Origin of the sequence: Megasphaera paucivorans, from assembly GCF_900103535.1 — a bacterium.
In the GTDB taxonomy this organism is placed as follows: domain Bacteria; phylum Bacillota; class Negativicutes; order Veillonellales; family Megasphaeraceae; genus Megasphaera_A; species Megasphaera_A paucivorans.
On the sequence record NZ_FNHQ01000020.1, the window covers coordinates 1 to 46,078 of the forward strand.

At 41.1% G+C, this 46,078-nt stretch carries 43 protein-coding genes, 1 tRNA gene and 1 pseudogene; 41 read left to right on the plus strand and 4 right to left on the minus strand.

Going from position 1 to position 46,078, the window contains the following annotated elements:
• From BLR11_RS09410 to BLR11_RS09605, 41 genes and pseudogenes are all read left to right on the plus strand, one after another.
• A partial coding sequence (locus BLR11_RS09410; protein ID WP_143006424.1) for a transposase occupies window positions 1-294 on the plus strand: 294 nt, incomplete at its 5' end.
• Between the two features lie 101 nt (window positions 295-395).
• Window positions 396-1,043 carry an HAD hydrolase-like protein gene (locus BLR11_RS09415; protein ID WP_091651173.1) on the plus strand — a complete coding sequence of 216 codons (648 nt, stop codon included), beginning with the start codon at window positions 396-398 and terminating at the stop codon, window positions 1,041-1,043.
• Window positions 1,044-1,065: 22 nt separating this feature from the next.
• Window positions 1,066-3,987, plus strand: coding sequence for an insulinase family protein (locus BLR11_RS09420; RefSeq protein ID WP_091651176.1), 2,922 nt, complete (start codon window positions 1,066-1,068; stop codon window positions 3,985-3,987).
• An 11-nt stretch (window positions 3,988-3,998) separates the two neighbouring features.
• Complete coding sequence (gluQRS, locus tag BLR11_RS09425; protein WP_091651178.1) at window positions 3,999-4,943, plus strand: tRNA glutamyl-Q(34) synthetase GluQRS; 945 nt, start codon at window positions 3,999-4,001, stop codon at window positions 4,941-4,943.
• Between the two features lie 173 nt (window positions 4,944-5,116).
• Window positions 5,117-5,557 (plus strand): division/cell wall cluster transcriptional repressor MraZ, encoded by a 441-nt coding sequence (mraZ, locus tag BLR11_RS09430; protein WP_091651181.1) that lies wholly within the window; start codon window positions 5,117-5,119, stop codon window positions 5,555-5,557.
• A gap of 8 nt (window positions 5,558-5,565) precedes the next feature.
• Window positions 5,566-6,498, plus strand: a complete 933-nt coding sequence (rsmH, locus tag BLR11_RS09435) for a 16S rRNA (cytosine(1402)-N(4))-methyltransferase RsmH (RefSeq protein WP_091651184.1) — start codon at window positions 5,566-5,568, stop codon at window positions 6,496-6,498.
• A gap of 54 nt (window positions 6,499-6,552) precedes the next feature.
• Window positions 6,553-6,963: an FtsB/FtsL family cell division protein gene (locus BLR11_RS09440; RefSeq protein ID WP_091651185.1), complete on the plus strand. Its 411-nt coding sequence runs from the start codon at window positions 6,553-6,555 to the stop codon at window positions 6,961-6,963.
• Between the two features lie 96 nt (window positions 6,964-7,059).
• A complete protein-coding gene (locus BLR11_RS09445) occupies window positions 7,060-8,547 on the plus strand; it encodes a UDP-N-acetylmuramoyl-L-alanyl-D-glutamate--2,6-diaminopimelate ligase (RefSeq protein WP_176762944.1) in 1,488 nt (495 codons plus the stop codon).
• 2 nt (window positions 8,548-8,549) lie between these two features.
• Window positions 8,550-9,935, plus strand: coding sequence for a UDP-N-acetylmuramoyl-tripeptide--D-alanyl-D-alanine ligase (locus BLR11_RS09450; protein ID WP_091651191.1), 1,386 nt, complete (start codon window positions 8,550-8,552; stop codon window positions 9,933-9,935).
• A complete protein-coding gene (gene mraY, locus BLR11_RS09455; protein ID WP_091651193.1) occupies window positions 9,929-10,897 on the plus strand; it encodes a phospho-N-acetylmuramoyl-pentapeptide-transferase in 969 nt (322 codons plus the stop codon). Before BLR11_RS09450 ends, mraY begins: the two co-directional genes overlap by 7 nt.
• Window positions 10,898-10,918: 21 nt before the next feature.
• Window positions 10,919-12,283: a UDP-N-acetylmuramoyl-L-alanine--D-glutamate ligase gene (murD, locus tag BLR11_RS09460; protein WP_091651195.1), complete on the plus strand. Its 1,365-nt coding sequence runs from the start codon at window positions 10,919-10,921 to the stop codon at window positions 12,281-12,283.
• 40 nt (window positions 12,284-12,323) lie between these two features.
• The gene (murG, locus tag BLR11_RS09465) at window positions 12,324-13,442 is read left to right on the plus strand and encodes an undecaprenyldiphospho-muramoylpentapeptide beta-N-acetylglucosaminyltransferase (RefSeq protein WP_091651198.1); all 1,119 of its coding nucleotides are present in this window, start codon (window positions 12,324-12,326) and stop codon (window positions 13,440-13,442) included.
• Between the two features lie 15 nt (window positions 13,443-13,457).
• Window positions 13,458-14,822 (plus strand): annotated as a pseudogene (gene murC / locus BLR11_RS14350) (UDP-N-acetylmuramate--L-alanine ligase); the annotation flags it as partial.
• Between the two features lie 21 nt (window positions 14,823-14,843).
• Window positions 14,844-15,779: a D-alanine--D-alanine ligase family protein gene (locus tag BLR11_RS14485; RefSeq protein WP_245675130.1), complete on the plus strand. Its 936-nt coding sequence runs from the start codon at window positions 14,844-14,846 to the stop codon at window positions 15,777-15,779.
• A gap of 24 nt (window positions 15,780-15,803) precedes the next feature.
• Entirely contained in the window at window positions 15,804-16,754 is a 951-nt protein-coding gene (locus tag BLR11_RS09475; protein WP_091651204.1) for a cell division protein FtsQ/DivIB, read from the plus strand.
• Window positions 16,755-16,766: 12 nt separating this feature from the next.
• On the plus strand, window positions 16,767-17,444 hold the full coding sequence (locus BLR11_RS09480) for a DUF881 domain-containing protein (protein WP_245675128.1): 678 nt from the start codon (window positions 16,767-16,769) through the stop codon (window positions 17,442-17,444).
• Window positions 17,441-17,785: a small basic family protein gene (locus BLR11_RS09485; RefSeq protein WP_091651206.1), complete on the plus strand. Its 345-nt coding sequence runs from the start codon at window positions 17,441-17,443 to the stop codon at window positions 17,783-17,785. The genes BLR11_RS09480 and BLR11_RS09485 overlap by 4 nt, the downstream gene beginning before the upstream one ends.
• A 103-nt stretch (window positions 17,786-17,888) precedes the next feature.
• A complete protein-coding gene (ftsZ, locus tag BLR11_RS09490) occupies window positions 17,889-18,911 on the plus strand; it encodes a cell division protein FtsZ (protein WP_091651209.1) in 1,023 nt (340 codons plus the stop codon).
• Window positions 18,912-19,041: 130 nt separating this feature from the next.
• The gene (gene nrdR / locus BLR11_RS09495) at window positions 19,042-19,509 is read left to right on the plus strand and encodes a transcriptional regulator NrdR (RefSeq protein ID WP_091651212.1); all 468 of its coding nucleotides are present in this window, start codon (window positions 19,042-19,044) and stop codon (window positions 19,507-19,509) included.
• A gap of 20 nt (window positions 19,510-19,529) precedes the next feature.
• Window positions 19,530-21,014 carry a D-glycero-beta-D-manno-heptose-7-phosphate kinase gene (rfaE1, locus tag BLR11_RS09500; protein WP_091651215.1) on the plus strand — a complete coding sequence of 495 codons (1,485 nt, stop codon included), beginning with the start codon at window positions 19,530-19,532 and terminating at the stop codon, window positions 21,012-21,014.
• The gene (gene rfaD / locus BLR11_RS09505; RefSeq protein WP_091651218.1) at window positions 21,011-21,976 is read left to right on the plus strand and encodes an ADP-glyceromanno-heptose 6-epimerase; all 966 of its coding nucleotides are present in this window, start codon (window positions 21,011-21,013) and stop codon (window positions 21,974-21,976) included. Before rfaE1 ends, rfaD begins: the two co-directional genes overlap by 4 nt.
• Window positions 21,973-22,494 carry a D-glycero-alpha-D-manno-heptose-1,7-bisphosphate 7-phosphatase gene (locus tag BLR11_RS09510; protein ID WP_091651221.1) on the plus strand — a complete coding sequence of 174 codons (522 nt, stop codon included), beginning with the start codon at window positions 21,973-21,975 and terminating at the stop codon, window positions 22,492-22,494. Before rfaD ends, BLR11_RS09510 begins: the two co-directional genes overlap by 4 nt.
• Complete coding sequence (locus tag BLR11_RS09515) at window positions 22,481-23,512, plus strand: glycosyltransferase family 9 protein (protein ID WP_091651224.1); 1,032 nt, start codon at window positions 22,481-22,483, stop codon at window positions 23,510-23,512. Before BLR11_RS09510 ends, BLR11_RS09515 begins: the two co-directional genes overlap by 14 nt.
• On the plus strand, window positions 23,509-24,558 hold the full coding sequence (locus BLR11_RS09520; RefSeq protein ID WP_091651226.1) for a glycosyltransferase family 9 protein: 1,050 nt from the start codon (window positions 23,509-23,511) through the stop codon (window positions 24,556-24,558). Before BLR11_RS09515 ends, BLR11_RS09520 begins: the two co-directional genes overlap by 4 nt.
• 382 nt (window positions 24,559-24,940) lie before the next feature.
• Window positions 24,941-25,381: a PaaI family thioesterase gene (locus tag BLR11_RS09525; protein WP_091651228.1), complete on the plus strand. Its 441-nt coding sequence runs from the start codon at window positions 24,941-24,943 to the stop codon at window positions 25,379-25,381.
• Window positions 25,374-25,832, plus strand: coding sequence for a PaaI family thioesterase (locus BLR11_RS09530; protein WP_245675129.1), 459 nt, complete (start codon window positions 25,374-25,376; stop codon window positions 25,830-25,832). The genes BLR11_RS09525 and BLR11_RS09530 overlap by 8 nt, the downstream gene beginning before the upstream one ends.
• Before the next feature lie 24 nt (window positions 25,833-25,856).
• The gene (locus tag BLR11_RS09535; RefSeq protein ID WP_091651233.1) at window positions 25,857-26,996 is read left to right on the plus strand and encodes an acyl-CoA dehydrogenase family protein; all 1,140 of its coding nucleotides are present in this window, start codon (window positions 25,857-25,859) and stop codon (window positions 26,994-26,996) included.
• Between the two features lie 265 nt (window positions 26,997-27,261).
• Window positions 27,262-28,284, plus strand: a complete 1,023-nt coding sequence (pheS, locus tag BLR11_RS09540; protein ID WP_176762942.1) for a phenylalanine--tRNA ligase subunit alpha — start codon at window positions 27,262-27,264, stop codon at window positions 28,282-28,284.
• Between the two features lie 14 nt (window positions 28,285-28,298).
• On the plus strand, window positions 28,299-30,728 hold the full coding sequence (gene pheT / locus BLR11_RS09545) for a phenylalanine--tRNA ligase subunit beta (RefSeq protein ID WP_091651237.1): 2,430 nt from the start codon (window positions 28,299-28,301) through the stop codon (window positions 30,726-30,728).
• Window positions 30,729-30,896: 168 nt separating this feature from the next.
• On the plus strand, window positions 30,897-32,243 hold the full coding sequence (tig, locus tag BLR11_RS09550) for a trigger factor (protein WP_091651240.1): 1,347 nt from the start codon (window positions 30,897-30,899) through the stop codon (window positions 32,241-32,243).
• A gap of 34 nt (window positions 32,244-32,277) precedes the next feature.
• Window positions 32,278-32,886: an ATP-dependent Clp endopeptidase proteolytic subunit ClpP gene (gene clpP, locus BLR11_RS09555; protein ID WP_091651242.1), complete on the plus strand. Its 609-nt coding sequence runs from the start codon at window positions 32,278-32,280 to the stop codon at window positions 32,884-32,886.
• A gap of 19 nt (window positions 32,887-32,905) precedes the next feature.
• On the plus strand, window positions 32,906-34,132 hold the full coding sequence (gene clpX, locus BLR11_RS09560; protein WP_218118767.1) for an ATP-dependent Clp protease ATP-binding subunit ClpX: 1,227 nt from the start codon (window positions 32,906-32,908) through the stop codon (window positions 34,130-34,132).
• A gap of 115 nt (window positions 34,133-34,247) precedes the next feature.
• On the plus strand, window positions 34,248-36,575 hold the full coding sequence (gene lon, locus BLR11_RS09565) for an endopeptidase La (RefSeq protein WP_091651247.1): 2,328 nt from the start codon (window positions 34,248-34,250) through the stop codon (window positions 36,573-36,575).
• Window positions 36,559-37,188: a ribosome biogenesis GTP-binding protein YihA/YsxC gene (gene yihA, locus BLR11_RS09570; RefSeq protein ID WP_425433754.1), complete on the plus strand. Its 630-nt coding sequence runs from the start codon at window positions 36,559-36,561 to the stop codon at window positions 37,186-37,188. The genes lon and yihA overlap by 17 nt, the downstream gene beginning before the upstream one ends.
• Before the next feature lie 222 nt (window positions 37,189-37,410).
• Window positions 37,411-37,734 carry a thioredoxin family protein gene (locus tag BLR11_RS09575; protein WP_091651251.1) on the plus strand — a complete coding sequence of 108 codons (324 nt, stop codon included), beginning with the start codon at window positions 37,411-37,413 and terminating at the stop codon, window positions 37,732-37,734.
• Between the two features lie 58 nt (window positions 37,735-37,792).
• The gene (locus tag BLR11_RS09580) at window positions 37,793-38,749 is read left to right on the plus strand and encodes a glycosyltransferase family 2 protein (RefSeq protein ID WP_176762943.1); all 957 of its coding nucleotides are present in this window, start codon (window positions 37,793-37,795) and stop codon (window positions 38,747-38,749) included.
• Between the two features lie 77 nt (window positions 38,750-38,826).
• On the plus strand, window positions 38,827-39,513 hold the full coding sequence (locus BLR11_RS09585) for a C40 family peptidase (protein WP_091651254.1): 687 nt from the start codon (window positions 38,827-38,829) through the stop codon (window positions 39,511-39,513).
• Between the two features lie 173 nt (window positions 39,514-39,686).
• Window positions 39,687-42,290 (plus strand): alanine--tRNA ligase, encoded by a 2,604-nt coding sequence (gene alaS, locus BLR11_RS09590; RefSeq protein WP_176762946.1) that lies wholly within the window; start codon window positions 39,687-39,689, stop codon window positions 42,288-42,290.
• 27 nt (window positions 42,291-42,317) lie between these two features.
• The gene (locus BLR11_RS09595; RefSeq protein WP_091651262.1) at window positions 42,318-42,578 is read left to right on the plus strand and encodes an IreB family regulatory phosphoprotein; all 261 of its coding nucleotides are present in this window, start codon (window positions 42,318-42,320) and stop codon (window positions 42,576-42,578) included.
• Between the two features lie 6 nt (window positions 42,579-42,584).
• On the plus strand, window positions 42,585-43,001 hold the full coding sequence (gene ruvX / locus BLR11_RS09600) for a Holliday junction resolvase RuvX (RefSeq protein WP_091651266.1): 417 nt from the start codon (window positions 42,585-42,587) through the stop codon (window positions 42,999-43,001).
• 1 nt (window position 43,002) lies between these two features.
• The gene (locus BLR11_RS09605; protein ID WP_091651277.1) at window positions 43,003-43,290 is read left to right on the plus strand and encodes a DUF1292 domain-containing protein; all 288 of its coding nucleotides are present in this window, start codon (window positions 43,003-43,005) and stop codon (window positions 43,288-43,290) included.
• 87 nt (window positions 43,291-43,377) lie between these two features.
• On the opposite strand, the gene BLR11_RS09610 is transcribed toward BLR11_RS09605, so the two are convergent.
• The 4 genes from BLR11_RS09610 to BLR11_RS09625 form a co-directional block, all read right to left on the minus strand.
• Window positions 43,378-44,313, minus strand: coding sequence for a transketolase family protein (locus BLR11_RS09610; RefSeq protein ID WP_091651280.1), 936 nt, complete (start codon window positions 44,311-44,313; stop codon window positions 43,378-43,380).
• Window positions 44,314-45,141, minus strand: coding sequence for a transketolase (locus BLR11_RS09615; RefSeq protein ID WP_091651283.1), 828 nt, complete (start codon window positions 45,139-45,141; stop codon window positions 44,314-44,316).
• A 411-nt stretch (window positions 45,142-45,552) separates the two neighbouring features.
• A tRNA-Val gene (locus BLR11_RS09620) sits at window positions 45,553-45,629 on the minus strand.
• Between the two features lie 147 nt (window positions 45,630-45,776).
• The coding region (locus BLR11_RS09625) for an integrase core domain-containing protein (protein WP_143006425.1) at window positions 45,777-46,078 on the minus strand (302 nt) is incomplete at its 5' end.

The following is a 46,078-nucleotide window of genomic DNA, read 5'->3' on the forward strand; positions in this document are numbered from 1 at the left end:
CCCAAGAAAGATGCTGTTAGAGACAAACGATTAGAATACAAAGACAATTGCGATCGCGTGGAAGTAGAACGAGCTTTCAGTTTAGCGAAACGTCGGTTTGGCCTTAGCCAAATCAGAACATATCTGAAAGAAACGACACAGAGTGTGATAGCGCTGTCTATTTTGGCACTGAACCTGAGAAAACTCCAGGCTATTCAGTGTACGCCAATTTTATTTTACCTACAGTTACTACTGTGGAAAGTAAAACGGGCCTTAAAATGGCTGCCGTGTCAAAAAGTGGTTTTTGCGCAGTAGACATTACGTAGATACAATAAGCATGGCGGTTGCTTCTTGTTTAGTTTACGCAGTAATGGTATCATAGTATTTGCAAAAGATTACCTATTCAGGAGGATTTTATGTTTAAACATGTATTATTTGATTTAGACGGAACACTTACTGATTCGCAGGAAGGTATTATCAAATCCGTCGAATATGCACTAGTCAAAATGGGAATAGATACAACAGGGAGACTGGATCCGGATGTAGTTGTCGGACCGCCGTTGATGCACACTTTCATGGAAACATATGGGTTTTCCAGGAAGATAGCCGAGAAAATATATGAATATTTTCAAGAACGGTATTCGACAGTCGGAAAGTTTGAAAATCGTCCATATGAGGGGATACTTGATTTATTAAAATTGCTGCATGAACAGGGGATATATTCGTATTTGGCGACGTCCAAGCCACAGATACATGCACAGGCAATTGTTGAAAAATTTGGATTTTTTCCATATTTGTCAATGATTTCCGGGAGTCAATTGGGAGGTACAGAAGATAAAGCCTTAATGATCAAGCGGGTACTTGACAGTATTGATTCTCCTGATGAAGGAACTGTCGTCATGGTAGGTGATCGCAAATATGATGCTATAGGTGCGCATAATCAACATATACCAGTCATCCTTGTGGAATACGGTTATGGATCTGAAGAAGAACGCAAGGCAAGCAGACCTGATTATATAGCTCCATCTGTAGCCGCACTGACGGATATATTACTTATGCATTGATAAAAAGAAAAGAGGTATATATATGAAATTGGAGGTACATTCTGTTTATAACGGTTTTCGTGTGGATCGTTCCATGTATGTAGAAGAAATACATAGTCAGGCTTATAGCTTAACTCATGTAAAGTCAGGAGCACGGGTTTTATATTTGGCCAATGATGATGATAACAAAGTTTTTTCTATTTCTTTCAAAACGCCGCCAACGGACAGCACGGGAGTACCGCATATTTGTGAGCATTCTGTACTTTGTGGTTCACGTAAATTTCCGCTTAAGGAACCCTTTGTCGAACTTGTCAAAGGATCATTGAACACCTTTTTGAATGCCATGACGTTTCCTGATAAAACAATGTATCCGGTAGCCAGCCGCAACGCAGCTGATTTTAAAAATCTTATGGATGTCTATTTGGATGCTGTTTTTTTCCCAAATATGCTAACGGATGAAGAAGTACTGATGCAGGAAGGCTGGCATTATGATATGGATGCTTCTGATGCTCCACTGACCTATCGCGGAGTAGTTTATAATGAAATGAAGGGGGCATTTTCTTCTCCAGATGCACTGATGGAACGACATGTCATGGAAAATCTTTTTCCCCAAACGGCATATGGAGTAGAGTCCGGCGGGGATCCAGATGATATTCCGAATTTGACACAGCAGGCTTTCGTGGCATTTCATGCCAAATTTTATCATCCTTCTAACAGTTATATTTTCCTTTATGGAGACATGGATATAGAAAAAACGCTGGAGTTTATAGATGGCGAATATCTTAGTAAATTTGATTGTATAGAGGTAAACTCGGAAATATACCGTCAAGTTCCTGTGCCTAGCACGGTAAAGTCATACCCGTATGGCATTGCTTCTGATGACAATGAAGAAGGGAAGACATTGCATACGCTGACATATGTTATTGATGATGCACTGAATCCAACAGTGGGACTGGCTTTTAAAGTACTGACCTATGTCTTGCTGCAATCTCCGGCTGCTCCTCTCAAAAAAGCATTGCTTGATGCGGGGGTTGGTAAAGATGTATCTGGTGATTTTCAAGATGGTATTCTTCAGCCGGTTTGGTCGGTGTCTGTGAATGGTTCTGAAAAAGAAGCGCAGGAAAAAATTATTCCTGTTGTACAAAACGTGTTGACAGATATGATTAAAACAGGGATTGATAAGACCCTGCTTATCGGAGCTTTGAACCGTACGGAGTTTACGCTGCGTGAAGCAGATTTTGCGGGTCGTCCCAAAGGCCTGATTTATGGAATCCGCTGCATGGATACATGGCTTTATGGGGGAGATCCTTTAGATACGCTAGCCTATGAAAATGATTTACAGGTATTGCGCCAAGGCATTGAAACCGGATATTATGAACACCTTATCGAAAAGTACATTTTAAAGAATCCGTATCATGCTTTGATTACCATGGTTCCGGAAAAAGGTTTTACAGAACGACATGATCAGGAAATCGCAGATTCATTGGAAGCATATAAAGCAGCATTGTCAAAAAGTGAAATTGATCATATTGTAGCCAAATCTCAAGCGTTAAAACAACGGCAAGCAACACCGGATTCCGCAGAAGCGTTGTTGTCTATTCCTACATTGCAGCGCAGCGATTTGGAATCGAAAGCAGAAAATGTAGTATTTCAAGTCGAAGACATGAGTAATATTCCTGTTTGCTATGTGCATGATGTTACAAATGGCATTGCCTATGTAAATGCATACTTTGATTTATATGGTTTTTCACGGGAAGAGTTATCTTATATATATCTTTTAAGTGACCTGATTGGTGATCTGGATACAACTTCCCACAGCTATGGCGAATTGGCATCGCAGATTGATTTATATACGGGGGGAATGGATTATAGCGTGTCCGCATATTCTGATATTCAGGATAATGAAGCATATACGCCTGTATTCCAGATAAAGACCAAAGTGTTAAGTCAAAATATCTCTAAACTGTTAGATTTGATGAAAGAGATTTCCCTGAACACGACATTTACTAATGCACAGCGTCTGCGGGAACTTATTGAAGAGACAAAATCCGGATGGGATATGGATGCGTTCCGTCGTGGTCATGTTATTGTGATGCATAGGGTATTGTCTTATCTTTCGGCTGTAGAGGGATTTTGTGATGCCGGAGAATTTTCTTATTATGAATTTATTACGGCAGCAGCTAAACAAGCAGGTCAAGATATAACGAAAATAGCTGACGGCTTGTCCCATGTTATGAAAAAGATATTTACCCAGTCTCGTATGACATTGGAAATTACCGGCAGTGAAGAAGATAAGGAAGTAGTCAAGAAACTTCTGCCGGCATGGCTTGCACAGATGCCTTTGGGAGAGAAGAATACAGTACTTTGCGACTTTTCTTGTAATAAGAAAAATGAAGGAATCATGACCAGTGGTAAAGTGCAGTATGTTGCTAAAGGAGGAAATTTCCGCCAGCACGGTTTTTCCTATACGGGGTCACTGCAGGTGTTGGAAACAATCTTGCAGTACGGATACTTGTGGACAAAAATTCGTGTTCAAGGCGGCGCATATGGTGCTTTCGCTAAATTTTATACGAATGGGGATATGGTTTTATGCTCGTATCGTGATCCTAATTTAAAGGATAGTATCCAAGTATATAACGAATTAGCGGAATATTTGTCTGCTTTTGATGTTTCAGAGCGAGAAATGACTAAATATGTTATTGGTACATTAAGCCGCATTGATATTCCTTTGACACCGTCTTTGCGGGGAGCTAAAGCTATGAACCGGTATTTCACGGGAAACACACAGGAAATGGCACAACAACGCCGCGATGAACTCTTGGCAACGACAGTTTCTGATATTCGGGCATTGGCACCATTAGTTAAAGCAGCTATGGCGGATAATTGCTTGTGTGTTATGGGAAATGAAACTGCCATTCGTCAGAATAAAGAACTGTTTGGAGAGCTTATTTCGTTGCCGGATTAAGAGGTGGGCATATGCGAGGTCGTTTTGCACCGAGTCCGACAGGGTATATGCACTTGGGGAATGTTTGGACTGCGTTTCTTTGCTGGTTGCAGGTACGACGCCACAGTGGTACCTTAGTGTTGCGCATTGAAGATATTGATGAACAGCGTTCAAAGAAAGAATATATGCAGGCATTGCTTTATGATCTGCACTGGCTGGGATTGGATTGGGATGAAGGTCCGGATATAGGGGGAATGTATGGTCCCTATGTGCAGCAGGAACGATATGATTTATATGAACGGGCATTATGTTACTTTCAACAGTTACAACTGATGTATCCTTGCTATTGCAGCCGGGCTCGGCTTCAATCTGTTGGAAGTGCTCCTCATATAGGTGAACTAAGTGTTTATGATGGACATTGTTATGGCATGAGTGAAAAAGAAAAATGTAAAATGACTAAGGATCCATCTTGGAGAATTCATGTTCCCGCACTGAATATTTCGTTTACTGATGGAATTTTAGGGTCGCAGAAGGAAAACTTAGCGGATACGTGCGGTGATTTTATAGTACGCCGCGCTGATGGAATGTATGCGTATCAACTGGCAGTCAGTGTTGATGACGGAGCGATGGGTATTACCCATGTCGTCAGGGGACAGGATCTGTTGTCTTCAACAGCACGACAGATATGGCTGCTGCGTCTATTGGGATATGATGTACCGCAATATACCCATGTACCCATGCTGGTAGATGAAGAAGGAAATCGGTTGTCAAAACGGCAGCGGGGAATTACAGTGCGCCAGCTTCGAGAACAAGGTGTAGCGGCTAATGAAATTTTATCATATTTGGCGTATCAGGGCGGACTTATTGAACACTATGAGAACTATGATAAAACGCAGTTGCTGCAATATTGCCGACTTGATAAACTGACACCTCATACAATTTTGATCCATTCAAATTTGCGCCAGTATATTCGATAGTATCGAAAAAATAGCAGTATATATAAGAAGGTATTGAAAGTCACTATGTGCAGACATGGTGACTTTTTTTGTATACATAAAAGTTTTTTTCTATTTTTTCCTATTTATGTTGTCATATAGTGGGAAATTGTGGTAAAATGTGGTAAAAAGTAGTGAAAGGAGATGACAGCATTATGTTTATGGGTGAACATTCGCATACAATTGACGCGAAAGGTAGATTGATATTGCCGGCTAAGTTCCGTGAAGAATTAGGCAGTTCGTTTATTGTTACCCGTGGACTGGAAGGCTGTCTTTCCGTATATACCATGGAATCGTGGACCGATTTTGCGCAGGCCATGCAGAAATTTACTACTTCAAAAGGGAATGTACGGGCTTTTAAGCGCTTTGTTTTTGGCAGTGCCGCCGAAGTGGAATTTGACCGACAGGGACGTATTCTTATACCTGGAAATTTACGCGAATATGCTCATTTGGAAAAAGAAGTCGTTGTATTGGGGACAGGAGACAAAGTCGAAATTTGGAGCAAAGCCGTATTTGATGAATATAATGCGAAAACAGTACCGGAAATGGAAGATATTGCGGAAACACTGGATAATTCTTTTGACATTAACTTTTAGGAGGCTCTATGGAATTTCATCATGTGAGCGTCCTGCTCAATGAAATGATAGATAATATTATAGGTGATCCCAATGGAGTATATGTAGACTGTACTCTTGGCGGCGGCGGCCATTCCAGGGCGCTTGCCGAGCGATTGTCCGATCAGGCAACACTTATTGGTTTAGATCAAGATAGCGATGCCATAACTGCAGCTGTAAATAAGCTGGAAGGCACTGCATGTCGATTTATTCCGGTGCAACGTAATTTTCAGGATATTGGAAATGTTCTTGATATGCTTTGTATTGAAAAAGTTGACGGAATTATGTTTGATTTAGGCGTATCCAGTTATCAGCTGGATACACCGGAACGAGGATTTTCTTATATGCAGGATGGTCCTTTGGATATGCGGATGAATCAATCACAAAAACAGAGTGCGTATGATGTGATTAATACATATAGTGAAGCGGATTTATACCGGATTATTAAAGATTACGGAGAAGAACGGTGGGCTAAGCGGATAGCGTCTTTTATTGTGGCGTCTCGAAATGAAAAGCCGATATGCCGGACAGAGGAACTTGTAAGAATAATTAAGAAAGCCGTACCCGCGGGTGCTCGTAAGGATGGACCGCATCCGGCCAAAAGAACTTTTCAGGCGATTCGAATTGAAGTAAATGATGAATTGGGAATTCTTAAAAATACATTTGAAACAGCGGCAGAGCGTCTTAAAACAGGCGGTCGTATTGCGGTTATTACCTTTCATTCACTGGAAGATCGTATTGCTAAACAGACCTTAAAGCGGATGGCGACTAACTGTATTTGTCCTCCGGGTATGCCTGTATGTACTTGTAATCATCATGCTATTTTGAAGGTATCTCGTCATGCTATTGAACCGGGAGATAAAGAGTTGGAATGCAACCCGCGTGCGCGAAGCGCAAAATTGCGTGTTGGGATTCGGATATAATATACCAGACGTATATAGATATATATTTTATAATTTGATCGGATGTGGTATAATATGCTAGCCAGAAAAGCAGGTTATTATAATTATCAAAACCAAGGCACGCGGACAATTGCTGTTCATTATACCGGAGATGCCGCATACGGTACGAGAGCGGAGGAACGCAAATTTTCCCAGGTTTTGTGGAAAACATTTGCTTTGATTGCTATTATAGGTATCTTGCTTTTGGCACATGTGGCTATTTCAGCAGCCGCAGCGAATAGTGGGTATAATTTGATGCGGGAAAAACAACAGGTACAACAATTTTATCGTGAAAATGTGGATTTACGATTGGATATTGCCAAAATGGAATCGCCGGACCGGATTTATTCTACGGCGACGCAAAAATTGGGAATGGTTGCACCCGGACAGGTGCTGTACGGCCCTTCATATGCAAAGAGCAGCGTGGGAAAACACGCAGGTAAATAGAGCAATATGAGCAGCCTTTTTCCGTAAGGCTGCTATTTGCATTTTTTGAAAATAGCTTGATTCAAACCGAAATCAGTTGTTTAGGAGGAATTTATGATGAAAACAATAGGAGAACTTTGTAAGATAATTAATGGAATATATAATATTAAAGGTAATGTCGAAAAGAAAATTACGGGGATTTCTTCTGACTCCAGAAAAATAGAAGCAGGCGATTTATTTATCTGCCTGCCTGGAGTACATGTTGATGGATCTGTTTTTGCCAAACAAGCAGTGGAAAAAGGTGCTGCTGCTGTGTTGACCACCAAACATCTGGATTTGCCGCCGCAAGTTGTACAAATTACAGTACACAATATTCATGAAGCGATGGAAGATGTTGTTCCGTATTTTTATGATTATCCAGGTAAAAAAATGCGTATGATAGGAGTTACAGGAACAAATGGAAAAACGACAACGACGCATATTATTGCTCATATTTTGCGTAGTGCCGGATATCATGTCGGTGTTATTGGAACGATTCATGCCCTTATTGACGATGAAGAATTGCCTATTCATAATACGACTCCGGATGTTGTAGAATTACAACAATTTTTATCGCTTATGTATGAAAAAGGAATTACCCACGTGGTTATGGAAGTATCGAGTCATGCTTTAGATATGAAACGTGTGGCGGGGTGTGAATACGATACTGCGGTGTTCACGAATTTGACACAAGACCATTTGGATTATCATAAAACCTTTGAAAATTATTTGGCAGCTAAGGAAAAGCTTTTTCAAGGATTAAGTTCTGGTGAACATGTTAAAGATAATAAGACTGCAATTGTTAACATTGACGATCCTTATGGAAAAGATATTCTCGGTGTTTGCAAATGCAAGGTATTGACCTATGGAGTTGAAAAGGAAGCAGATCTTAAGGGTGCTAACTTGAAAGTAGAGTTAAAGAGTTCTTCCTTTGATGTGACGGGACCATTTGGAAGTGTTTCTCTCCATATGCAGATTACAGGATTATTTAATGTATACAACACCTTGGCAGCTATTGGAGCTGCCCATGCAGAAGGGGTTTCTACAGAAATTATTGACAAAGCGATCCAAACCTTTCATTCTGTGCCAGGACGTTTTGAACTTGTAGAAGAAGGACAAGATTTTGCAGTTATTGTTGATTATTCGCACACTCCGGATAGTTTGGAAAAAGCACTTACAACAGCGCGAGCAATGAATCCGAAACGGATTATTGCCGTATTCGGATGTGGGGGGGATCGAGACCGGACAAAACGTCCCATTATGGGCCGCATTGCTGCAGAATATGCAGATATTCCTATCGTTACATCTGATAATCCTCGGTCAGAAAACCCGGAAGATATTGTTAAAGAAGTAGAAAAGGGTGTACTGGAAGGATTAAAAGAAGGACAACATCATGAAGTTATCGTAGATAGGCGATCAGCCATTTGCCGAGCTGTAGCAATAGCTCAAAGCGGGGATATCATTTTGATTGCCGGAAAAGGTCATGAAACATATCAGATTTTGAACAGCGGGACTATTCATTTTGATGACCGTGAGGTAGCTCGTGACGCGATAAAGGGGAGATGAACATGGCAGCCTTTACGATACAAGAAGTTGAGAAAGCAACAGAAGGAACAGTATCATATCCAATTCAAGATGAAATGTTTTTTTCTAAAGTAGAAACGGATACAAGAAATATAGGTCCCGGATCGTTATTTGTTGCGCTGAAAGGTGAAAAATTTGATGGGCATGACTTTGTATGCCAAGCGCGTGATAATGGGGCGACCGGTGCAGTTGTACAGGAATATAGAGAAGAATATAAGAAAGATAATTTTGCTGTTATTCTTGTTGCCAACACAGTAACCGCATATCAGGGATTAGCAAGGTTCCATCGGCGGCGTTTTGATATTCCCATTGTGGCTGTAACGGGCTCTGTGGGTAAAACGACAACACGTAATATGATTGCGTCTGTTTTGGCACAGAAATATACTGTTTTGCAGACAGAAAAAAATTTTAATAATGAAATTGGGTTGCCGAAGACATTGCTGCAGTTAACGGAAAATCACGGTGCTTGCGTTGTGGAAATGGGAATGCGCGGACTGGGACAAATTGCTGATTTAGCGGCTGTAGCGGAACCGACGGTTGGCGTTGTGACTAATGTGGGAAAAAGTCATATTGAACTGCTGGGATCTCAGGCCAACATTGCCAAAGCGAAAAGTGAACTAGTCAAAGCTCTGACGGAAAATGGGGCGGCAATTTTAAATCAGGATGATCCGTATACTGCGGCCATGGCTGATTTGTGCAAAGGAAAAGTTGTCAGTTTTGGCTTGGGTAATGATGCTGTTATACAGGGAAGCCGCATTTTTATGGATGAGCAGGGTGTACATTTTACGTGCCGCTGTTTTGATGAAATGTTTGACGTATTGATTCCATCTCTGGGAGAACATAATGTTTACAATGCGTTGGCGGCTATTTCTGTAGGTCGGATACTGGGGCTTTCAGATAGAAAAATGCAAAAAGGACTGCTTGAGTATCAAAGCGAAGCAATGCGGCAGGAATTGATACGTATTGGATCGTATACGTTTATTAATGATGCGTATAATGCCAATCCTGCGTCGATGCAAGAAGCGGTCAGAACTCTTGCAAAACTTGGAAAAGGTCGTAAAATTGCTGTTCTTGGTGATATGTTAGAGCTGGGTGATTGGGCGCAGAAGGAGCATGAAAAAATTGGTATTGAAGCCGCTGCATTAGGGATTGATGCGATAATAGCGTTGGGACCTCTTGCTGAGTATATTGCATCGGCAGCTGAAAATGCTGGAATGATCGAAGTGCATACAGTAGAAAATCATGCAGCAGCGGCATCTTGTTTAAAGCATATCCTTCAGCCGGGAGATACCGTTCTTCTTAAAGGATCACGAGGAATGGCGATGGAGAAGATACTGCCTTATTTTGAAAGGAAGTCATGTGAATGTTAAATACGCTGATCTATGGATTTGCAGTCAGCTTGGTCATAGCACTGGCATTAGGTCCATTTGTTATACGGGAATTAAAATCCTTTCACGCTCGTCAATCGGAGCGGGAAGAAGGACCGGCGAGCCATAAAATAAAAGCGGGGACTCCAACTATGGGAGGCGTTTTAATTTTAACGGCTTTAGTGGTATCTTGTTTGGTTTTTGATCCGCTGGATCTGCGTAAGGGATTGGCCCTGTTTTTGACATTAGGTCATGGAGCAATTGGTTTTTTAGACGATGGAATCAAATCATTGAAGCATCGGAACTTGGGTCTTACGGCAAAGCAAAAATTGATCGGGCAGTTTATTATGGCAGCAATGTTCTGCGGTATCTTAAAAGTATATTTGGATTTTCCTACGACGTTGTGGATACCATTTACAAACTGGCATATTGAAATTGGTATATTCTATTACTTGTTTGTCTTTGTGATGATAGTCGGAACGAGTAATGCCGTGAATCTTACCGATGGACTAGATGGTTTGGCAGCCGGTTCTTGTGCAATTACTTCTGTGGCGTATGTAGTTATTGCTGTGGCTTTGGGATATATTAATTTTGCCGTATTTTGCGCAGCTATGGCCGGAGCTTGTTTAGGATTTTTATTTTATAACCAGCATCCGGCAAAAATGTTTATGGGTGATACGGGTTCCTTGGCATTAGGGGGAGCATTGGCGGCAATGGCAATTCTTACGAAAACGGAATTGCTTCTTATTATAGCCGGCGGTTTATACGTGATTGAAGCATTATCGGTAATTATACAGGTTACTTCCTTTAAGACTCGGGGGGTACGTGTGTTTAAGATGAGTCCGATCCACCATCATTTTGAATTATCAGGGTGGAGTGAAGTGAAAGTTGTTACGGTTTTTTGGAGTTTTTCAGCAATAATGGCAATTATTGCCATTATTATTGTATTGTCCACGACTAATTAATAATTAAAAGAGGCGTTTTCAATGAGTATAATGGATTTTTCTGGTAAGACTGTACTGGTTATTGGTGCTGGAATCAGTGGCAAAGCTGCAGCACGTGTATTGGCTGGACATGGTGCATCAGTTATTTTAAATGATATGAAGAAAATTGATGCATCGGAAGAACCGTGGACGATTCTTGCCGCATCGGGTGTGAAGCTTGTTTTTGGCAGCCAGGAAACGTCTCTTCTTGATACAACGGATATTGTTGTACCTTCTCCTGTTATTTCTCCGGAAATTCCTATTATGCGGGAAGCGGTAAAAAGAGGGATCCCTATTTGGAGTGAAGTAGAAGTAGCGAGCCGTGTTACGGATGCAGATATCCTCGGAGTGACGGGTACTAATGGTAAAACGACTACGACTACGTTGCTTGGAAAAATTATGGAAGCAACTGGACGACATACTGTAGTAGGCGGCAATATTGGTATTGGACTTTCGGAACAAGCAGCGGATTTACCTGCAGGAGATGTGGTTGTTGCAGAACTTTCCAGTTTTCAACTTGAAAATACCCAGACACTTAGACCTAAAGCTGCTTGTGTACTGAACATTACGCCAGATCATATGGATCGGCATCATACAATGGAAGCGTATGCTGCTGCAAAAGAACGTATTTTTCGTAATCAGACCAAACAGGAAACCGCTGTTTTGAATTATGATGATCCACTGGTCAGACAAATGGAGAAGAATATACAAAGTAGGATTTTATATTTTTCAACAAATACAGAAGTTCCTGCGGGTGCTTTCTTGCGAAATGAAGAATTGATTCTGAGAATCAATGGCAGCGATACATGTATATGCCGGACGAATGAACTGAAATTATTCGGCAAGCATAATATTCAAAATTGTTTAGCTGCTTTTTTGATTGCATATGCTGCGGGAGCACCGCTTGCGGTTATTCGTAAAGTTCTTAAAGAATTCAGCGGAGTGGAACATCGCATTGAATTTGTACGTACGATTCAAGGAGTTCCATATTATAACGATAGTAAAGGAACCAATACGGATGCATCTATTAAGGCATTGGAAGCGTTTTCCGGACATGTTATTCTTATTGCCGGGGGACATGATAAAATGACTCCTCTTGATACATTCATGCAGCTGGCAGCAAAAAAAGTGGATATACTGATTTTAGTCGGTGAAGCGGGCGACCGATTTGAAAAAGAGGCTCGCAAGGCTGGGGTGAAAACTATTTACCGCGCCGGGTTTGATATGGAAAAGGCCGTAGGAATGGCTCGAAACATGGCAGCGGCACCACAAGTAATATTGTTGTCACCTGCGTGTTCCAGCTACGATATGTATGACAATTTTGAACAGCGCGGCGACGATTTTAAACGAATTGTCTGGTCGCTATAGTATGTAGTATAAGCTGAAGTGAAAATAGGGAGGAAGAGGCATGCGTCGTGTCATTATATCCGGTGGAGGAACAGGTGGTCATATCTATCCCGCGATTACCATTGCCAGATCTATTGCAGATATTGAACCGACAGAGTTTTTATATGTGGGTTCTAAAGTTGGCTTGGAAAATACGCTGATACCTAAAGAAGGGCTGCCTTTTGTCACGCTGGATGTACGAGGATTGGAACGAAAAATATCTATTCGCAATATGGTTACATTGAAAAAAACTGTTGGCAGTATGGTACAAGCCCGATGGTTATTACATAAATTTAAGCCACAAGTCGTTATTGGAACCGGAGGATTTGTTTGCGGTCCGGTACTTTTAGCGGCTAGTTTAAGCGGGATACCCACACTTATTCAGGAACAAAATGTTATTCCGGGTATTACCAATACAATTTTAAGTAAATTTGTCGATGTTGTGGCACTCGGTTATGAAGAAGCTTCTGGCCGTTTTAATCAAAAAACAAAATTGGTAGTTACCGGAAATCCTGTCCGTAAAGATATTTTAACTGTATCTAAAAAGACAGGACGGGCTTTTTTGGGATTAGATCCGGGAAAATTTACAATTTTGGTTGCTGGTGGCAGCCGTGGTGCTCGTACAATTAATACAGCCATGGTAGAAGCGCATCAGTACTTTAAAGATGATCCGGATATACAGATTTTACATGTGACGGGAAATGCTGAATATGAACAGGTTGTGGAACAACTTCCGGGAATTAGTGAAAAAGGGAAGTATGGTTCAGGGAGTTATATTATTCCATATCTTCACCATATGCCAGAAGCACTGGCAGCGGCGGATCTAGCGGTATATCGTGCGGGAGCAGTGGGATTGGCGGAATTGACTGTACGAGGACTGCCTTCCATATTGATACCCTATCCCTATGCAGCCGAAGATCATCAGCGATATAATGCGCAGGCTTTGGTCATGTGCGGTGCTGCAAAAATGATTTTAGATAAGATGCTTACAGGACGGGAACTTATTGAAGAAATCGTTCATTTAAAAAACGATCCTGTGGCTTTGAAACGAATGGCTGAAGCCAGTAAGTCTTTGGGAAAGCCTAAGGCTGCATATGATATCGCAAAGTTGGCATTGTCCATCGCACGCGACTCAAAATAAAGGGAGTGCATACACATGTTGAATACTGTGAAAAAAGTACATTTTATAGGAATAGCCGGCGCCGGTATGAGAGCGATTGCGAATGTTTTGCTGCAAAAGGGATATTATATTTCCGGGTCTGATGTAAAGCAATCCGCTATTACAGAACGATTCGCTCAGCAGGGCGCACGTATTTGTATTGGACAGAAACCGGAAAATCTGCAAGATGCAGAACTGGTTGTTGTTTCTTCGGCAATTCACGAAGATAACGTAGAACTGCAGGAAGCACATAGGCGTAATATACCCGTTATCCATCGATCCGATGCATTGTTGGATATTATGAGCTGGGGAAAGGGAATTGCCATAGCTGGAGCACACGGAAAAACAACTACATCCTCTATGCTGGGACAGATTTTTGTAGAAGGGGGAACAGATCCGACTGTTGTCATTGGAGGAGAAGTAGATTACCTTCACGCTAATTCTGTATTAGGAAAAGGCGAATATGTCATTGCAGAAGCTGATGAAAGTGATGGATCCTTTGTAAAATTTAACCCTTATATTGCAGTGGTTACTAATATTGATGCCGACCATATGGATCATTACGGCTCTTTGGATAATGTCATCAATGCGTTTAAGGTTTTTATACAGAAACTTGACCCAAAGGAAGGAATGGCAGTTCTTTGTTTTGACAATGAACATATCCGCAATCTGGCCCCTGCCTTAAACCGCCGTTATATATCCTACGGAATAGAAAATCAGGCGGACTACACAGCAGATCATATCCATTATGAAAAAGGCCGACTTTGTTTTGATGTGTATCATCATGATAAAAAAATGGGAACAATGAATCTTTTTGTGCCGGGACGCCACAACGTGCTGAATACATTGGCTGCTGTTGCAGTAGCGGATGCTTGTGGTATTCCTTTTGAAAAGATCTCAGAAGCCATGTCGCATTTTCATGGAGCAAAACGCCGTTTTCAGACGAAAGGGTATGTTGGCGATGTTTGGGTCGTTGATGATTACGGACATCATCCTGCTGAAATTAATGCCACGTTAACGGCCGCTAAAGATATAGGAACCCATCGTATTGTCTGTGTATTTCAACCGCACCGGTATACGCGAACGCAATTACTGGTGGATCGTTTTGGCGGAGCATTTAAAAATGCAGATTTGCTTATTGTTACAGATATATACAGCGCTGGCGAAACACCAATTCCGAATGTAACTGGAGAAATTATTGCCAATAAGGTTGTTGAAACAACAGGACAAGAGGTTTTGTATATTCCTAATAAAGAAGACGTAGTAGAATATTTGAAAAAATTTGCTCAACCGAAAGAAATGATTATTACTATGGGGGCTGGCGATATTTACCGTGTGGGAGAACAATATATTGCTGAATCAAGCGGTGAAGATACGAGCAATATTGATGTAAAAACTAAAAAAATTGCCGTTGTTGTCGGCGGACCTTCGACGGAAGCTGCTGTCTCTCGTAATACAGGCGGGGCGATTGCCAAAGCTCTCATTTCTAAAGGATATCAAGTTACCGTAATGGAATTGAATCCACATATGCTGGCCCAACAGCTGATAGATGAAAAAATTGATATTGTATTTAATGCACTGCATGGCCGGTATGGGGAAGATGGTCTGATACAGGGATTATGTGAAATGATGGGAATTCCGTATACTGGCTCCGGAGTTATGGCCAGTGCTGTAGGCATGAATAAAGTGATGAGCAAATGTGCTTTTCAAGGTGCAGGAATTGCTACCGCACCTTTCTCGTATTACTTTGAAAATCAAGGGTTAGATACTATCGCTGAAGATATTACGAAACGATTTGGTTTTCCTGTGGTTATAAAATCCGCAGGGCAGGGGTCGAGTATCGGTACTGTTATTGTCGATGCACAAACTAAAGTTAAATCGGCATTAGTGGAAGCGTTTAAATATGGAAAATCACTGATTGCAGAGTCTTTTATTGATGGGGATGAATTTACTGTCGCGGTTATGGATAATATGGTATTCCCTGTTATTCAAATTGTATCGAGTACTGGTAAATACGATTATTATTCAAAATATACACCTGGGGTGACAAAACATCTCTGTCCAGCGCCGATTTCGGAAAATTTGACAAAAAAAATGCAGGATTTAGCAATGCAAGTCTTTCATTTATGCCATTGCAATGGTGTAGCACGTGTCGATTTTATGACGGATGCAGGGGAAAATCCTTTTGTTTTGGAAATTAATACCGTTCCAGGAATGACCAGTACAAGTTTGGTTCCCGATGCAGCAAGAGCCATGGGAATATCCTTTGAAGAATTATGTGAAAATATATTGCTGGAAGCAGCAGTTGGTAAATTTTAATTATAATGTTGGTGAGATTTTGTGATGAAAAATGATGAGAAAGATATCTTTTCTATTCCAATACTGAATACGGATGATGTACAGTCTCATCAGGATGTGTCGGAGACGTTGCTGCCTCAGGATAAATTTATTCCTCCGGAAGTACCGGACGACCCGTTGAGAAAAACTGTTTCTGATGGAGCAGAAACAGAACAGCCGCATAAGGAGCAGATCGAGGCTAAGAGCGTACTGCATTCCGGCAAATACAAAAAAAAACGGCGGACAGGAGACTTGCAGCACCGGTATCGGTTATTTGTTATACTGGCGGTCATATTGGTTTTTTTACTGTGGCTTCTTTTGCGTTTTTCTCCGGTATCCTTTGGCCGTGTGATTGTAGATGGCAACAGTACTATGTCAAATGAGGCTGTTTACCGCAGCTGCGGCATTGTCGGTCCCGTTAATGTAGTTCAATTGTCACCAGATACAATGAAGGATAATCTGAGCAATGATCTGCGTGTTGCACGAGTTGAAGTAGTACGCGAGTTTCCTGCGACGATTCACGTTACCATAGAAGAACGCAAGCCTATAGCTGTTATGACGACGATGTATGGTTTTGCGTATTTGGATGCTAATGGTGTAGTTATTCAGCTGGGACAGAGAATTAAGGGCATATCTGTGCCTCTTTTTACAGGTAAAAAAATGGACACACTCCTTTTGGGAGATGTTATAAAAAATGGTTCGGTTCGGGATTCTTTGACATATTTACAGAATCTATCTCCTGAATATTTAAATCAAGTAGCGGAAGTAAATGTGGGAAATCCGGATAAGATTACGGTATATACATCGGATTCTATTCCTATCTACTTAGGAAATGGCGATCATCCGGAACAACGAGCTCATATTACAGAGGAACTGCTGCAGGAGGTCAAAAATAACCGTTTATCTGTTGCGTATATTGACAGTGATGTTCAAGCACCTCTGGTGAAGAGTAAATAGAAAGGAAAGACTGTGAGAGTACAAGAAGGAAAAATTGCGATTACGTTTGCCTGCGTATTATTGGGAATCATGCTGGTTACACAATATAAAGCGGCACAGAGCGTACTGCCTGTCACTTCGCAGCGTGCGGACGAACTTATTTCCAAGGTCAGGGACTTGGAGGCTGACAATAAGTCTCTGAAGAAACAAATCAGCGAACTTGGTGGGGATAAAGACACGCAATTACAGGAACTTCGCTATGATGCGGGAGTTTTGCCTGTAGAAGGGCCTGGTATTATCGTGACGCTGGATGATAGTACGCAGCCTAAAATGCAGGGGACTAATCCTAATTTATATATTATTCATGATGAAGATTTACTGCGTATTGTCAATGAACTCCGGGCTGCAGGGGCAGAGGCATTATCAATCAATGGGCAGCGATTGATTGGTACATCGGAAATTCGATGTGTAGGGCCTAACATCAATATTAATGGTAAAATATTATCACCGCCCTTTGAAATCAAAGCTATCGGTGATATGCATTCGTTATCAGGAGCACTTAATCTGCGTGGCGGAGTCAAAGAAAGCTTAAAATATTGGGGAATTGAATTGCAAATCCGAAAATTGGAAATGATCGTTGTTCCTGCATATGAAGGCGCATTCCGTCACGAATATGCTCGTATTTCCAAAAAGGAGGCAGATAATTCATGATATATCCGATAATCGGTATGGCTATGGGGATATGCATAGGCATTATAATGCCTGATTTGTCTGTTTCTCCTGATATGGCAAAACTGCTGGCGACGGCTTTGCTGGCCTGTCTTGATTCCGTATTTGGCGGAATACGGGCGACCTTGAATAAAAATTTTAATAACAGGATGTTTTTAGTTGGATTTTTTTCAAATGCATTTATGGCCGCAATTTTTGTATTCGTCGGATTACGGTTGGGTATAGATTTATATTTTGTTGTGCTTATTACCTTTGGTATGCGTATTTTTCAAAATATGGCCCGGATTCGCAGAAAACTCCTAGTTTATAAGCCTGAGAAATGAAATTAATTTAAAAATAATGTGGATTAATTCCTTTAGATAGTGTAAAATAATAAGGAAATCCTATCTAAAAGTACAAGTATGCATATTCGAAGGAGGAAACAATATGGCAGAGTTTGCAAATATAAAGGTTATTGGTGTCGGCGGTGGCGGAAATAACGCTGTCAATCGTATGATAGAAAGCGGTTTACAGGGTGTTCAGTTTATTTCCGTCAATACAGAGGATCAGGTATTGGAAGTATCCAAAGCTGATGTGAAAATTCAGATTGGTGAAAAGCTGACTCGCGGTCTCGGTGCTGGTGCTAATCCCCAAATCGGCGAACAGGCTGCTCTTGAAAGCAAGGAAGAAATTATAAAAGCTCTTCAGGGAGCTGATATGGTGTTTGTAACGGCCGGCATGGGCGGCGGTACAGGTACGGGCGCAGCGCCTATTGTTGCTGAATGTGCTAAAGAAATGGGAGCTCTTACTGTTGCAGTAGTAACTAAGCCGTTTGCTTTTGAAGGCAAACGTCGTAAGGAACAGGCTGAAAAAGGTGCGGCGTATTTAAAAGAAAAAGTAGATACGATTATTACGATTCCCAACGATAAATTACTTCAGATTATTGACAAAAAGACACCTCTTAAAGATGCGTTTTTGGTGGCTGATGATGTATTACGTCAAGGTGTACAGGGCATTTCCGATTTGATTACAACAACTGGTTTGATTAATCTTGATTTTGCTGATGTGAAAACGATTATGCTTGATCAGGGAGAAGCCATTATGGGTATCGGTATCGGATCGGGTGAAAACCGTGCTACGGAAGCTGTTGATGGCGCTATTCACAGTGCTCTTCTGGAAACCAGTATTGATGGAGCGCAAAGTATATTGCTCAATGTTACGGGCGGTCCGGATATCAGCTTGTATGAAATTAATGAAGCAGCTGAAAAGGTTGCAGAAGCAGTTGATCCCGACGCTAATATCATTTTTGGTTCTGTTATCGATCCGGATATGGAAGATTCTATTCGCATTACCGTTGTGGCTACCGGTTTTGGCAAGGAACCATCGACGATTCCTTCCTTTGGGCAATCTGGTACAGTGAACGATAAAAAGGAAGCAAGTGGTGTGGAAATTCCTACGTGGATGAGATAATCAATGAATGTAAGCGGGTCCCGTCGGGCCCGCTTTTTTGCTAGAATAGCAGGAGTTTTAAAGAAGTGTGTAGAATTGTAACTTAAGATTGTTGAAAAATAATTTTTTAAATGTCTGTAGGAGGCAAATTATGAGATGTCCATTTTGCAAGAGCGACGATACGAAGGTTACGGATTCGCGGGCGACTGATGACGGCAATGCTATCCGCCGCCGCCGTGAATGTCAAAAATGCGGACGTCGATTTACGACGTATGAGATGGTAGAAGAGGTACCTCTAGTAGTCATAAAAAAAGACGGCAGTCGAGAATTGTTCGATCGCAATAAAATTCTGAATGGCTTATTGCGCGCTTGCAATAAACGCATGGTTACGATGCAGCAATTAGATGGTATCGTTTCTCGTGTAGAACATAAGATTCGAAACTCTTTAGTTCAGGAAGTAACGAGTGTAAAAATCGGGGAAATGGTTCTTGATGAGCTGCAGAGTATGGATTTAGTGGCATATATCCGGTTTGCTTCCGTGTATCGTCAATTTGCTGATTTGGATAGTTTTATGGCAGAATTGAAACGCCTCACGGATAACAGGCATAAAAAAGTCTGAGATCGTAAAAGGAGTTTTTTATGACAGAGAGTTATATTGATAATTTTTTAAACAAATTATTGCCGAATTTACGTATTGCTGTTATTGGTGACGTTATGGTAGACCGTTACGTATTTGGTAAAGTGGAACGGATTTCTCCAGAAGCTCCGGTTCCGGTCAATAAAGTATCCCATATTACTTCAGCCTTAGGAGGTGCTGCAAACGTAGCGTCTAATCTAGCTAATTTGGAATGCCGGGTTTTTTTGGCGGGTCTTATGGGGACAGACGAATATGGAACTGTTTTGCAGAAATTATTGACAGACGCGCATATTGATGGATCGGGGGTAATTTCCCGGACAGGGCATGCTACAACGACAAAGCTTCGTGTTCTTGGTTCACGCCAGCAAATGCTGCGGCTTGATTTTGAAGAAATTACAACACTTGAATCAGATGAGGAACAGATGCTGCTTCAATGGTTACAAGAACGGATACAGGATGGACTGGACGGTATTATTATTTCAGACTATGGAAAGGGAGTTCTTACGGATACCGTATCCAGCGGGGTTATTTCTATTGCCCGAAAAGCTGGTATACCGGTACTTGTAGATCCTAAGGGAACGGATTGGAGTAAATATAACGGAGCCGATTTTGTTACGCCTAATATGAAGGAAATTAGTGACTGTATTGGCTATACGGTTGCCAATGCAGGCGGAGATGTGATTGAAGCTGCTATGAAACTTCATGAGAGGTACGATTTTGCACATCTCATGGTGACTAGATCAGAAAAAGGAATAACGGTTATAGGCAAGGACGGAAAAGTCTGGAGCAACCCTGCAACAGCACAGGAAGTATTCGATGTATCCGGGGCAGGAGATACAGTCGCGGCTGCTTTTTTAACTTCTATTGCGGCAAAGCTTTCGGTTCGCACAAGTTTACAGATTGCTAATTCTGCAGCGGGAGTTGTCGTTGCAAAGGTAGGAACCTATCCCATTCATCGCAGCGAACTTTTACAATTGTGGCACCAATGGCGTCCCAACCGTCGATGGGCTCCGTATGAATCATTGAGCTGTAGAGAAATGGCCGGTAAGATACGACAATGGCAGCAAAATGGTGAAATTGTTGTTTTTACAAATGGTTGTTTTGATATACTGCATCGCGGACATATACTTTATTTACAGCAGGCAGCTATGCTGGGGCAGCATTTAGTTATCGGCTTAAATTCCGATGAATCTGTTCACCGGTTAAAGGGAGAAGCAAGACCTCTAGTACAGCAGAATGATCGTGCGGTGCTGTTAAGCGCACTGGCTTGTGTTGATGATGTGGTTATCTTCAATGAAGATACACCGAAAGAATTGTTGGCGATTTTGCGCCCGGATATCCTTGTTAAGGGCGGCGATTATAAAGCTGACGAAGTGATTGGACGAGAATACGTAAAACGGGTGGAAATAATCTCTTTTGAAGAAGGGTATTCTACAACGAATATAATAGATAAAATCACAAATATGGTGAGGAAGGGAATCTTATGAAAATAGTAACAGGTGGTGCAGGTTTTATCGGCAGCAATATTATAAAAAAATTAAATGATCGAGGTATTAATGATATCTTGGTGGTGGATGATTTAACGGATGGACGTAAGTGCCGAAACTTACAAGGATTATCATTTTATGATTATATGGATTATGAAGATTTTGCAAATCAAATGGCTGACGAATCTTTTGACGGCGGGTATATTGATGTTGTCTTTCATGAAGGTGCCTGCTCAGATACGATGAATTATGACGGGCGTTATATGATGAAAAATAATTATGAAGGCAGCAAAAATCTTTTGCGTTATTGCATGCACCGTAAAATACCTTTTTTGTATGCATCTTCTGCGTCTACCTATGGCAGCGGTAAACATGGATTTCGTGAAGAACCAGCTTGTGAACAAGCGTTGAATCCATATGCATATTCAAAACTGCAGTTTGATCGTTTTGTACGGCGTATGCTGCCGCTTGCTAACAATCAGATTGTTGGTTTTCGATATTTCAATGTGTTTGGGCCGCAGGAAAATCATAAGGATCGGATGGCTTCCCTTATTTATCAAAAATATTATGAACTGCAGAAAAATGGAAAAATCACTCTTTTTGAAGGAACTGCAGGATATGAAAATGGGGGTCAGATTCGTGATTTTATTTATGTGAATGATGTTGTGAATGTTATATTTTATTTTTGGGAACATCCGGAATTATCCGGGATTTATAATTGCGGTACTGGCGAAGGGCATTCATTTAATGATTTTGTTCAAGGGATTATTGAATATTGTGGAAAAGGTATCGTGGAATATGTTCCATTCCCCAATATTTTGAAGGGAAAATACCAGAGTTTTACGCAGGCTGATACAACAAAATTAATGGATGCTGGGTATGACCGCGGTTTTACTCTCTTAAAGGAAGCAGTACAGGAATATTGCCGTATTTTGGAAAAGAGTGATGGATACTTCGAATGAGAAAAGCGGCTTTTTTTGATAGAGATGGAGTTTTGAACAAAGATATACATTATTTACATCGTCCGGGGGATGTCATCTGGGTAAAAGGTGCTAAGGAAGGTTTGGCACATCTTAACCAGCTGGGATACTTGGTTATTGTAGTGACGAATCAAAGCGGTGTGGCCCGCGGGTATTATACTGAAGATGATGTGAAAAAGCTTCATTGCTGGATGTCGCAGGAAATAGCAGCAGCGGGTGGCTGTATTACGGAATTTTACTATTGCCCGTTTTTGGAGGGAGCTGCGGATCCTTCCTATAATAAGAAAAGCGATTGGCGGAAACCAGCGCCTGGTATGGTGCTGCAGGCAGTAAAAGATTATGATTTGGATATCTCTCAATCCTTTTTAATTGGTGATAGTACAAGCGATATGGAATGTGCCAAGGCTGCAGGTTTGCCGGGGTATTTGTTTACAGGCGGACGCCTTGATGAATTTATTGATAGTGTATTGGAGAAGAGGAATGCACATGAAAGCCTATAAGAGCATACTTATTGTTAAAATGAGCTCTCTGGGCGATGTATTGCATGCATTGCCCACGCTTCATGCATTACGGCAGAATTGTCCAGATGCACATATTGTATGGGCTGTTCATCAAAATTTTGCAGCAGTTCTTCCAGGAAAACCTTACATAGATGATGTTGTTTATATTGATAAATCAAAGCTTACATCCATAGCATATTTGCGGGAACTGTGGCATACACTGCATGCCTATCATTTTGATGTATGTTTTGACTTGCAGGGATTAGCCAAAAGTGCTATTGTCGCTTTATTGAGCGGTGCTAAGGAAAAATACGGATATTGGGAAATGCGTGAAGGTAGTTTCTTGGTCAGTAAAGGGCTGACTGGAATACATAAGAATGATCATGTCATTGAACGATACTTGGATACAGTGCGTGTTCTTGGCGGTACGGTCAGTTCTGTAGAATTTCCTCTTCCCAATATTGATATGGAAAAGCAAATAATGCGGAAACGATTTACAGAGGCGGGTATGATAGGACCATATATCGCGGTTGTACCGGGAGCCCGGTGGAAGGTAAAGGAATGGCCGCTGACGTATTGGTCTGATTTTGTTAATCGAGTGGCTGCTGCCGGAATGAATGTGATTCTCCTTGGCAGTGGGGAGGATATCGTAAAGGGGCAAGCTATTATGGCGGGAACGAAATTTCCCAATGTTTTTGATTATACGGGAAAGACTAGCCTGCATGAACTAATGGCGGCTATTTCCATGGCGAGTGTATACATAAGTGCTGATACAGGACCGCTGCATATTGCCAATGCGCTTAAGAAAGAGCTGATCGCCTTATTTGGTCCTACATGCCCGGATCGTACGGGCCCATATGGAGGAGAAACAGATACGTATATTCATATAATACTATCTTCGACCTCCAAAGCCACGCAGCAACATCCTTTGATAAATGATCCCGATTGCATGGCACAAATATCTGTATTGGATGTATGGGATACGTATACTGCCGTGATAAAGAAGGTGAAAGCATGATAAATTTAAAAAACAAAAGAATTATTGTAACCTTCCTTATGCACTTAGGAGATTTGATTTTAATAACTCCTTTTTTGCAGATTTTGCGGCGTCATGCAGTGGGTTCTGACATTACGCTGGTCGTAGATGAAAAATTAGCTGATGTGGTACGTTACAATCCCAATATAGATCATCTTGTAACTGTCGATAAAAAAGGGAAGGATAATTCCCTGACAGCGCTGTGGCATATAGGAAGAAGACTTCATAGCCAGCATCCCGATTTGCTGATGAATCTGCATCCGAATGAACGAACCTCATTTTTAGCGACGGCTGTCGGAGCAAAACAGTTTGTTGGTATGAGCCATTTTTTGGCACGCCCTTTTATGGATACCTATACGAGATTAGATCGGACCCATTTGCATGCAGCAGACATGTATATCGATGTGCTTAAACAACTCGGAATTGAGGATTATAAAAATGCAGGATTGCAGATCTTTACATGTCCGGTGTGGGAAAAACGAGTTGAAGACTTTTACATGGCATCCGATTTGCGTGAAAAACAGCCGCTTGTGGGCTTTAATATTGGTAGTGCTGTTCCGCAAAAACGCTGGCCTGTCGAACGATTTGCCGCGGTGGCCGATTATTTTTCCGACAAGGGATTTCGGTGTGCTTTTTATGGCGGTCCTATGGATAAGGAGATGGTTAGAGAAGCTGTCTTTCTTATGAAAAGTACCCCCATTATTTGTACAGGAAAATTTTCCGTAGGTGAACTTGCCGCTGCGGTAAGGCGATGTTCCTTATTTATTACTAATGATAGCGGTCCTATGCATGTAGCTGTTAGTCAAGATGTTCCTTTAATAGCACTTTATGGACCGAGTAATCCGAAATTCTATGGTCCGTATACAAAAAAAGCTATTATTTTGGAATCAACAAACAAATACGAAATAGGGAAAAGTATGAAGAAAATTATTCGTGAAGGAAATTACAAAGGGATTTCTGTTATCACTACGGAACAGGTCATCGAAGCGGGAAACGAGCTTATTGCCCAATATGGAACTAAAAATTGACAATTGTATTCAATTCCAGTATAATGTCACCTGATATGTGTCTGTGGTTGTAAGTCGATGCCAGTCGCAGGCTAAGCGATCCACGTAAAGGATCCAAAGCGGTCCTGATCATAGTGCGGCTTAGAAGTAAGTCCTGCCGCGAAAAGCGAGAGAAGCAGTAGTGGGAGACTTAGTGTCTATGAGCGAACCTTCCAGCAGGCGAGTGTGGGGTTAAAAACCAGGTCAGGCATATCAAGGAGCTGAATTAATTCAGCTCCTTTTATGTAACGTGTGATGAATAGATAGTATTTAAATTTTACATTAATTACTAAGTTTGACGTATCAATTTTGATATAGTAAAATATAATAGTATCTATTTTGAAGGGAGTTGACCAGATAATAGATGAAGGTTGACATAGATATAGTTGAAAAAGATCTCCAAAAAAATCCATTTGACTCCTTTATGGGATTTCATGTTGAAAAAGCTGAGGATACTGAATCAGTACTCATATTTGAAAATAAAGGAAGTGCATGGGAAAATCCGAATGGTACTATGTACGGCGGAGTGCTCTACGCTATGGCCGATTCAGCAATGGAAGTGGCTTGTGCTCTTAAAGGAAAAGCTGTTTTGACACTGGACTTGGCTATGAACTATTTTTCCCCGACATATCCTGATACGACGGTTCGTGCAGTGGCTAAAGTGGTTCATAATGGTCGTACGACAATGGTGGCGCTTTGCGATTTTTATGATAATAATGAACGATATTTAGCTCATGGAAAGGGAACTTTTTTTGTAACAGGAGAATATCATTTTCCAAAGGAGGGGGATGATATTAATGGCTGATGAAGAGAATTTTCTGAAACGAGTTCATAGTGAAGAATTAAAAGAACGATTTCGTAATATTTACATCGGCGTATATAAATCGACTCCTTATTTCAAGAACCTTCCATGCACAATAGAGGACATTGATGAAGGGTTTGCGCGTGTTCGGTTTGATATAACAGAGAATCTTTGCAACTACCGAGGAATTGCTTCAGGCGGTATTTTAGCTGCTTTTTGTGATACTCTTATGGGTATGGCAAGCAGAAGCCTGGGATATCAGGTGACAACTCTTGAAATTAATATGAATTATATCCGGCGTGTTGCTGGAGGAAAGTACATTACAGGAATCGGTCAAGTCGTACATCATGGCGGCAAAACCATAGTTGCTGAATGCGAATGTTTTGACAGTGAAGGTCATATTGTTGTAAAAGGACGTTCGTCTTTTTACGTGTTAGGGAAGTTTGAAAAATAATTAAATGGAAGGTTGGTTATCAACATGGATTTCAGTTACAATGAGGAACAACAGGATATTATCAAAGTCGTTCGCGATCTTGTAGAAAAGGAAATCGTTCCCTATGCAGGGGAAATGGATGAACAAGCAAAAATCCGTGACGGATTGCTTGATAAATTAGCAGCTCAAGGATTATTGGGTGTTGCTATTCCAGAAGAATTCGGAGGTGCCGGTTTAGATGCGGTTACGATTGCAGGCATTTATGAAGAATTAGGAAAAGGTTGTGCTGGAATAGCTACAACGGTTGCTGCTAATGCGTTGGCATCTTATCCTGTTATTATAGCCGGAAATGATGATCAGAAGAAACAATATTTTGATATTATCTGCCAAGATAAATTAGCGGCGTTTGCTCTTACTGAACCCGGTGTCGGTTCGGATGCCGGTGCTGTTGCTACATCTGCTAAAAAAACAGAGGATGGCAAAGGTTATATTTTGAATGGTACAAAGTGTTTCATTACGAATGGTGCATTGGCCGAAGTTTTTGTTATTTTTGCCAACACACGGAAAAGTGCTGGAATTCGTGGATTGACTGCTTTCATTGTAAGAAAAGGAACTCCCGGTTTTACTGTAGGCAAGGAAGAAAACAAAATGGGAATTCGGGCTTCCAATACGACGGAGTTGATTTTCCAGGATTGTTTTATTCCTATTGAAAATCGTCTTGGCCGGGAAGGTCATGGTTTCCGTATTGCCATGAACACATTAGATGCTGCCAGACCGTTTGTGGGATCTATTTCTGTCGGTATAGCAGAAGCTGCATTTCGTGCCTGCGGAGAGTATGCAAAAGTTCGTCAGCAATTTGGTAAACCCATTGCTTCTTTTGAAATGGTTCAAGGAATGATTGCTGATATGGCAATGAAGGTTGAAGGTGCCCGCCTTCTAGTACAGCGTGCCTGCTGGATGAAAGATCAGGGAATGGAATTTAGCAGGGAAGCTGCTATTGCGAAGTGCAATGCTTCGGATGTTGCGATGGAGGTTACTGTTAATGCCGTGCAGGTTATGGGCGGATATGGCTATATGAAAGAATATCCTGTGGAAAAATATATGCGTGATGCCAAAATCATGCAAATTTATGAAGGTACAAACCAAATCCAAAGATTGGTTATTGCCAACAAGACATTATACTGATAAAATATAAATCATATGAAATAGTGCTATGAAAAAGAGAACATGAGAGAATCTATCGGGTACAGGGAATCAGAATCATAGATTGAGAGTTCTGATGCCGATGCTTTCATGTGTTCACTTTGGAGCTTTCCGTTGAATGAAGTAGACGGAACGGATATCTCCGTTAACGGATGAAAGAGTAATAATTAGGGTGGTACCGCGAAATGTGACTTTCGCCCCTTAGGGGGTGGAGGTCTATTTTTTTTATGATAGAGGAGGAACTGTGATGAAGGAAAAAATTGAGGCTATCAAAGCTGCTGTACGAGACCAGATTAATAAAACAGAAGCGTTGCAGGATGTACAGGATATTCGTGTCAAGTATTTAGGTAAAAAAGGGGAATTAACAGCGGTAATGAAAGAACTCGGCAAACTGTCGAAAGAAGAACGTCCTGCTGTTGGTCAGTTAGTTAATACGGCACGTGCCAAAATTGAAGCGGCGCTTGCTGATAGAATGGAAGAATTGAAGCAACATGAAATGGAACAAAAAATTCAATCAGAAAAAATAGATATTACGTTACCTGGACGTAAACCGGTGCTAGGTCATATGCATCCGCTCCATTTGACACGGCGCTGCATGGAAAATGCTTTTTTGAAGATGGGATTTTCCATTGCAGAAGGACCGGAGATTGAAGATGATTATTATAATTTCCAGTGCTTAAATTTTCCGGATGATCATCCGGCACGTGACATGCAGGATTCCATGTATATTACGGATAAAATTTTGCTGCGTACCCATACGTCACCCATGCAGGCACGGACATTGCAGGCACATAATCCGAATGAACCAGTCAAGGTTATTGTTCCGGGCAAAGTGTATCGCTGGGATTATGACGCTACACATTCTCCGGTATTTCATCAAATGGAAGGGCTTATTGTCGATAAAGGAATCCGGTTTTCTGACCTAAAAGGGATGTTGGAAGATTTTTTAAGAGAAATTTTTGGACCGAAAACAAAAGTACGTTTTCGGGCTAGTTTCTTTCCTTTTACAGAACCGAGTGCTGAAGTAGATATTTCTTGTGTGATGTGCGGCGGCAAAGGCTGTCGTGTATGCTCACATACAGGATGGCTGGAAATTCTCGGCTGTGGGATGGTACATCCCAATGTATTGCGCTTAAATGGGTATGATCCGGATAAGGTCAGCGGATTTGCTTTTGGAATGGGTGTGGAACGTATCGCTATGTTAAAATACGGTATTGATGATTTGCGGTTGTTCTATGAAGATGATATGAGATTCTTGAATCAGTTTTAGGAGGTAGGAAAATTATGAAAAGTTCATTAAGCTGGATGAAGGATTATGTGGATGTCGACACAACCAAGGATCCGCAAATCTTTGCTGATATTATGACTGTTGCCGGTGTACCTGTAGAACAAGTAGAATATTGGGGAACCGATATCAAAAATATATACACAGGAAAAATTTTAAAAATCACAAAACATCCTGACGCTGATCATCTTGTTATTTGTCAGATGGATATGGGAGATAACGAGCTTACTATTGTCACAGGAGCACCGAATGTCCGTGAGGGACAAGTTGTTCCCGTTGCCGTACATGGAGCGATACTTCCGGGTGGAGTAAAAATAAAAAAATCTAAGCTTCGCGGCCAAGTTTCAGAAGGAATGCTTTGTTCTGCACGCGAATTAGGTTTTGATGATAGTTTGCTGCTGCCGGAAGAACGCAACGGCATTTGGATATTACCGGATGATACGCCTGTCGGAGTTGATGCGATTGATTTTCTAGGGCTTAAAGACACGGTTTATGAGTATGAATTAACTCCGAATCGTGCAGACTGTTTCAGCATGGTTGGGTTAAGTCGTGAATTTGCTGTTTTAGGTCATACGGCAGCACGATATCCTGAAATTGAAGTTGATGAATGCGAGCAATCCATTAGTGGCAATGTAACAATTACGAATGAAGCCCCTGAATTATGTAATCGTTTTGCATCTCGTTTGCTCTTAAATGTAAAAATAGAAAAATCTCCGTTATGGATGCAGCAACGTCTTCGCAAATCCGGAGTTCGTCCCATTAATAACGTCGTTGATGCAACAAACTATGTCATGCTGGAATTGGGTATTCCAATGCATGCTTATGATTATGATAAAGTTTCCGGTCATCATCTCATTCCGCGGCGTGCGCGTGATGGTGAAGTATTAAAAACATTGGATGGTGTAGAACGTACACTTACTTCCGAAATGCTGGTTATCGCTGATCCTGATAAAGCTTGCGGTGTTGCAGGTGTTATGGGTGGATTTGAAACAGAAGTAACGGATACAACTGCGGCCGTTATACTTGAAGCAGCCTCTTTTAAAGGATCGAGTATCCGTAAAACCGGACGTGCACTTGGATTGCGCTCAGAAGCTTCAGCACGGTTTGAACGGGGAATAGACGCGGAAGGTTGTATTGCTTCACTAGACCGCTGTGCACAGCTTTTGCAGAAAATGGGAGCCTGTGATGTAGCACAGGGGATTATTGACCTATATCCGGAACCACAGTCTGTTACGCGGATATCATTTACGGTTCAGCAAATTAATGCCTATTTGGGTACAGATATTCCTGGGGAAGAAATGATTTCGATTTTGAAAACACTGGAATTTGGCATTGAACAGGAAAATGATGATAGCATTACGGCGATAGTTCCTTCATGGCGTGGTGATTGTACAGAAATGGCGGATATTAGTGAAGAAGTAGCACGCATTTATGGATATGAAAATATTCAATCTACAAGACCGTGGAGTAATATTTCTGAAGGTGAAGAAGGGTATCATCATGAAGTAACGGAAAAAGTTTCCGAAATTCTCAGTGCTTGCGGTTTGAATGAAACAGTGACATTCAGTTTTATGAATCATGAATCACTAAAAAAGCTATTGTTCCCGGCCGAAAGTCCATTATATACGGCAGTACCTATTCTTAATCCCATTACAGAAGAATTTCCGCTTATGCGTACGACCTTGCTTCCGTCTTTAATGGATATGCTTGTTAGAAATCAAGCGGTGAAAAATAATTCGGTTGCCGCTTATGAAATTGCTTCTGTATATATCCCGAAACAATTGCCGATTACCGAACTTCCGTATGAAAAGAAACAGGTTGCCGGCGTTCTTTACGGATTGCGTGATACCGGAATATGGCCTGGTAAAATTGCTAAATATGATTTTTATGATGCCAAGGGCATTGTAGAAACAGTACTTGAAGGATTGGGTATTACCGCTGATTTGGAAAGTGCTGAATTTGCACCGTTTCATCCGGGAAAAGCAGCAAAATTTGTAAAGGATGGCAAAATACTGGCTCAATTTGGTGAACTACATCCTGCTGTTATTGATAATTATGATATTGCAGGTCCGGTGTATGCTTTCGAAATGTATTTAGATGTAATTACCCCCTATATAGATTTTATTGGAGATTACAAAAAAGTTGCTAAATTCCCAGCCATTAGTCGTGATTTAGCCTTTTTGGCTCCTGTAGGAACGGCCAATTCGGATATTCAAGAGATTCTTATTAAGGATGGCGGAGAATATCTGGAATCTGTGCATCTTTTTGATATGTACCAAGGAAAACAAGTTCCTAAAAATTATAAGAGCATGGCCTATTCTTTAACGTTCCGTTCAGCGGAAACTACGTTGACTGATGAAAATATTCAAATATATATTGATTCAATGCTTGAAGATTTAAAGAACAATCTGAACTGCACCTTGCGTTAATATGTTTTATTCTTTAAGCACTATCCTCCATCTGGTAAAATAAGATGGGGGATATGTTTGTTTCGTTTTTATTGTCAATCGTGGAATTTTATGATATGATGAAGAGCGTAGTATGGAGTTTTATAGATAACGGACTGGGTATAGTGCCCATAAGGAGGACATTTTAGAATGAAAGTAACAGTCAATGAAGTAGACCAGCATAAAGTAACTCTGCACATCGAAGTGCCTGTAGAAGAAGCGGAAAAAGGCGCAAAAGCAGCTTGCAAAAATTTAGCCAATAAGGTAAATATACCGGGTTTCCGTAAAGGAAAAGCGCCGCGTAAGGTGTTGGAAAGCTTTTTGGGTAAAGATGCTGTAAAAGAAGAAATTTTTGAAGCTATTGCTTCAAAATCTTATAATGATGCTTTGAAAGAACAGGACATTATACCTGTTACGGATCCTGATATTAATGTTGTAACCAACGAAATTGGACAGGATTTAGTATTTGAAGCGACACTTACGAAAAAACCAGCAGTTAAGCTTGGCGAATATAAAAGTATTAAAGCGGCTAAACCAGCTTCCGAAGTAACGGAAGAACAAATTTCTGATGAATTGATCAATTTACAGAAGGCACATTCTAAACTCGTTGTAGCTCCGGAAGGTACCGAAATTGCCAATGATGACTTTGCTATTATTGATTTTAAAGGGAGCATAGATGGCGTTCCTTTTGAAGGCGGAGAAGGAAAAGCATATCCGTTGCAGATTGGTTCCGGCAGTTTCATTCCTGGCTTTGAAGAACAACTTATCGGTTGTAAATCAGGAGATCAGAAGGATGTAAAGATATCCTTCCCAGAAGATTATTTCCAAAAAGACCTTGCAGGTAAGGAAGCTATATTTGCGGTAACCATAAATGATGTAAAACGTCGTGAACTGCCAGCTCTTAATGATGAATTTGCTAAAGAATATTTTAAAAATGAAACATTGGATGAGCTGAAAAATGATACTCGGAAAAAATTAGAAACACAGGCTTCTTTTAAAGCACTGGAAACTTTTAACGGAGAAGTATTGAAAACAGCGATAGGCAATGCTGAAGTGGATATCCCGGAAGTAATGATTGATGATAAAGTTACACAGATGCTTGAAGAACTCACCATGAAAATCGAAACACAGGGCATGAAAATTGATGATTATTTGAAATATACAAATCAAGATATGGATAAGCTTAAGGAAAGCTATAAAGAACCGGCTAAAGATAATGTAAAAATGGATCTTGTTCTGGAAGCTATCTGCAAAGCTGAAAATATTGAAGTAAGTAATAACGATCTCAATGCTGAAATTTTCACAATGGCTCAGAATTTTGGGGCCGATCCCAAGGAAGTTTATAAAATTATTATGAAGGAAAAACGTATTCCGATGCTTGTTCAGTCGGTAGGCCGTAAAAAAGCTGCATCCTTTATTCTTTCCAATGCTATCGATACGAATGCCAAGGAAGAAGAACCGAAAGTGGAAAAGGTAGAAGCCGAAGATAAAGAATAAGACATCCGGAACGTATGATGACGAGGTGTTAGTTATGAATATGCAATATGTACCGATGGTTGTTGAACAGTCATCCCAGGGAGAACGGAGTTATGATATTTATTCGCGTCTTCTGAAGGATCGCATCGTTTTTTTGGGTGGCGCTATTGAAGATGTAACGGCCAATACGATTATTGCGCAGTTATTATTCTTGGAAGCGGAAAATCCCGATAAGGATATTCATTTATATATCAACAGCCCCGGCGGTGTTGTTACAGCCGGGATGGCGATTTATGATACAATGCAGTATATTAAACCAGATGTTTCTACGATTTGCGTGGGATCGGCAGCTAGTATGGCTTCCGTTTTATTAACGGCAGGGGCAAAAGGGAAACGCTTTGCCCTGCCTCATTCACAAATTATGATTCATCAGCCTTTGGGCGGCGTTCAGGGACAGGCTACGGAGATTGAGATCCATGCCCGTGAAATCCTGCGTATGCGCAAAGAATTGAATACGTTATTGTCTCAACATACGGGACAGTCGTTAGATGTTATCATGAAAGATACAGAACGTGATAATTTCATGACTGCGGAAGATGCCAAGAAATATGGATTGATCGATGAAATTCTTCTTCGTCCTCATGACATGGCATCCGTAAAGTAGTCACTACCAGGAGGAACTATTGGTGAAAGATAGGACAGAAGAACCAAAATGCAGCTTTTGCGGACGTTCGCAAAGTGAGGTCCAGAAGTTGATAGCCGGTCCCGGTGTATATATTTGTGATGAATGCGTAACAGTCGCTCAGCATATTCTGGAAGAAGAAATGAAGGAAGAAGCACCTTCTTTTCAATTAAAAGAATTGCCGACACCGCATCAAATCAAGGAAACGCTGGATCAGTATGTCATTGGACAGGAAAGTGCAAAAAAAACATTGTCTGTAGCCGTGTATAATCATTACAAAAGATTACAGACCGGCAGTATAGTGGAAGATGTAGAATTACAGAAATCTAATATTGTTATGGTAGGACCGACAGGATGTGGTAAAACTCTTTTGGCGCAAACGCTGGCACGTCTTTTGGATGTACCATTTGCTATAGCTGATGCGACAAGTTTGACTGAAGCCGGCTATGTTGGAGAAGATGTAGAAAATTGTCTTCTTAAATTGATTCAGGCAGCTGATTATGATATTGCTAAGGCTGAACGGGGCATTATTTATATTGATGAAATCGATAAAATTGCTCGTAAGTCGGAAAACCCATCTATTACTCGTGATGTATCTGGTGAAGGAGTACAGCAGGCTCTGCTTAAAATTTTGGAGGGAACCGTTGCGGGTGTGCCGCCTCAGGGAGGCCGCAAGCATCCGCATCAGGAAATGCTGCAGATTGATACGACGAATATTTTATTTATTTGTGGCGGTGCTTTCGATGGTATTGATAAGACCATATTAAATCGTACCTCTGATAAAAACATGGGATTTGGCGCTGATATTCATTCGAAAGATGAACAGTCTATGGAAACTATCTTGCAAGAAATCATTCCTGCCGATTTACAGAAATTTGGTCTTATTCCGGAATTGGTTGGCCGTCTTCCTGTTTTGGTAACGTTGAATCCTTTAGATGAAGATGCAATGATGCATATTTTGACGGAACCAAAAAATGCATTGGTCAAGCAATATGAAAAAATGCTTGATATGGATCACGTTAAACTTACGTTTGAAGAAGACGCCTTGCGGGCCATTGCAAAAGAAGCTCTGCGCCGGAATACAGGGGCCCGGGGGTTGCGTTCTATTATTGAACGCATTATGTTGGATGTCATGTTTGACGTTCCTTCCCGGACAGATGTTAAGGAATGTATCGTAACGAAAGATTGCGTTACAAAAAAAGCGGAACCTACCATTATTATGGAATAGGTATACACGCATTAGACATGCTTACAACAGCAAAACTCATTTCTTCATCGTGAGAAATGAGTTTTGTTTTAACTTATAGAATTTTATTTAAGAAAAGGAAATGTAGGTGAATCAAATGGATGATAAATCAATATTGGCTTTACCTTTTGTTCCTTTGCGCGGCATCGTTGTATATCCTAAACTGCTGAGTCATTTGGATATAGGGCGTGAAAAGTCTTTGGCTGCTGTAGAATATGCAATGGCTCATGACCGTATGCTGATCGTATCGGCACAAATAGATGAAAATGAAGACAATCCTGATTTTGATGATATATATCATACAGGAACATTAGTAAAAGTTCAGCAGATGCTGCGTCTTCCAGGCGGTATTGCCAGGGTACTTGTTGATGGTATTTCCCGTGTAAGTATACATGGTTTTTCCCGTAAAAAAAATTATTTTGAAGTTGCTGGAGTTGAAATAAACGAATATGGCACTTCCTCTGTAGAAGATGAAGCATATCGGCGGGTCATGCTTGGCCGCTTCACGGAGTGGCTGGAAACGATTAAAAACAGAGATGATATTCTGCAAAAAGCGCAGACTCTTACTACCCCCGGGATTCTTGCTGATTTTATTGCTTCACAGTTACCGCTGCAAATGATAGTTCGGCAAGAATTGCTGGAAATATCGGATGTATCTGAACGGATGCGCCGGATTTGCTCATTGCTTGATACAGAAGTAGAGATTGCCGATTTGGAATCGCAGCTGAATGTAGAAGTACGTGGAAAAATGGATCAAGCTCAAAAGGAATATTATTTGCGTGAAAAGATCAAAGCTATTCATAAAGAATTGGGTGATAAAATTGATCCCGATGAAGAAGTAGAAGAGCTGCGTAAAAAAATTCATGATATGAAACTTGAAAAATCAGTGGAGCAACGTCTGCTGAAAGAAGTAGACCGACTCGATTCAATGCCGCCTATGATGGCGGAATCTGCAATTATCCGCACCTATTTAGATTGGGCATTGTCCTTGCCGTGGACTAAAGAAACCAAGGATCGGCTGGATTTGGCAGAGGCTCAGAAAATTCTGGATGAAGATCATTACGGACTAACAAAAATAAAGGAACGTATTATTGAATTTTTGGCTGTTCGGCAGCTGACACACGATTCGAAGGGACCTATTTTGTGTTTGGTAGGGCCTCCGGGGACCGGAAAAACAAGTTTAGCCCGTTCTATTGCAAGAGCTATGAATCGTAAATATGTGCGCATCTCTTTAGGTGGCGTGCGTGATGAAGCGGAAATTCGCGGTCATCGCCGTACTTATATCGGATCTATGCCAGGCCGGATCATATCGGGAATGAAACAAGCCGGTACGAAAAATCCGGTATTCTTGCTTGATGAAATTGATAAAATGACATCGGATATGCGAGGGGATCCTTCTTCTGCACTTCTTGAAGTACTGGATCCAGAACAAAATAATATGTTTAGCGATCATTTTATTGAAATACCGTTTGATTTATCTAAAGTATTTTGGATTATGACTGCCAACGTGATGAATGATATTCCTAAGCCGCTTCAAGACAGGATGGAAATCGTTGAACTTTCCGGATACACCGATGAGGAAAAGCTGCAAATTGCAAAACGTTATCTTGTTCCAAAACAGATTGCTGCTAATGGAGTTACGATGGCAAAAGCTAAATTTTCAGATACAGTACTGCGCCATATTATTCGTGATTATACACGTGAAGCCGGTGTGAGATCGCTGGAACGAAAAATTGGGGCGGTCTGCCGTAAAGTTGGCAAATCACTGCTGCTGGGAGACAAGACTCCTCTTACTGTGAGTGTTAAAAATCTGGAAAAATTATTGGGGCCTGCACGTTTTTTTGATACAAAACTCAGTAAAAATGATGAGATCGGTATCGTAACAGGATTGGCATGGACTCAAGTAGGAGGTGAAGTGCTGGAAACAGAAGCTGTTGCCGTAAAGGGAAAAGGACAGCTTACCTTGACGGGTCAATTGGGGGATGTCATGAAGGAATCTGCTGAAGCCGGAGTGACTTATATCCGCCGCCGTGCAGACGATTTAGGATTAGCAGAAGATTTTTATACAAAGACAGACCTGCATATTCATCTTCCCGAGGGTGCTATTCCCAAGGATGGTCCGTCGGCAGGAATCACGATGGCAACTGCGATAGCCTCTGCTTTGACTGGTAAGGCTGTACATCATGATATTGCCATGACTGGCGAAATTACGCTGCGGGGCACGATATTGCCGGTAGGAGGAATTAAGGAAAAAGTGTTAGCGGCTCATCGTGCAGGTATAAAAAAAATACTTCTACCCGTAGATAATAAACGGGATATGGTAGATGTTCCCCGGTCTGTGCAGGAAGATGTACAATTTGTATTCGTCCAATCAATGGATGAAGTATTAAGTCAAGCATTGGTGAATCATGATGACAGAATCTAAAGATTTACAAATTATAAAAGCTGAATATACGGCTTCTGCCGTGCGCAGGGACCAATACCCGGAAAGTGAATTAATGGAAATCGCTTTTTTGGGTAGATCCAATGTGGGAAAATCAAGTCTTATCAACTCTCTTTGCAATTATCGCGGATTAGCACGAGTTAGCGGTGAACCGGGAAAAACACAAACTGTAAACTTTTATACCGTGCTGCTGAGAGAGAAACAAGGAGAAGAATCAGAACGCTTCCCGTTGTTTTTTGTTGACCTTCCTGGATATGGTTTTGCTAAAACGGGAGGGGCAAATCGAAATATGTGGAGTACTTTCATTGGAGAATATGTTGAACAGTCTCCGCGATTAACTTTATTGTGCTTGCTCATGGATTTGCGACATCCCGGTCTTGCAATCGACCAAAAGGCGTATGAGTGGATGCGCAGTCATGGCGTACCGTTGCAGATTATTGGCACGAAAGCAGATAAGCTGAAAACAGCAGAAAGAAAACGAAATTTGGCAAAACTGGATCAATTGTTTCCAGGAACTTTTCCGGCAGTTGCCTATTCCTCTTTGAAAAATGACGGTCGTGACATACTGTTAAACCGGTTTCGCAGTATGATTTAAATAGTGAAAAGGTACTTGTTAGTTATTTTGAGCTGACAGGTACCTTTTTGCGTATGAGAAATATATTTTGATTTTTGTGATTGTGAAGTGTCGGATTAACTACCTCTATATATTTTATATAAAATTTGTTATAATAAACGTGATTGCCGAATATTTTGCAGTATATAACGATTTTGACAGAATTATTACGATTACTGTAGCTTCTAGGAGGGATAAGAAAATATGTCTATTATGGCAATTGAAGATGAGGGTGATTTTCGGTTGCGTGTCATTGATCAGCCGGGAATCGTGATTGCTGATTTTTGGGCATCATGGTGCGAACCGTGTAAACTGATCCGTTCGGAAATCAAGCGAGTGGCAGAAACGTTTGAAAATAAAATTAAAGTTGTTAAAATCGATGTGGATGCATTCCATGGACTTGCTGAAAAATATGAAGTTATGGCAGTTCCTACCTTGGTGTTTTTTAAAGATGGCAGACCTGTTAAACGTCTTATTGGGTATGCATCACAGCAAGAAATTGAAAAATTACTGCATACACTCGAATAATATGTATAAAAAGGGTAAATTTTGACAGTTAAAACCGAAGAATGGTATAATACTCATAATGAATTCAATTAAGTTGGTGAAAAAGATGTTATTGTCTATTGTAGTTCCTGTGTATAATGAAGAAGATAATGTAGAGAAATTTTATGAAGAAGTAATCAAAGCGATACAGACAATAGACATGGACTACGAAATTATATTTGTTGACGATGGTTCGAAAGATGCGACCCCATTAATGTTAAGCCGTTTGACACAATTAGATGAACATGTCCGTGCGTTGATTTTAGCTCGAAATTTTGGACATCAATTGGCTATTACTTGTGGCATGGATCATGCACAAGGTGATGCAGTCATTACGATGGATGGTGACTTACAGCATCCGCCGATGATGATTCCGGATTTAGTAAAAAAATGGCAGGAAGGATATGAAGTGGTTCAGACGATTCGCTTGGCAACAGATGATGCGAATCTTCTTAAACGGATGACTTCGAAATGGTATTATAAGATTATTAATGCGATCTCTCAAGTCGATATCGTTCCGGGCGGATCCGATTTCAGACTGATAGATCGCAAAGTACTGGAAACCTTTATGTTGTTTCGGGAACACGATAGATTTATTCGCGGTATGATGGGGGATATTGGTTATAAAAGAACGATGATTCAGTTTGTGGCACCGCCGCGTTATGCTGGTAAATCAAAGTTTTCCCCGCGTAAGATGCTGCGGTTTGCGTTGGACGGTATAACTGCCTATTCGACTATGCCGTTAAGAGCTTCACTGTATGTTGGATTGTTGAGCGGACTACTCAGTGTTCTTTTGATTATTCACGTGTTATATTGCAAGCTGGTTGGAACGGCGGCTCCTGGATGGGCGACAACTATGATTGTTGTATCGCTGGTAGGAGGACTGCAATTAATATTTCTGGGAATTATCGGTGAGTACATCGGACGTATTTTTGAAGAGGTAAAACGGCGGCCCTTGTATTGGATACGGGCAGAACTAGGCCATCATCGCAAATAGAAGACATACATAAAAGAGTATTGAATCCTGACGAGATACGGGATATAAGACAGTCCCGGAGGTAGAAAGGAGCCTCTATGTGGAAAAATGGTAGCAGAATTTTTTTGATAACTGTTTTATTGATGGTGGCGGCTTTTCCAGCTGGCGCCTATTATTCAATTGGTGATAAGGGAAATGATGTAATGCTGATTCAGCAGCAGCTGACGAGAAGAGGGTATCGCGTAAGAACAAACGGTATATATACAGAAGATACTGCCAAAGCTGTAGCTAAATTTCAGGCAGACCGGCATATTCAAATCAGTGGCAAAGTCGGCGATTGGACGTTTTATCAAATTACTGGAAAACGAATGAAAATGATTAATGAAGATAAAATCAGTTATCAACGATTTTCTTCTGATGATATGGGGAGTCGTCTTGTTTCTATTGCCAATAAATATGTAGGAGTTCCCTATGTATGGGGGGGGAATACACCGAAAGGCTTTGATTGTTCGGGATTTACAAAATATGTATTTTCCAATGCGGGGATTAATTTGCCGCGTATGGCCGATCAACAGTATATGGTGGGTGCTCCTGTTTCAAGATCTGATTTGATTCCCGGGGATCTTGTGTTTTTTACAACTTATTGTCCCGGTGTGTCACATTCAGGAATCTACGTAGGCAACGATAAATTTATTAGTGCCACATCAAGTGGCGGTATTCGTGTAGATAGTATGTCGAGCGGGTATTGGTCTTCTCGTTATGTGGGTGCTAAACGTGTACGTTAACAAGTAATTTGCGCAGACAAGGGGGCGGATCGCCTCCTTGTTTTGTAGTTTTATAAAAAAATACATAAATCAGAGGGAGTATTATATGGTAATAGTTGCCTTACAGGGGGTAACTAGAGTATAATCGTTCCCATAAAGGAAGATAACAGAGGAGTGTTTACAGCATGAAGTATATGACGGGAAATGAAATTCGCAGTGCGTATTTGAATTTTTTTAAAAGTAAGGAACATATGATTTTGCACAGTTTTCCATTGATACCAGAAAATGATCCGAGCTTGTTGCTTATAGGTGCCGGAATGGCTCCATTGAAACCGTATTTTACAGGTAAACTTGTTCCGCCGTCTTATCGCGTGACTACCAGTCAGAAATGCATCCGTACAGGTGATATTGATAATGTGGGACGTACAGCTCGTCATCATACATTTTTTGAAATGCTGGGAAATTTCTCGTTTGGTGATTATTTTAAAAAAGAAGCTATTTCATGGGCTTGGGAATTTCTTACGGAAGTATTGGCTCTCGATAAGGATAAACTTTATGTTACTATCTATCCAGATGACACGGAAGCCTATGACTATTGGCATAATATGATCGGACTTGCAGATGAACGAATTTTTAAAATGGAAGACAACTTCTGGGAAATTGGAGAAGGTCCGTGTGGTCCGGATAGTGAAATTTTTTATGATCTCGGCCCCGAACGTGGTTGTGGACAACCTACATGTACGGTTGGATGTGATTGCGATCGTTATCTTGAAATCTGGAATCTTGTTTTTACGCAGTTTGATCGTGATGCCAAGGGAGAATATCATCCGCTGGAAAAAAAGAATATTGATACTGGGGCAGGATTGGAACGATTAGCTTCTGTGATTCAGCAAAAAGAATCAAATTTTGAAACGGATTTGATTTATCCCATTATTGAACAAGTACTTTCGATTTGTCATAAAGAGTATTCTAATCCTGATGACAAAGTGGCGCTTAAGGTTATTGCAGATCATATTCGGGCAATTACGATAATGATTAGTGATGGTATCTTGCCATCCAACGAAGGCCGCGGGTATGTACTGCGCCGTATACTGCGCAGAGCGGTGCGGTTTGGCCGTATATTGGGAATCAATGATATTTTCTTGGCAGGATTAGTTGACACGGTTATAGATATTCTTGGTGGAGAATATCCGGAACTGATAGAACATAAGGAATTCATCAAGAGAGTTATCGAAACGGAAGAAAAACAATTTAGCGCTACATTAGCACAAGGCTTGATGCTTTTGAAGGAAACCATGGAAGCTTCGGACGGTGCGAAAATGCTGGCTGGAGCAGAAGTATTTAAATTATACGATACCTTTGGATTTCCTGTGGAACTGACGGAGGAAATTGCTCAGGAACATGGAATTGCCATTGACAAAGAAGGGTTTGAAAAGGCAATGAAGGAACAGCAGGAACGTGCCAGAGCTGCCCGCCATGATGCATCTGCCAAAGTGGCAACACCTGATACGACACATCTGGACCAAGTGAAATTGACTAATGATAAATACGCGGTTACTGCGAAAGTTGTCATGGTAGGCAAAGAGGGTGTTGAAATAGGTGAAGCTCATGATGGGCAGGAAGTTACCATAATTCTTGATACGAATCCGTTCCATGCGGAAGGTGGAGGGCAGCTTGGCGATACCGGTGTACTTACCAGTGCATTTGGCAAAGTCGTTGTCGAAGATGCCAAAGCATTGCCTAATGGGTTGGTATATCTGATAGCTGTTGTAGAAGAAGGTGTAGTTCATTGCGGTGATGTTATGGATATTGCCGTTGATACGGCTCGCAATTTAGCTATGGCTCGCAATCATACAGCGACACATTTGCTGCAGGCTGCGCTGCGCAGTGTACTGGGAGATCACGTTAATCAGGCTGGTTCTCTAGTTACCCCGGAACATCTGCGATTTGATTTTACGCATTTTTCTCCTATTACAGCGCAGGAATTGGATAAAATTTCAACGCTGGTCAATAAAGAAATTCTTAAAGCACTTCCTGTTACGATTGAAGAAATGCCTATTGCGGCAGCTAAAGAAAAAGGAGCTATGGCACTTTTCGGTGAAAAATACGGAGATATTGTTCGGGTTGTTACTGTAGATGATTTCAGCTGTGAACTTTGTGGAGGGTCTCATGTAACGAATACTGCTGTAATCGGTTCTCTGTGCATTTTGAGCGAATCAGGCATTGGTACGGGCCTGCGCCGTATCGAAGCTGTTACAGGGGCTGCTGCGCTTGAAAAATCGCAAGCTGATGCTAAAGAGCTGGAAATAATAGCCGGTCTTCTTAAAGTGAAAACCGAGGCGATTCCGGAAAAATTAGAAAATCTATTGAGCCAAATGAGAGAAACCGAAAGAGAATTGCAAGATTTGAAAAAGAAAGAGGCTCTTTCTGGAGTAGATTCCATTATTGCACATAAAGAAACCATTGCTGCTGTACCTGTTGTTACAGCACAAGCTAATGTTGATTCTATAGATGAATTGCGTGATTTGGCCGATACCATATTGGACCGACTCAGCGGCGGTGTTGTTTTACTGGGAGCCATTCATGACGATAAGATTAATTTTGTCTGTAAAGTGGCCAAAACAGATACAGCCAAAGGTCTTCATGCTGGGAAAATCATTAAAGCGGCAGCTCAAGCTGCCGGAGGTAATGGCGGAGGCCGTCCTGATATGGCGCAGGCCGGCGGTAAAGAACCGCAGCATATGGATGAAGCTTTAAAAGCTGGCTATATGGCCATTTACGATGTATTAGAAAAATAGTCCAATGAGGATAAGGAAGTGTTGACAATGGCTATTAATGATGAAACGATGATTGTTAAATCCAGAGATGAAGAACAAACGGTAGCATCGATGATCTTTGAAGATGTGTATCATTCTTTGGAAGAGAAAGGGTATAATCCAATCAATCAGATTGTGGGCTATTTGTTATCCGGAGATCCTACATATATTACGAGTCACAATAACGCTCGCAGTAATATACGCAGGATTGAACGTGATGAACTGATAGAAGAATTGGTGCGTTCTTATGTAAAACAGCATAAGTTATAGGTGAATATGCGTATATTGGGATTGGATGTAGGTTCTCGTACGATTGGGGTTGCGTGCAGTGATGCACTGCTGATCACAGCACAAGGGATAGAAACCATTCGGCGGGAATCGAAGGCCAAAGATTTTGGCCGTCTGCAGGAAATTGTAAAAGAAAAAGAAGTTCATCGTATTGTTGTGGGAAAGCCACGTCATATGAATGGCGATAACAGTGTAAACATTGATAAGATAGAACATTTTGTCGCAGAATTAAAGAAAGTGATGCCCTCTATGGAATTTGTATATTGGGATGAACGCCTTACGACGGTTATGGCACAGCGTCAATTGATAGAGGCCCATGTACGTCGTGAAAAACGAAAACAAGTTGTAGATAAAATGGCAGCTGTTTTCATCTTACAGAATTATTTAGACGCTCAAGGAGGATAACATGGCAGAAGAAATGATGGAAGAAGTTCCAGTAATCGTTATTGAAGACGAAGAAGGAAATGAAGTGTACTACCATGAAGAAACATCGTTAGAATACGATGGCAAGAAATTCAGTATCCTCGTCCGGTATACAGAGGACGAAAATGGCGAAGAAGCTATTCCTGAAGATGCGGAAACCATTATTGCCCGTGTTGAAATGGAAGATGGTGAACCTTTGTATGTAGCTCCTACAGACGAAGAATTCGAAGCTGTTTTGCAGGAATATGAAAAAATGTTTAATGAAGAATAGACGGTATTCTCTATTTTGTTTGTAACCGCCTATAAAAAAATCCCGTTGAAAACTCAACATGTTTTCAACGGGATTTTTTATAGGCGGTTATTTTCTTTTCAATACATTTACTGCGGCATCAACAACATTCTGTATTCCTAATCCGTAATTTTCCATCAATTCACAAGGATTTCCGGATTCTCCAAACGTGTCATGTATACCGACAAGACAAACCGGAACATTGTTATGCTGGGATAATAATTCACAAATTGCACCTCCCAAACCGCCGGCTTGCTGATGTTCTTCGGCTACAACGACGGCCCCTGTTTCTGCGGCACAAGAAAGTATCGTTTCTGCATCTAATGGTTTAACTGTATGTACATTCACGACGCGGGCGGAAATTCCTTTTTTTTGTAATTGGTTGCTGGCATTCATGCTTTGGTGGACCATTGTCCCGTTTGCAAATATTGTGACATCGCTGCCAGGACGGAACACGCATGCCTTGCCTAAAACAAAAGGAGTAGCATCGGTAGTAATGACAGGAACCGCTTCTCGGCCAAAGCGAATGTAACAGGGACCTGCGGTGTGATAGATTGCCATGGTGGCCTTGTAAGTCTCGATGGAATCACAAGGTACAACAACTGTCATGTTAGGCAGGACACGCATGATAGCGACATCTTCTAATGCCTGATGGGTAGCGCCGTCAGGTCCTACAGAAATGCCTGCATGGGCGCCGCCGAGTTTGACGTTCAGATTGTTGTAACATACTGTATTGCGGATTTGATCCCAGGCACGTCCAGATAAAAATACTCCATATGTAGATACAAAAGGAATCATGCCTGCAAGAGCCATGCCTGCAGCTGTTCCTACCATATCTTGTTCAGATATTCCCATATCTATAAAATGATTGGGAAATTGCTGTTTGATCCAATCGGCTCGCGTTGATTTTGCAACATCCGCATCGAGAACCAATACATTCTTATCGATTTTGCATAATTCCAATAGCGCTTTGCCATATCCATCCCGCATGGGTATTTGTTCCATTTATTGCACCTCCAGGGATAATTCTGCCATGGCTGCGGCATATTGTTCAGCATTAGGTGCTGTACCGTGCCATTTTGCTTGATTTTCCATATATGATATACCTTTGCCCTTTGTAGTAGCGGCTAAAATAACGGTAGGAGTTCCTAAATGCGCTTCTGACTGCTTATATGCTTCATGGAGGGCAGTTATATCGTGTCCATTCACTTTGATAACATTCCAGCCAAAACTATGCCATTTTTCATCTAAGGGTTCCATGTTTTTGATATCTTTTACAGAACCGTCAAGTTGGATGCCGTTGCAGTCAATAATGGCACATACGTTATCAAGTTTATTCTGAGCAGCAAATAAGGCAGCTTCCCAAACCTGACCTTCCTGCTGTTCACCATCACCCATAAGGCAATATACACGTGGCGTACAATGGGTATGCTTGAAGGAAAACGCAATGCCATTGGCAATAGAAAGTCCTTGCCCGAGAGAACCGGCTGAACAGTCAAGACAAGAAAGCTTTTTCATGTTGGGATGTCCTTGGAGCGGACTGCCAAAAGTACGAAGAGATTTAAGTTCTTTTACTGGGAAATAACCCTTTCTGGCCAATATACTATATTGCAGCGGAGCGGCGTGTCCTTTTGATAAAATGAAACGATCTCGTGTGGGATTATCGGGATTTTCTGGAAAACATCGAAAAATATCCGTGAAATATAAGGAAACCATAATTTCTACGGAGGATAAAGAACCACCAGGGTGTCCTGAACCGGCGGTATAAATCATCCGCACGATATCTTTTCTTACGGTATTGCATAACTGCTGTAAATCTTTTAGTCCTGACATATACAGACTCCTCTCATTTTGCCAAAAGATAAATCATTAGTACCATGCAGGTCAACACAAAAACGCACCATATCGAAGCTCTATGCCCGATACGGCTGCGTTTTTATTGAGAGCTTGTCTTTGAGCGACCTTATAGTACTACTTACGCCTTGCCCATTTACAATACAGCATGTAAATCACGAAGGTAACAAGGGCGGAAATAATAATTGAAAAAATTGCATTCATATTATCACTTCCTTTGTATCTTTATGGTATCATGCTTATATAGTCAAGTCAAATCTGATATTCTTAAAAGTTCTCATAATTTAAAAGACTCAGCAGTGCAATGGGAAAAATTTTTACAGGATATATGTATAAGATACAATAAAAAAAGTTTCTAATAAATAATATTAGAAACTTCAAGACAATATATGGTGGGAATAAGTGGATTCGAACCACTGACCTCTACGATGTCAACGTAGCGCTCTAACCAACTGAGCTATACCCCCTTAGAATAAGATAAAATCTAGTGTTTCGAGATTATCGATACCTTATTTTTTGTAAGATTGCATATAAAATTGTACCATAATTGACAATATAGTGCAACCCCTATTTTCCTATATATGGTATATTCTTGTAGGTTTGTCAAACATATGTTACATAGCGAAGAGAAAAGATCGGAGGACTTCATTGGGAGATTTCCAAGCCAGGGGACGCATAGGAAAATTATTGTATTCTCTATTACGGACTGCTAACTGTTTTTTGAAATCTTCAAAGGAATAAAAGCGATGATTCGCATAGAAATACTCGTTATCTTTTCGGTGAGATCGTTCTACCTTTCCGTTATGTCTTGGTGTATAGGGACGGATTTTTTGATGGATAATGTGATAGGCTGCCAATTGTCGTTCAAACAGCGTGAGTTCCGCTGTCTTACTTCGACCAAATCGGTTGGTGAATT

Coding starts and splice junctions, on each gene's coding strand:
- BLR11_RS09415 (WP_091651173.1), top strand. CDS start 396: ATGTTTAAACATGTATTATTTGATTTAGACGGAACACTTACTGATTCG.
- BLR11_RS09420 (WP_091651176.1), top strand. CDS start 1,066: ATGAAATTGGAGGTACATTCTGTTTATAACGGTTTTCGTGTGGATCGT.
- gluQRS (WP_091651178.1), top strand. CDS start 3,999: ATGCGAGGTCGTTTTGCACCGAGTCCGACAGGGTATATGCACTTGGGG.
- mraZ (WP_091651181.1), top strand. CDS start 5,117: ATGTTTATGGGTGAACATTCGCATACAATTGACGCGAAAGGTAGATTG.
- rsmH (WP_091651184.1), top strand. CDS start 5,566: ATGGAATTTCATCATGTGAGCGTCCTGCTCAATGAAATGATAGATAAT.
- BLR11_RS09440 (WP_091651185.1), top strand. CDS start 6,553: ATGCTAGCCAGAAAAGCAGGTTATTATAATTATCAAAACCAAGGCACG.
- BLR11_RS09445 (WP_176762944.1), top strand. CDS start 7,060: ATGAAAACAATAGGAGAACTTTGTAAGATAATTAATGGAATATATAAT.
- BLR11_RS09450 (WP_091651191.1), top strand. CDS start 8,550: ATGGCAGCCTTTACGATACAAGAAGTTGAGAAAGCAACAGAAGGAACA.
- mraY (WP_091651193.1), top strand. CDS start 9,929: ATGTTAAATACGCTGATCTATGGATTTGCAGTCAGCTTGGTCATAGCA.
- murD (WP_091651195.1), top strand. CDS start 10,919: ATGAGTATAATGGATTTTTCTGGTAAGACTGTACTGGTTATTGGTGCT.
- murG (WP_091651198.1), top strand. CDS start 12,324: ATGCGTCGTGTCATTATATCCGGTGGAGGAACAGGTGGTCATATCTAT.
- BLR11_RS09475 (WP_091651204.1), top strand. CDS start 15,804: ATGAAAAATGATGAGAAAGATATCTTTTCTATTCCAATACTGAATACG.
- BLR11_RS09485 (WP_091651206.1), top strand. CDS start 17,441: ATGATATATCCGATAATCGGTATGGCTATGGGGATATGCATAGGCATT.
- ftsZ (WP_091651209.1), top strand. CDS start 17,889: ATGGCAGAGTTTGCAAATATAAAGGTTATTGGTGTCGGCGGTGGCGGA.
- nrdR (WP_091651212.1), top strand. CDS start 19,042: ATGAGATGTCCATTTTGCAAGAGCGACGATACGAAGGTTACGGATTCG.
- rfaE1 (WP_091651215.1), top strand. CDS start 19,530: ATGACAGAGAGTTATATTGATAATTTTTTAAACAAATTATTGCCGAAT.
- rfaD (WP_091651218.1), top strand. CDS start 21,011: ATGAAAATAGTAACAGGTGGTGCAGGTTTTATCGGCAGCAATATTATA.
- BLR11_RS09510 (WP_091651221.1), top strand. CDS start 21,973: ATGAGAAAAGCGGCTTTTTTTGATAGAGATGGAGTTTTGAACAAAGAT.
- BLR11_RS09515 (WP_091651224.1), top strand. CDS start 22,481: ATGAAAGCCTATAAGAGCATACTTATTGTTAAAATGAGCTCTCTGGGC.
- BLR11_RS09520 (WP_091651226.1), top strand. CDS start 23,509: ATGATAAATTTAAAAAACAAAAGAATTATTGTAACCTTCCTTATGCAC.
- BLR11_RS09525 (WP_091651228.1), top strand. CDS start 24,941: ATGAAGGTTGACATAGATATAGTTGAAAAAGATCTCCAAAAAAATCCA.
- BLR11_RS09530 (WP_245675129.1), top strand. CDS start 25,374: ATGGCTGATGAAGAGAATTTTCTGAAACGAGTTCATAGTGAAGAATTA.
- BLR11_RS09535 (WP_091651233.1), top strand. CDS start 25,857: ATGGATTTCAGTTACAATGAGGAACAACAGGATATTATCAAAGTCGTT.
- pheS (WP_176762942.1), top strand. CDS start 27,262: ATGAAGGAAAAAATTGAGGCTATCAAAGCTGCTGTACGAGACCAGATT.
- pheT (WP_091651237.1), top strand. CDS start 28,299: ATGAAAAGTTCATTAAGCTGGATGAAGGATTATGTGGATGTCGACACA.
- tig (WP_091651240.1), top strand. CDS start 30,897: ATGAAAGTAACAGTCAATGAAGTAGACCAGCATAAAGTAACTCTGCAC.
- clpP (WP_091651242.1), top strand. CDS start 32,278: ATGAATATGCAATATGTACCGATGGTTGTTGAACAGTCATCCCAGGGA.
- lon (WP_091651247.1), top strand. CDS start 34,248: ATGGATGATAAATCAATATTGGCTTTACCTTTTGTTCCTTTGCGCGGC.
- yihA (WP_425433754.1), top strand. CDS start 36,559: ATGATGACAGAATCTAAAGATTTACAAATTATAAAAGCTGAATATACG.
- BLR11_RS09575 (WP_091651251.1), top strand. CDS start 37,411: ATGTCTATTATGGCAATTGAAGATGAGGGTGATTTTCGGTTGCGTGTC.
- BLR11_RS09580 (WP_176762943.1), top strand. CDS start 37,793: ATGAATTCAATTAAGTTGGTGAAAAAGATGTTATTGTCTATTGTAGTT.
- BLR11_RS09585 (WP_091651254.1), top strand. CDS start 38,827: ATGTGGAAAAATGGTAGCAGAATTTTTTTGATAACTGTTTTATTGATG.
- alaS (WP_176762946.1), top strand. CDS start 39,687: ATGACGGGAAATGAAATTCGCAGTGCGTATTTGAATTTTTTTAAAAGT.
- BLR11_RS09595 (WP_091651262.1), top strand. CDS start 42,318: ATGGCTATTAATGATGAAACGATGATTGTTAAATCCAGAGATGAAGAA.
- ruvX (WP_091651266.1), top strand. CDS start 42,585: ATGCGTATATTGGGATTGGATGTAGGTTCTCGTACGATTGGGGTTGCG.
- BLR11_RS09605 (WP_091651277.1), top strand. CDS start 43,003: ATGGCAGAAGAAATGATGGAAGAAGTTCCAGTAATCGTTATTGAAGAC.
- BLR11_RS09610 (WP_091651280.1), bottom strand. CDS start 44,313: ATGGAACAAATACCCATGCGGGATGGATATGGCAAAGCGCTATTGGAA.
- BLR11_RS09615 (WP_091651283.1), bottom strand. CDS start 45,141: ATGTCAGGACTAAAAGATTTACAGCAGTTATGCAATACCGTAAGAAAA.